Source organism: Acinetobacter sp. MF4640 (assembly GCF_002018895.1).
GTDB lineage: Bacteria > Pseudomonadota > Gammaproteobacteria > Pseudomonadales > Moraxellaceae > Acinetobacter > Acinetobacter johnsonii.
This window is the reverse complement of sequence record NZ_MVOM01000021.1, coordinates 1-57,671: the sequence shown is the minus strand read 5'-3', so window position 1 is coordinate 57,671 and position 57,671 is coordinate 1. Positions and strand designations below refer to the sequence as shown.

At 41.2% G+C, this 57,671-nt stretch carries 51 protein-coding genes and 1 pseudogene (1 of these 52 running past the window's edge); 28 read left to right on the top strand and 24 right to left on the bottom strand.

What is annotated here, in order from left to right; translation table 11 throughout:
- From MF4640_RS08960 to MF4640_RS08930, 7 genes are all read right to left on the bottom strand, one after another.
- Window positions 1–1,675 carry the 5' portion of a bifunctional aconitate hydratase 2/2-methylisocitrate dehydratase gene (locus MF4640_RS08960; RefSeq protein WP_078389343.1) on the bottom strand. 965 nt of this gene lie to the left of the window's left edge, so 1,675 of the gene's 2,640 nt are visible here — the first part of the coding sequence; its start codon is at window positions 1,673–1,675; the stop codon falls past the left edge of the window.
- A gap of 294 nt (window positions 1,676–1,969) precedes the next feature.
- Entirely contained in the window at window positions 1,970–2,239 is a 270-nt protein-coding gene (locus MF4640_RS08955) for a hypothetical protein (RefSeq protein ID WP_004696516.1), read from the bottom strand.
- 121 nt (window positions 2,240–2,360) lie between these two features.
- Entirely contained in the window at window positions 2,361–2,720 is a 360-nt protein-coding gene (locus MF4640_RS08950; RefSeq protein WP_078389342.1) for a hypothetical protein, read from the bottom strand.
- Between the two features lie 108 nt (window positions 2,721–2,828).
- The gene (locus MF4640_RS08945) at window positions 2,829–3,263 is read right to left on the bottom strand and encodes an I78 family peptidase inhibitor (protein ID WP_078389341.1); all 435 of its coding nucleotides are present in this window, start codon (window positions 3,261–3,263) and stop codon (window positions 2,829–2,831) included.
- Window positions 3,264–3,408: 145 nt separating this feature from the next.
- Window positions 3,409–3,612, bottom strand: a complete 204-nt coding sequence (locus tag MF4640_RS08940; RefSeq protein WP_004696512.1) for a hypothetical protein — start codon at window positions 3,610–3,612, stop codon at window positions 3,409–3,411.
- A 207-nt stretch (window positions 3,613–3,819) separates the two neighbouring features.
- Window positions 3,820–8,337, bottom strand: coding sequence for a translocation/assembly module TamB domain-containing protein (locus MF4640_RS08935; RefSeq protein WP_078389340.1), 4,518 nt, complete (start codon window positions 8,335–8,337; stop codon window positions 3,820–3,822).
- Between the two features lie 25 nt (window positions 8,338–8,362).
- On the bottom strand, window positions 8,363–11,116 hold the full coding sequence (locus tag MF4640_RS08930; RefSeq protein WP_078389339.1) for an autotransporter assembly complex protein TamA: 2,754 nt from the start codon (window positions 11,114–11,116) through the stop codon (window positions 8,363–8,365).
- A gap of 176 nt (window positions 11,117–11,292) precedes the next feature.
- Here MF4640_RS08930 and MF4640_RS08925 point away from each other — a divergent pair, with 176 nt between their 5' ends.
- Window positions 11,293–12,612 carry an MFS transporter gene (locus MF4640_RS08925; protein WP_078389338.1) on the top strand — a complete coding sequence of 440 codons (1,320 nt, stop codon included), beginning with the start codon at window positions 11,293–11,295 and terminating at the stop codon, window positions 12,610–12,612.
- 4 nt (window positions 12,613–12,616) lie between these two features.
- The gene (coq7, locus tag MF4640_RS08920) at window positions 12,617–13,252 is read left to right on the top strand and encodes a 2-polyprenyl-3-methyl-6-methoxy-1,4-benzoquinone monooxygenase (protein WP_004696505.1); all 636 of its coding nucleotides are present in this window, start codon (window positions 12,617–12,619) and stop codon (window positions 13,250–13,252) included.
- Window positions 13,253–13,320: 68 nt separating this feature from the next.
- Here coq7 and MF4640_RS08915 read toward each other — a convergent pair whose 3' ends face one another.
- From MF4640_RS08915 to MF4640_RS08880, 8 genes are all read right to left on the bottom strand, one after another.
- Complete coding sequence (locus MF4640_RS08915) at window positions 13,321–13,758, bottom strand: hypothetical protein (RefSeq protein WP_078389337.1); 438 nt, start codon at window positions 13,756–13,758, stop codon at window positions 13,321–13,323.
- A gap of 163 nt (window positions 13,759–13,921) precedes the next feature.
- On the bottom strand, window positions 13,922–14,365 hold the full coding sequence (locus MF4640_RS08910; protein ID WP_078389336.1) for a 2-amino-4-hydroxy-6-hydroxymethyldihydropteridine diphosphokinase: 444 nt from the start codon (window positions 14,363–14,365) through the stop codon (window positions 13,922–13,924).
- Window positions 14,322–14,702, bottom strand: a complete 381-nt coding sequence (gene folB / locus MF4640_RS08905; protein ID WP_010327015.1) for a dihydroneopterin aldolase — start codon at window positions 14,700–14,702, stop codon at window positions 14,322–14,324. Before folB ends, MF4640_RS08910 begins: the two co-directional genes overlap by 44 nt.
- Window positions 14,703–14,847: 145 nt before the next feature.
- The gene (locus MF4640_RS08900) at window positions 14,848–16,146 is read right to left on the bottom strand and encodes an ABC1 kinase family protein (protein WP_078389335.1); all 1,299 of its coding nucleotides are present in this window, start codon (window positions 16,144–16,146) and stop codon (window positions 14,848–14,850) included.
- Window positions 16,147–16,203: 57 nt separating this feature from the next.
- Entirely contained in the window at window positions 16,204–16,974 is a 771-nt protein-coding gene (locus MF4640_RS08895) for a HesA/MoeB/ThiF family protein (protein WP_078389334.1), read from the bottom strand.
- Between the two features lie 566 nt (window positions 16,975–17,540).
- A complete protein-coding gene (locus MF4640_RS08890; protein WP_078389333.1) occupies window positions 17,541–19,187 on the bottom strand; it encodes an AMP-binding protein in 1,647 nt (548 codons plus the stop codon).
- Window positions 19,188–19,447: 260 nt separating this feature from the next.
- Window positions 19,448–20,584: an acyl-CoA dehydrogenase family protein gene (locus tag MF4640_RS08885; RefSeq protein WP_078389332.1), complete on the bottom strand. Its 1,137-nt coding sequence runs from the start codon at window positions 20,582–20,584 to the stop codon at window positions 19,448–19,450.
- A 247-nt stretch (window positions 20,585–20,831) separates the two neighbouring features.
- On the bottom strand, window positions 20,832–21,602 hold the full coding sequence (locus MF4640_RS08880; protein WP_078389331.1) for a 3-hydroxyacyl-CoA dehydrogenase: 771 nt from the start codon (window positions 21,600–21,602) through the stop codon (window positions 20,832–20,834).
- Between the two features lie 143 nt (window positions 21,603–21,745).
- Between MF4640_RS08880 and MF4640_RS08875 the strand changes: the two are divergent.
- The 6 genes and pseudogenes from MF4640_RS08875 to MF4640_RS08850 all read left to right on the top strand — a co-directional run bounded on the left by MF4640_RS08875 (window position 21,746) and on the right by MF4640_RS08850 (window position 28,294).
- A pseudogene (locus MF4640_RS08875) lies at window positions 21,746–22,770 on the top strand (AraC family transcriptional regulator ligand-binding domain-containing protein).
- Between the two features lie 328 nt (window positions 22,771–23,098).
- On the top strand, window positions 23,099–24,421 hold the full coding sequence (locus MF4640_RS08870; RefSeq protein WP_227518634.1) for a sphingomyelin phosphodiesterase: 1,323 nt from the start codon (window positions 23,099–23,101) through the stop codon (window positions 24,419–24,421).
- Between the two features lie 9 nt (window positions 24,422–24,430).
- Complete coding sequence (locus tag MF4640_RS08865) at window positions 24,431–25,390, top strand: hypothetical protein (RefSeq protein WP_078389329.1); 960 nt, start codon at window positions 24,431–24,433, stop codon at window positions 25,388–25,390.
- 479 nt (window positions 25,391–25,869) lie between these two features.
- Window positions 25,870–26,223: a hypothetical protein gene (locus MF4640_RS08860; protein WP_026056476.1), complete on the top strand. Its 354-nt coding sequence runs from the start codon at window positions 25,870–25,872 to the stop codon at window positions 26,221–26,223.
- Window positions 26,224–26,513: 290 nt separating this feature from the next.
- Window positions 26,514–27,473: an aliphatic sulfonate ABC transporter substrate-binding protein gene (locus MF4640_RS08855; protein ID WP_004696475.1), complete on the top strand. Its 960-nt coding sequence runs from the start codon at window positions 26,514–26,516 to the stop codon at window positions 27,471–27,473.
- Window positions 27,473–28,294, top strand: a complete 822-nt coding sequence (locus MF4640_RS08850) for an ABC transporter permease (RefSeq protein ID WP_078389328.1) — start codon at window positions 27,473–27,475, stop codon at window positions 28,292–28,294. Before MF4640_RS08855 ends, MF4640_RS08850 begins: the two co-directional genes overlap by 1 nt.
- 56 nt (window positions 28,295–28,350) lie before the next feature.
- Here MF4640_RS08850 and prmC read toward each other — a convergent pair whose 3' ends face one another.
- Window positions 28,351–29,169 carry a peptide chain release factor N(5)-glutamine methyltransferase gene (gene prmC, locus MF4640_RS08845; protein ID WP_078389327.1) on the bottom strand — a complete coding sequence of 273 codons (819 nt, stop codon included), beginning with the start codon at window positions 29,167–29,169 and terminating at the stop codon, window positions 28,351–28,353.
- Window positions 29,169–30,257 carry a peptide chain release factor 1 gene (gene prfA / locus MF4640_RS08840; RefSeq protein ID WP_004982013.1) on the bottom strand — a complete coding sequence of 363 codons (1,089 nt, stop codon included), beginning with the start codon at window positions 30,255–30,257 and terminating at the stop codon, window positions 29,169–29,171. Before prfA ends, prmC begins: the two co-directional genes overlap by 1 nt.
- Before the next feature lie 461 nt (window positions 30,258–30,718).
- On the opposite strand from prfA, the gene MF4640_RS08835 reads away from it, so the two are divergent.
- The 4 genes from MF4640_RS08835 (at window position 30,719) to MF4640_RS08820 (ending at window position 33,849) form a co-directional block, all read left to right on the top strand.
- Window positions 30,719–31,000 carry a glycine zipper domain-containing protein gene (locus tag MF4640_RS08835; RefSeq protein ID WP_078389326.1) on the top strand — a complete coding sequence of 94 codons (282 nt, stop codon included), beginning with the start codon at window positions 30,719–30,721 and terminating at the stop codon, window positions 30,998–31,000.
- A 224-nt stretch (window positions 31,001–31,224) separates the two neighbouring features.
- Window positions 31,225–31,752, top strand: coding sequence for a hypothetical protein (locus MF4640_RS08830; protein ID WP_078389325.1), 528 nt, complete (start codon window positions 31,225–31,227; stop codon window positions 31,750–31,752).
- Between the two features lie 290 nt (window positions 31,753–32,042).
- Window positions 32,043–33,044 carry an LLM class flavin-dependent oxidoreductase gene (locus MF4640_RS08825; protein WP_078389324.1) on the top strand — a complete coding sequence of 334 codons (1,002 nt, stop codon included), beginning with the start codon at window positions 32,043–32,045 and terminating at the stop codon, window positions 33,042–33,044.
- Between the two features lie 241 nt (window positions 33,045–33,285).
- Complete coding sequence (locus tag MF4640_RS08820) at window positions 33,286–33,849, top strand: flavoprotein (protein ID WP_078389323.1); 564 nt, start codon at window positions 33,286–33,288, stop codon at window positions 33,847–33,849.
- A gap of 35 nt (window positions 33,850–33,884) precedes the next feature.
- On the opposite strand, the gene MF4640_RS08815 is transcribed toward MF4640_RS08820, so the two are convergent.
- Window positions 33,885–34,559: a hypothetical protein gene (locus tag MF4640_RS08815; RefSeq protein ID WP_171263873.1), complete on the bottom strand. Its 675-nt coding sequence runs from the start codon at window positions 34,557–34,559 to the stop codon at window positions 33,885–33,887.
- 132 nt (window positions 34,560–34,691) lie between these two features.
- Window positions 34,692–35,528, bottom strand: a complete 837-nt coding sequence (locus MF4640_RS08810; protein WP_005400687.1) for a pyruvate, water dikinase regulatory protein — start codon at window positions 35,526–35,528, stop codon at window positions 34,692–34,694.
- Window positions 35,529–35,684: 156 nt separating this feature from the next.
- Here MF4640_RS08810 and ppsA point away from each other — a divergent pair, with 156 nt between their 5' ends.
- From ppsA to alr, 14 genes are all read left to right on the top strand, one after another.
- Window positions 35,685–38,063: a phosphoenolpyruvate synthase gene (gene ppsA / locus MF4640_RS08805; protein WP_004982030.1), complete on the top strand. Its 2,379-nt coding sequence runs from the start codon at window positions 35,685–35,687 to the stop codon at window positions 38,061–38,063.
- Window positions 38,064–38,406: 343 nt separating this feature from the next.
- Window positions 38,407–39,174, top strand: a complete 768-nt coding sequence (locus tag MF4640_RS08800) for an RDD family protein (protein ID WP_078389321.1) — start codon at window positions 38,407–38,409, stop codon at window positions 39,172–39,174.
- Between the two features lie 301 nt (window positions 39,175–39,475).
- Entirely contained in the window at window positions 39,476–40,549 is a 1,074-nt protein-coding gene (cyoA, locus tag MF4640_RS08795; RefSeq protein ID WP_004696450.1) for a ubiquinol oxidase subunit II, read from the top strand.
- A gap of 3 nt (window positions 40,550–40,552) precedes the next feature.
- Window positions 40,553–42,541, top strand: a complete 1,989-nt coding sequence (gene cyoB, locus MF4640_RS08790; protein WP_078389320.1) for a cytochrome o ubiquinol oxidase subunit I — start codon at window positions 40,553–40,555, stop codon at window positions 42,539–42,541.
- A 4-nt stretch (window positions 42,542–42,545) separates the two neighbouring features.
- Window positions 42,546–43,166 (top strand): cytochrome o ubiquinol oxidase subunit III, encoded by a 621-nt coding sequence (gene cyoC, locus MF4640_RS08785; protein ID WP_004696446.1) that lies wholly within the window; start codon window positions 42,546–42,548, stop codon window positions 43,164–43,166.
- Window positions 43,163–43,492 carry a cytochrome o ubiquinol oxidase subunit IV gene (locus tag MF4640_RS08780; protein WP_026056475.1) on the top strand — a complete coding sequence of 110 codons (330 nt, stop codon included), beginning with the start codon at window positions 43,163–43,165 and terminating at the stop codon, window positions 43,490–43,492. The genes cyoC and MF4640_RS08780 overlap by 4 nt, the downstream gene beginning before the upstream one ends.
- A 10-nt stretch (window positions 43,493–43,502) precedes the next feature.
- A complete protein-coding gene (cyoE, locus tag MF4640_RS08775) occupies window positions 43,503–44,381 on the top strand; it encodes a heme o synthase (protein WP_004982036.1) in 879 nt (292 codons plus the stop codon).
- 105 nt (window positions 44,382–44,486) lie between these two features.
- Window positions 44,487–46,601: a hypothetical protein gene (locus tag MF4640_RS08770; RefSeq protein ID WP_078389319.1), complete on the top strand. Its 2,115-nt coding sequence runs from the start codon at window positions 44,487–44,489 to the stop codon at window positions 46,599–46,601.
- 7 nt (window positions 46,602–46,608) lie between these two features.
- The gene (locus tag MF4640_RS08765) at window positions 46,609–47,364 is read left to right on the top strand and encodes a DUF3142 domain-containing protein (protein WP_078389318.1); all 756 of its coding nucleotides are present in this window, start codon (window positions 46,609–46,611) and stop codon (window positions 47,362–47,364) included.
- Window positions 47,365–47,507: 143 nt separating this feature from the next.
- On the top strand, window positions 47,508–47,894 hold the full coding sequence (rpsF, locus tag MF4640_RS08760; protein WP_004696436.1) for a 30S ribosomal protein S6: 387 nt from the start codon (window positions 47,508–47,510) through the stop codon (window positions 47,892–47,894).
- Window positions 47,895–47,905: 11 nt separating this feature from the next.
- The gene (rpsR, locus tag MF4640_RS08755) at window positions 47,906–48,133 is read left to right on the top strand and encodes a 30S ribosomal protein S18 (RefSeq protein ID WP_004278792.1); all 228 of its coding nucleotides are present in this window, start codon (window positions 47,906–47,908) and stop codon (window positions 48,131–48,133) included.
- Between the two features lie 9 nt (window positions 48,134–48,142).
- Window positions 48,143–48,589, top strand: coding sequence for a 50S ribosomal protein L9 (gene rplI, locus MF4640_RS08750; RefSeq protein WP_004696433.1), 447 nt, complete (start codon window positions 48,143–48,145; stop codon window positions 48,587–48,589).
- Between the two features lie 272 nt (window positions 48,590–48,861).
- Entirely contained in the window at window positions 48,862–50,307 is a 1,446-nt protein-coding gene (gene dnaB, locus MF4640_RS08745) for a replicative DNA helicase (RefSeq protein WP_004696432.1), read from the top strand.
- Between the two features lie 47 nt (window positions 50,308–50,354).
- Complete coding sequence (alr, locus tag MF4640_RS08740; protein ID WP_078389317.1) at window positions 50,355–51,425, top strand: alanine racemase; 1,071 nt, start codon at window positions 50,355–50,357, stop codon at window positions 51,423–51,425.
- A gap of 30 nt (window positions 51,426–51,455) precedes the next feature.
- On the opposite strand, the gene MF4640_RS08735 is transcribed toward alr, so the two are convergent.
- The 5 genes from MF4640_RS08735 to MF4640_RS08715 are packed head-to-tail and all read right to left on the bottom strand — an operon-like array spanning window position 51,456 to window position 55,642.
- The gene (locus MF4640_RS08735; protein ID WP_078389345.1) at window positions 51,456–51,881 is read right to left on the bottom strand and encodes a BLUF domain-containing protein; all 426 of its coding nucleotides are present in this window, start codon (window positions 51,879–51,881) and stop codon (window positions 51,456–51,458) included.
- Window positions 51,882–51,928: 47 nt separating this feature from the next.
- Entirely contained in the window at window positions 51,929–52,663 is a 735-nt protein-coding gene (locus tag MF4640_RS08730) for a proteasome-type protease (RefSeq protein WP_004696423.1), read from the bottom strand.
- A gap of 24 nt (window positions 52,664–52,687) precedes the next feature.
- Window positions 52,688–53,467 (bottom strand): transglutaminase family protein, encoded by a 780-nt coding sequence (locus MF4640_RS08725; RefSeq protein WP_078389316.1) that lies wholly within the window; start codon window positions 53,465–53,467, stop codon window positions 52,688–52,690.
- Window positions 53,464–54,066, bottom strand: a complete 603-nt coding sequence (locus MF4640_RS08720) for an alpha-E domain-containing protein (protein ID WP_004982053.1) — start codon at window positions 54,064–54,066, stop codon at window positions 53,464–53,466. The genes MF4640_RS08725 and MF4640_RS08720 overlap by 4 nt, the downstream gene beginning before the upstream one ends.
- Before the next feature lie 25 nt (window positions 54,067–54,091).
- Window positions 54,092–55,642 carry a circularly permuted type 2 ATP-grasp protein gene (locus MF4640_RS08715; protein ID WP_078389315.1) on the bottom strand — a complete coding sequence of 517 codons (1,551 nt, stop codon included), beginning with the start codon at window positions 55,640–55,642 and terminating at the stop codon, window positions 54,092–54,094.
- 239 nt (window positions 55,643–55,881) lie between these two features.
- On the opposite strand from MF4640_RS08715, the gene MF4640_RS08710 reads away from it, so the two are divergent.
- Both MF4640_RS08710 and MF4640_RS08705 read left to right on the top strand, forming a co-directional pair.
- On the top strand, window positions 55,882–56,883 hold the full coding sequence (locus MF4640_RS08710) for a helix-turn-helix transcriptional regulator (protein WP_078389314.1): 1,002 nt from the start codon (window positions 55,882–55,884) through the stop codon (window positions 56,881–56,883).
- A gap of 447 nt (window positions 56,884–57,330) precedes the next feature.
- A complete protein-coding gene (locus tag MF4640_RS08705; RefSeq protein ID WP_153042472.1) occupies window positions 57,331–57,561 on the top strand; it encodes a hypothetical protein in 231 nt (76 codons plus the stop codon).
- The last annotated feature ends 110 nt before the right edge of the window (window positions 57,562–57,671 follow it).

Genomic DNA, 57,671 nt, shown 5'->3' with positions numbered 1-57,671 from the left:
GAATTGCATGTACAAGGTCACGTAGCGTGATACCAGGCTGCATTTTACCCTTGAACTTCACAAGTACAGATTCAGGCATGTCAAGTGGCATAACACCAGTTGCTGCAGCGAACGCTACAAGACCAGAACCCGCCGGGAATGAAATACCGATTGGGAAACGAGTATGCGAGTCACCACCAGTACCAACAGTATCCGGAAGAAGCATACGGTTTAACCAAGAGTGAATAATACCGTCACCTGGGCGTAAAGACACACCACCACGGTTCATGATGAAATCAGGAAGCGAGTGTTGCATTTGAACGTCAACTGGTTTTGGATACGCAGCTGTATGACAGAAAGATTGCATAACAAGGTCAGCAGAGAAGCCTAGGCAAGCCAAGTCTTTCAATTCGTCACGAGTCATTGGACCAGTTGTATCTTGCGAACCCACAGTAGTCATCTTAGGTTCACAGTAAGTACCTGGAAGTACACCTTGACCTTCAGGAAGACCACAAGCGCGACCAACCATCTTCTGAGCTTGAGTGAAACCTTTACCAGTTGCAGCAGGCTGAACCGGAGTACGGAACATTGTAGATACTGGAAGACCTAAAGCTTCACGCGCTTTAGTCGTCAAACCACGACCTACGATCAGGTTAATACGACCACCAGCACGAACTTCGTCTAGAAGTACTGGAGTTTTAAGTTCAGCTTCAGCGATTTGTGCGCCGTCTTTGAACGCAGTTACTTTAGCAGCAGCGTGATCGATCTTAAGAACGATTTCGTCGCCCATGTTCATGTTGGCAACATCGATCTCGATCGGTAATGCACCCGCATCTTCCATGGTGTTGAAGAAAATCGGAGCGATTTTAGAACCTAGGCAGTAACCACCGTCTTTTTTGTTCGGGATGTGCGGGATGTCGTCACCGAAGAACCAAAGTACAGAGTTAGTTGCAGATTTACGAGATGAACCTGTACCAACAACGTCACCCACGTAAGCAACCTGGTTGCCTTTCGCGATCAGTTCTTTAATCTGGTTAAGTGGACCCACTTCACCAGGAACTTCTGGATTGATTCCGTCACGTACGTTTTTCAACATTGCATTTGCGTGCAATGGAATGTCTGGACGGCTCCAAGCATCTTGTGCAGGTGACAAGTCGTCAGTGTTGGTTTCGCCAGTTACTTTGAAAACAGTCAGTTTGATTTCTTCAGGAACGTCTTTACGGCTAGTGAACCATTCAGCGTCAGCCCAAGACTGCATAACTGCTTGAGCATTTGCGTTACCAGCTTTTGCTTTATCAGCAACGTCATGGAACGCATCAAATACTAGAAGTGTTTTCTTAAGCGCTTCAGCCGCTAATTCAGCAAGTGCAGCATCGTCAAGAAGAGCAACTAAAGGAGCAACGTTATAACCACCAAGCATAGTACCTAGTAAGTAAACCGCACGTTCTTTAGAAACTAATGGAGAGGTCGCCTCGCCTTTAGCCAAAGCAGCTAAGAATGCAGCTTTAACATATGCAGCTTGGTCAACACCCGCTGGAACACGGTTTTCTAGTAAATCAACTAAAAATGCTTCTTCGCCAGCTGGTGGGTTTTTTAATAATTCAACTAATGCAGCTGTTTGAGCATCATCAAGTGGCTTCGGTGGGACTCCGAGTGCGGCACGTTCTGCAACGTGTTGGCGGTAAGCTTCTAGCACGGTGTTATTCCTCTTTTTTAAAAAATTATTTACGTATTCCTGCTTTAAATAAAGCTACGTAAATAATATGGACTGCTTAATTTTACTAAAATTCCAGTTAAAAGTTAATGCGCTACAAGTGTTTCTTCGTGATGCCCATTATTTTCTAACTAAATGATGCTCATATCGATTGAACATAAAAACAGCAATATAGTCAGATCGTTTGGAATTGTTTCACATTAACTTTGAACTGCCATTTAAAAATAAAAAAGGCAACCTATGTTGCCTCTTTTTACGCAATATAAATATTCAACCTTAGTGTACCGTTGTCGCTTGAATATATTGTTTGAAACTTTCACGACAGCCTTCAAATTTCATCTGAATTTCGTCCTCATGTAAATTTTGATGTGCAGAGCTTGCAAAAGAAATTTGTACTGAAATTCGTGTAGGTTCATGGTCAAGTGCGTGTTTGAAGTATACATGGTCACCCAAGCTAAGGACATAATGACCACCGCCAATTACGGCCACACCATTTTCATCTTCCAAGAGTAAATCTGCGTGATTTAAATAGCCAACAACTTCCATTTTCTGCTCCTCTCATTTTTTTATTCTAGGTTCATTATTCTTTATTTTTATATGCTTTGCTATATATATGATTTAGAGTTTTGTCACAAAAAGTTCCATGCAAAAAATAAAAAACCGTTCCTTAGAACGGTTTGTAATCTGGCATTTCAGTATGCGGTGTTGCAATACATTTTTCAGTATATTTCACACGAATTTTTTCACGTGCACCTTCAATATCGGACTTAATTTCAGCCTCATGTAAAGCATAAACATCTTCAATAATTTCTAACGCAAATGCCTTAGTCATTTCGTCTTCAACTTTATTGGCATGCTCAATCGCTTTATCTTTTTCAATGGCATTTTGACGGTCTAACATAATTGAACGTGCTGCATTACCAATACTTTTACAATAGCCATGCCATTGCTCTTCTGGTGTTAACGGTTTTTTTTCAACACAACCCACCAGTGCAATCACAGCAGCCAAAGCGAATAACTTTTTCATTACAACTCTCCTATTCGCCCTATCATAATCAAACTTTTTCAAATGAAGAACCATTACCCACTTTAAATAGTATAAAAGCCCAAATTTGGGCTTTTATACTTAGAAAAATTAACCGCAGCTTGCTTGAACTACTTTATTGGTTTTCGGATCGACTGTTACTGTCACACGGTCTTCGCGATAATCCATAGTCACAGGCTGCCCTGATTGTACTAAGCGTACCATCTTCGCACTGGTTTTTTGCTTAATCTGTGCTTCAGTTAAATTTGACTGACCAATCAAAGCTGTCGCTTGCTCAGCAACACATTTGCTTTGACTAGCACGGAAAAGTGCCCATTCTTTAATGACCTGACCATTCGGCAAATGGCAATAGCCTACTTCACCATTGGCCTCTTTTCGAATCTCTACTTTACCACCCTGTTCAACACAGTACGTACTGGCAGGATTAGCCATACCTAAAGTTGGCTTTTCAGTTTCATTCTTTTGCGCAGTACTACAACCCGAAATAGCAGCAACCATTAATCCAAGCATTACGATTTTTTTCATAAAAAATATTTCTTTAAATAAAAGATCAACATAGCAAATATGTTTAAAAAAAAACTGTGCGAGTTTTGCAACATTTAAGATTGCATAAAAAAGCCCATCACTTGACGGACTTTTTATTTTGAAAAGCTAGATTTTCAGGTCAATTTTAATTGACTGAGTGAATATCAAGCTCTTCATTTTTTGCTAAAACTACAGATGCTAGAATTGGAGTACCTAAAATGAACGGCATAGCAAAGATCCAAAAGACCACGGTATAGTGCGGATCAAAGAAAAACTGGATAGCAAGCGCCACTAAAATTAAAACTGAAAATAAAATCACTGCAAAGCGTATTACAAAATTGATCGGCATAGGGATCATCACTCTAAATTTAGCAAGTCCATTTACTATACACCTACTTTCATTATGGTTTAATTGATTTTAAGTATCTAGTGTCTGTTATTCATAGGTTTTCTTCATCTATCAAATAAAGAATTTTATCAAATGACGAATTAAGCTTTTTTAACACCTAAAAATAAAGCCTACATGATGTAGGCTTTATTTGGCAGAAGAGCAGCTTTAGAACTTCCAGTTATAGAAGACGTCGATGGCACGCTCTAATGACTGACTCGCCTCTAAGTACATACGTTTGTTCATTTGATAACGCAGAGTCAGTTTATTAACTGGTGTAAAGACACCCACGCCATAACGGATATATAAGTCAGGTGTAATATAACCCGTCAGGCTGACTTGTGTGTCATCCCCTGTGCCTTGCGCATCCAGCGCTAAACCGCTTAAACCAAAAGTACGTCCAATTTGGTTAGTAAAGGCGCGTGTCCCGCCTAAACCTAAACTAATCCCTGCGGCAGCAATGGTGTTATTGACATCTGACTTAAAGCCTTCCGTTTGACTTAAACCAGTTGTACCTTCATTAATGCGGCCTGTAATTAATGCATTCAAAGCTTCTTGCTCGGAAAGCCCTGCATCGTTATAGACTTGAATATTGGGTGATGTTGCCGTACCCGTCACACGGAAACCCACCGTGCTGCCTTGTACATTTTTATTTGCATCGACATCCAGTGTTGGATTGCTCAACACACCGTTAAAACGCGCAATGGCACGGTTTAAGTCCAAACTCTGCCCATAGGCTTCAATTTTAACTTTCTGACTTACCCCAATTGCACCATTGGCACGCATTGCGGTTTCAGCACCGCGCTGCGATAGATATAAACGACCTAACAATGGAATACGACTATTAAACCCTTGGAAGACAACTTGATTACCTAGTCCAACCATCAGATCAGCACGAATGTCCCAAGGTTTTGCGCTATTTAAAATCGCCAATTGGTTTTGACCTTCTCTGACCACGCGTACATCAGACGATACGTTCACCACAGGTACAGATGCTTCAGGCATCGAAATAAGCGCACGAGGAACTTGAATTTCACCGTTTAAGGTTAATTTCTTACTCAACGGTAAAACATCCAGTGTGATTTTCGGCGTCACTAGCGCGGTAATTAATGGCGCTTGGCGAATCAGTAGATTTTCTCCATTCAACTGAAGCTGAATACGTGGATCATTTTTCCAATCTACCGTCCCTGTAAGTGTACCCACACCACGACCACTGTTAAAAGCACTATTGATGGTGGCTTGGTCTTGGCGTATAGCGGAATACAGCTGAATATTGGTCAAATTGACTGGAAGTGAGATCATACTAATTGAACCATCTTTCAGACGGACATCGCCTGTAAGTAGTGGTGCTTTTAGCGTTCCATTAATTTTACCTGCATACGAAATTGTTCCGCCCATCGAACGTACATCAGCAATGAAAGGTTTAAAGACTTTGAGTTGTAGCTGATCAAATGCAATTTCACCGCGCATAGGCATATTGTCCCGATACGGATCAATAACCACATTGGCATAGCCCACACCAATTTCAGGTGTTTTGACATCCAAACGGATTTGTAAACCTTCCGCGATGCTTTTGGCAACCAAAGCCACTTGTTCATATTTTAAGGTTGAACCCATATCTTGTGGGTCATCCGCCGCCAAGCCAATCACACCATCACGGGTGACTAAGCGCGCATCAATTTTTGGTTTAGATCCTTGTGCCCAAACCGCTTTAGCATGTCCATTTAACTTACCTGTAATCGCTAATCCTTCAGGCATAAAGGCAGCAAAGTCGTTTAGGTCGAGGTTTTGAGTCACGAATGAAATATTGCCACGTGTTTTACTGACACGAATCGGCTGGTCAAAACACAACTGACTTTGTTGACTCATCCAACAATGCGCACCAATCAACAAATCTGCTTTGGCACTGTTATAGACCACGGCTGCACTTTGGCGCTGTACCAAACGTGCACGCAAAGAGTCAAAATCACCTTTTTGGATTTGGCCTAACCAATCATTTTGCGCATTAAAACCACCTGCCAATTGCACATAAAATTTCGACTTTTCGTTTTGCGCAGAAACTTTTAATAAATGGGCTTTACGAATACCTGCCAGTGAAATTTCACCTTGTTGAATTTCACGATTACCACTTCTTAAGCTTTCCATTTTTGCAGTTAATAATGACGGTGTTGTTTCCGATGTCGGCAATTGCCCGACAATGCGTAATTTACGCATATCAATCAGATCTTTAAAGCCAAAATTATCCACTGCTAAGTTTGCCGTAGCTCTTAAACGTGGTTGAGATTGGATATTTAAATAGCCGTAGGCACGGCCACGTAAGCCCGCATAAATTTCATACAGAGTAGGTGCATTAATATTCAGTCTTAGATTTTGTGCATTACCCGTCGCTTGTACTTGGTTTTTGGCATACGCCAACAGTAGGTTATTCGCTTCAAACTGTTGCGGTAAAAAGCCCTTTTCGCTGGAGTTGAGCACCAAAGCTAAATTACCTGTGCCACGGACTGGCTTATTGTTCAGCGTACCTGCGAGGTTTAAGCTTTCAATGTTAATGCGTTTTAAAGCATCCGACCATGTACCTTTGGTTTTCACTACACCAGACAATTCGCCTTTAACACTAGACGCAAAATATTGAGGTTTAAAACGAATGAATGCTGCATTCACATCCCAAGTGATGCCGTGAATAAAATGCACCAAACCGCTGGCATTAATTTGGCCTGCCACACCATTATGTTTCAGCTCAGTCACTTTAATAAATTCAGGCGTTCCTGAAAGTTTTAGGTTCAACGTACCTTGACTGGCTTCAAACTGGCTGGCTTTTAAAGCGCCATCGTAGTTCACTGCATAGCCTTTGAAAGCACCACCAGCTTTTTCATCATTAAACAGGAGTGCTGCGGTTGACTGACCAGTTAAGTGAACCGTTTCATTATTACCCACCAATTTTCCAGTCAGATCAATCCCCTGTAGCTGAATGATCTGCTGATTCGGTTTGGCATAGCCATTTGCTTGTAGCTTTCCATTCAATAAATTAACCGGTGAAGCCTCTGCCACCATTTGTGGGTTAAAATCTTTCGCGTTTAAAGTGGCTTTCCACTTCAGTTGACGTTTCTCATCTGGTAGCTCAACCACCGCATTACCACTTAAGCTTCCCTTACCTGCCACATAACTAAAACTCGGCACATTTAAATTATTATTTTTAAAATTTAACTGTGCAAGGTAATTACCTGCAGGTAACGTCGCTTTTTCGTGTTTACTCACAACAGTTGCAACATGAATATCTTGCTGACCTTCAACCAACGCCAGTTTTACATCCCCTGAAGCACTACTTAACCAGCCGATATAAGGCACGGCACGATCAATATTTTTCCAAGAGACATCCATCAACATTGGCTGGACTTTGTTATTTTTCTCTGGGTTTTGGTCTAGTGCGAGATGCCATGCTTCATAACGATCAAAGTCTAGATCTGCAGTTAAGTGTAAACCCTTTTCAAGCGTACCTTTGGATGCAATTTTTGCATCCAAACTTGGTGGTAGAAAGTCAGAAACTACTTGTGGCAGTACATCATCTTTAGGATTGATTTTATCTAAACGACCTTGTATGTCCCAAGTGACATGATCCTTCCAACTTACCACACCACCCAGATTGACCGAACCTTTCATCAACTGAGCATTTAAGTTATCAATGTCAAGTTGATGAACCAAATCGGTATGCATCAAAGCAGTATATTGACCTTTTGGAATATCTTTACCACTCAGATCTGTATTTAAGTCAATATTTAAACGTTCGATATCACCTGAAAATTTAGCAATGCCTTTTTCAGCATAGAGTTTGTAATCGGTCAGGAGTGGTAAGTTGTAATGATTAAATTTAAGCTGACCTTGCATCGGTACATGCTTACGTACAGGGTGCAAAATAGCCCAACCCGTCAACAGGTCAGGTGTCCGCGTTGCAAAACCCGCTTGAATAGTATCCAATGTCCCTGTTGCGTGTACAGCAATATCATGCACATTTAAACTATCACGCAGTGACGGTAGGTTGGCAATAGCACTCGCCTCAAGTGGATATTTCCCTGAGAATTTCATTTTCCCAGTTGCATTACGAACTGCTAAATAGCCCATGTCCATGCGAGAGTCTTCAAACTCAAGTTCCGTCCCCGACCAGAGGGCATTATTTAAATGCACATCATAAAAATCTACTTGGGCATCGGATGCAGTCCGGATATTTAAATGATCAATATCTGCTGTATCTAAACGTAAAACAAAGGGTAATTTAATTTCGCTGAACTTAAAGGGTTCATCACTCGGTTCACCTTTAGTAATGATGCGCAAATTGCGTACATCAGCTTCACGTAGATGAATCTCCTTATCTAAGATGGCACGCCAACCCAAAATCACGTCAGCACGGTCAATTTTGACATCGACAGGCTTTAAGGTAACCACCACATTTTTAAGGATAATACCTTTCCACAAGTTACCGCCTTCATACTCATATTGGATAATCTGCTGACGTTGTAAAACTTGGTCGAGTAAAAACTTACTGCCTTTGTCGGTAGAAAACATGACTGCAAGCGATATCACCAACAAAATGAGCGTCAACAACAGTGTCAAAATGACACTTCTAAAAATACGTCGCTGTTTGATAAGCGGCGCAGGTGGTGTTGGTTCTTGCTGCTGTTCTACTTCAGCCATAGTCTTCCCAAAAAAGTGTTAAATATTATAATAATGAGCCAATAAAGAAATGCACACGTATCGGATGACTATCATCAGAAATACCTGAAGCTACATCGATCCGGATCGGTCCTATCGGTGATGCCCAGCGCACACCAAGACCGACACTGTATTCGGTGTCATTGCTAAAATCTGTATCATAAGCATTACCAAAGTCGCTGAATACTGCCGCACGCCAGCCTTCTTTAAATTGGTAATTGTATTCCATGGAGCCGACAGCTAAGGCTTGACCACCCACTTTAAAACCATCGACCACAGGTGACAAACTCTTGTAGTCAAAACCACGAATGCCTTGGTCTCCACCCGTGAAATAACGTAAGTTATAAGGGACTTTATTAAAGTCTGAGGTAAAGATATAACCGAGATCACCACGCCCAACAAACTGGTGATTATCATTTTCACCCAATGAATAGATAAAACGCCAACCCGCATTTACGATGGCCATATCTGCATCTGAAAGCAAGCTTTCGCTTCCCAGTTCAATTTTATAAGTTTGTTTAATTCCCTTACTTGGGTTTACACGTTTATCGCTATCGATTCTAGAAATTTCATAACCCAATAAAAGCGACTCTTGCTCAGGATCATTATTTGCAATAAATGCATCAGGCAAATCATCTACTTTCGCTGAACCCTTTTGCGTCAATCGATCTAAACGGTAACGTACACCATAAGTATGTTGCCAATTTCCCATAGGGTTTTTAATAACACGGTCAGCCCCAGCAACAGCAGACTCAGTGAGTAAGTTTACGCCTTGTCCGATGTCATCTCGTTCTTCACGCTCATAACCACCCACGAGACTGATATAATCATTTAGTGGATGCTTATATGGGATATTATAGCGACCATCAATAGCCTGTCGAATTTCTGAAAGTTCTAAGTTGGCATCAAAAGAGTGTCCACGCTGGTTCACAATCGCACGGCGATACTGTGTACGTAAGCGTGCACCTGAGTCACTACCGTAACCTGCACCGACTTCTACACTATTTAACTGGTCTGCATTTAAAGTAACTTTAACAGGAATTACTTTTGTTTCCCGAGCTTCAAGTTTTAAACGCTCTTCTTCACTCTGTTTGGTTTCTTGTGCGGTGCGAAGCGCTGCTTGTGCTTTATTCTGCTCAGGATCATTAACACCTGCGAACTGTGCTTCACTCACCACAGACTGCGTCACTTCACGATTCGAAGCGACTTCCTGTTTCTCTTGAACCAGAACATCCTGACGAGAAAGTTGTTGTTCATCGACCAACTGCTGTAAATCAGGCGGTAACTCACGGATTCCTTCAACCGGATCAGGTCGAACAGCATCTACCAAACTGTAGTTGAAGTAACGTGAGTTGGTCAAATTATTAGCCAAACCATTAACACGCCAAAAGGTATAGTCCGCGCCAGGCTCCCAAGTCACTAAACTTTGTAAAACATCTAAATCAATAGGCAGTGGTTTGCTTGGATCACTCATCACAAACTCAACACCGCCGAGTTTATAACGTTGACCTGTTTCATAACGTAAGTTAATGTCTGCCGTATTTTGCGGCTGCTCAACTTTCACATCATGTAAACGCCAGTAACTATCAAAGAAACCGTTATTGCTGGCCGCTTCATTAATTCGTGCTTTGGTCGACTCGTATAAGCCGTGGTGCAATACATCACCGACGTCTTGCTCTGGTAAGACTTTAATCACTTGGAACTGCGGTAAGTACTGACCTGCACCACTAAACTCGATGTTTTGTTCTTCAATCCGCACAGGGGTATTCGGTACCACCTGAATGCGCACACGGTTACTGCTGGTTTTTTCAAACTTAAACTCAGCATTATAAAAACCGACAGCTTGTGCGGCTTGGTTTGAAAGTGAACGCAACTGTGGCAGTGCAGAAGGAAAGTCTTCAAAAGACTCTTCGGTAAAGCTAGAAACTTTGCCTTTAATATTTTCTTTTAAATTAACCAAAGCGGCCTGATATGCTTTATTGGATATTTCACCTTCATATTTCGCATTGATGATTTCGACATCCGCACTGATCCTCGGAACTTTTGCAGTATCCAGTTCTCTTGGTGGTCGAATTTTATAAAGCATGCGCTTAAAGAAATTAGGTTCTTTGGCAATTTGCTCTTCAGCACTCATGCCAAAATCTAAAGTATTGCCTTCCGTGTTGGCTTCTACTGAAATTTTACTGTCTGCTTGAATGCTTTGCATCAGTTGATCAACATTGACCGGAGCTTGATTAATTTCCGCCATTTCCTGCTGAGTTGCATCACTCACCACCAACTCTGTCGTTTGACCACTTCGGTAAGCTTGGGCTTCTGCTTTCGCTTGCTCAGCCACCTGATAAATATCATTGGCCATGCCTTGATCAACTTGTACAGTTGGCAAATCTTCAAGATCATCAAACTTAATCGGTGCAAATTCAGGTAAATTTTTTAAAGCTGTCTGTTGCTGTTGCAACATTTGCATACTGTCTGGAACCGTGGGCCGAATTACAGCATTTTCAACTTTTTTTAATTTGTCCGCGCTACCCATACCTTGACGAATCGCTTCTTTTTTAATGTCTTCAGTGAATTGTGTAGAATTTTGTGGCTCGACTTGTACGTTACTTGGTTCAATCACAACGGGGGTTTCAGCCAAAGCCGCTTGTGACAAAAGCGTTAAAAAGATACTCAGACACAAATATTTATTGTTATGATGCCACGGTATGAAAGAATTCATACTCAATGAAAGAGTCGACTTTTTAAATTGTGTTTTGGCAAGCATAGAAAACTCTAAATTTATTTAATCGTTATGGATTTGCTCTAATGAATTGTCACAAAAGAACTGAAATCTATTGATTATTTTACCCAATTTCAGGTTTTAAATATCTTACATGATTTTATTGGACGTTTGAGCAATTAGTCACATTTCTTAATAAAACTTAATGCAGTGCAAAAAGCATGAAAAACAATGAACATCTATTAAGTACCCGTCGTTTTCTTCCCATGTTTATTACCCAATTTTTTGGTGCTTTAAACGACAATGTCTATAAACAAGCTTTGCTTTTAGTCATTACTTATGGATGGATTAATCAACAAGCTACAGATGTCAGTACCTTAAATAATTTGGCCGCGCTGTTATTTATTTTGCCTTACTTCATTTTTTCTGCAACCGCAGGACAAATTGCCGATAAGTTTGAGCGCTCACAACTCATTCGTGGCATCAAAGTTCTAGAAATTGTGATTATGCTCATCGGTTCCGCGGGTTTCTTATTGGGCAATTTATGGCTACTGCTCTTGGCTCTATTTATGATGGGCACACATTCCACCTTCTTTGGCCCCATTAAATACGCCATTTTACCTGAGATTCTAAAACCGAATGAACTCATGTCAGGCAATGCGCTATTTCAGTCGGGCACCTCCATTGCTATTTTAATCGGGATGATTTTGGGTGGCGCAGTTATTTCGGTTTCTCAAGGCAATCTTATTTGGATCAGCCTGACTGTCGTCATCATTGCTGTTTTGGGTTATCTATCCAGTCGATTTATCTTAAAACAACAAGTCAGCTCACCCGAGTTAAAAATTGATTGGAATTTCTTTAGAACCAGTTTTCAAACACTCAAATATGCCAAAAGCCTCCCCCTCATCTTTATGATTTTACTGGGGAATTCGTGGTATTGGTTTTACGGCGCAACCTATCTCACCCAAATTCCACAGTTGACTCAACAAAACCTACATGCATCAGAAAATGTCGTCAGTCTTTTACTCACGTTCTTTTCTGTCGGGATTGGAGTCGGCTCACTGCTGTGTCGTAGAATTGGTGGCTCTGAAGTGAATATTAAAATGGTGCCAATCGGTGCAATTGGGCTCACTCTATTTGCCTTTTACTTAGCTTTGAGTCTGGCTTTTGTACCTGAGCGTACAGGCGCAATGATGAATGTTGCAGATATGTTTAACCACGGTGCAATTTACTACCATGTCATGCTTGCGGTGACCTTGCTCGGCATCAGTGGCGGTTTTTATATTGTGCCGCTATACGCCATGATGCAAGCCTATTCACCGCGTTCACACCGTGCACGCGTTGTTGCCGCAAACAACATATTAAATGCGGTGTTTATGGTGTCTTCTGCTATATTTTCGATTATCATTTTAAGTGTTTTGAAGATTGATATTAAAATACTTTTCAGCATTACTGCTGTATTAAGTGCGGGCTTTACGCTGTGGTTGTTATATCGACTCAAACCCATGCTAAAAACTGTACAACCTGAGTTAGAGGACTAAAGTTATGCGTCATTACACTGGCATCGATAAATTTATCAATTCTTTTGATCAAGCCCTGCGTAGCTTAGTTCCAGGCACAACGTCTGCTCAACGTGAAAACCCAGGCAAGGCGGTCGAAACTCAACTCGCAGTGAGTGAAGCGCGTCATGTTGCAGGTTTAATGCGGGTCAACCATAGTGGTGAAGTCTGTGCGCAAGCGCTTTATCATGGGCAAGCATTAACCGCAAAATTGCCAAATGTACGCCGCGAAATGGAACAAGCCGCGATTGAAGAACAAGACCATCTTGCATGGTGTGAAGATCGCTTAAAAGAGCTAGACAGCCATACCAGTCTGCTTAATCCAATTTGGTACGGTTTATCCTTTGGTATGGGTGCAATCGCAGGCATTGCAGGTGATAAATATAGCTTAGGTTTTGTTGCAGAAACTGAACGCCAAGTGAGCCTGCACTTACAGCATCACATCAGCCAACTCCCTGCTCAAGATGACCGTTCTCGTAATATCCTTGTGCAAATGAATGAAGATGAATTGCATCACCGTGATACAGCCCTGAATGCTGGCGGTGTCGATTTACCGATTCCTGTCAAAATTACCATGACGGCTATTTCAAAACTCATGACCAAGACCAGTTATTTTATTTAAGCAAATATGCCTTACTCTTATAACAAAGCAGTGGTTATGCCACTGCTTTGTTATTGACTCTAATTTGCTTATTCCGCTGATATCGGCAGTAATAAAGTATTACCTACTTGCTTTAAATTCGCCGTATATTTTGACGCCAGTGATGGGTTGGATGGATAGCTTTTCCCATTGTACTTCAGTATGACCTGTCCTAAACCTCGGGTATAAACCGACAAATCACGCCAACCTTGGGTTTGGGTACTTAAGGCATAAATCGGTGTAGATGAAACAGTCATTTTGCTATGCGGTTGGAAACTCCCATCTGCAAGACCTTTAAAGACCAGCAACGTACAGCCACCTGAACCACACCACTCCATCCCACTTAATAGCACCACGGCATCATCGATACCGTCTTGGTTTAAATCATATAGGCGAGTTTGATAATCCGATTGATCTTGGGTATAGGCCTGTACAGCTAGTTTTAGCCCTTGTTTTTCAGTCGTTTGAGATACACTCGTTATATCCATAGCAGGTGTCGCTGTCATTTTGGATGGAGTTGAATGACAACCCGATAGAAACACTGCTAAAGAAAGAGCACTCAAAATTTGTATTTTCATGAAAATAGCTCGCTGCGAATTATATTTTATAAGCATGTTAAGCCAGTTCAACTGCCAATCACACTTCGATATGTTATTTGGCTTCCAAGCAGCTCACCGTTGGAAATACATGCGCTTGATGTTGAAATGCATTATCCTTCCACACATCGAACATTGGAATTTTAACATCTAGAGCCAAAGGCAATTTTTTGGGATTGAACTGCATATGTTCTAAGTTTTCACCCCATGCAATCAAATCGACATCCAGTGAAATCTGATGTGATGGACGGACACGCCCAGATGCTGCTTCCATATTTTTCAGCAATACCGAAATATCGCCAACAGACAAAGATGATTTAAGCAAACACGCTGCATTCCAATAATCTGCCCCAACCCCATCACGGCATGGAATTAAATAAATATTCGAAAATTGCAGTTGCCCAATTTTAGCAAGTTGCTCAGAGGCATATAAAAAATGTTGCTTGGGATTATTATTACTCGCCAGAGCTAGGGCGAAAATCGTTTCGGTGGCGTTCAAGACGAATTCCTACAGAATTTGCTTGCGCGATAATGGCAGGCTTACGGATGGTAATATTAATCGATTCAATCGCATGAAAGGTAGAAAAAAGTGCGTTGATGACCAATTTTGCCGCATGTTCAATTAGCTCAGGCTTAGCATCTTGAATGACCTTTGCTGCAATTTCACAAATTTCAGCATAATTTAAAGTATGGTCTAAGTCATCTGAGTTTGAAGCTTGTTCCAAATCTGTTTGAATAATCATATCCAACATTAAAGGCTGAATAATCTGACGTTCCCAGTTAAAGCAGCCAACCACTGTTTCAACCTTTAAGCCTTCAATGATAATTGCGTCCACATTATTACCTTTAACAGATTTTGACATTTTAATCCCTGTCTTAGGAAACTATGTTTTTCATCCCCTAAACAGGAAAGCATTTTTCAGTCCCTCTTTTAAAAGAGGGACTGAAAGGGATTTTTGGGTGAGTGTGCTTCAAAAGAACTTAGTTTTTTAACAACACATTTGGATCCATAGTTTGCACCATTTGCAAACGCTGGTCAGCATAGATGTCGGTATACGGTGCAAGGATGCGCATGAAACGATCGAAATACAGCATCTGTTTAAATAACAATGCAAAATCACGCGGGAAGCGAATACCGTGACGCTCGCCCACTGCGACCATATCCATCATGATGTCATTCAAATCTGCTGGGTTTGAACTCAGCAATTCTTGCGGATCTGCCAATAACACACCACTAAATAAACGCTCAAGATCGGCAGCCAAAACTTGTGTATCAATCTGTACCGCGGTCATGCCCATTTTCAGCATGTTTTCCGCCATGAGTACATAATCCGTTTTTTGTAAGGCGTCCATAAAGGCGATACAAGCTGTCCACACTTCAGGTTTCAACTGCCCCACAATGCCGAAATCAATAAAACCCACACGACCATCATCAAGCAACATTAGGTTTCCAGCATGTAAGTCAGCATGGAAGCTATTACACATCATCAAACTACCAAACCATGTATTCATGGCGGTAATCAGGACTTGGGATGGATCTTTACAGCGCTGTTTCACCACATTGAAATCGGTTAATGGCACACCGTAAAGACGCTGCATGGTGAGTACACGGCGAGTCGAATATTGGTGATAGACCTTAGGTGCCATCGCCTTATGGTTTTGCGTGATATTGAGATAGTTCACAAAGTCATCCAGATTACTGGCTTCTTCAATAAAATCGACTTCACGAACCATGCGGGTTTTAATTTCTTCCACAATGTCTGCAAGAGATGCAAATTTGACTTTAGGCACTGCTTTTTCTAAAACCTTGGTAGCCCAGTGCAGAACATTTAAGTCGGTATAGAGAATTGTTTCTACACCTGGCTTTTGTACTTTAATCACCACATCTTCGCCCGTCACCAGCTTTGCGGCATGGACTTGGGCAATAGATGCTGAAGCTAACGGTGTTTCATCAATCGATGCAAAAATCTCAGACAGGTTTCGCCCTGCAAACTCAGACGCCAAAACCCCTTGTACATAACTAAACGGTAAAGATGGAGTTTGGTCTAAACAGCCTTGAAACTCTTCAACATATTCACGTGGAAAAAGTGAAGGTGTACTCGCAATAAACTGACCCAACTTGATATAGGTTGAGCCCAGAGACTCAAAGGTTTCACGCATCAATTTGGCATTACTTGGTTTTTCAGTTGCGTACTTAATACCCGCACGTGCTGCAATGACTGCTGTTTCCCCAACACGGGCAACAGAACGCAGTCCATCTAAAAAGATATTGTTCTTCATAATATCGGTCAAAAATAAATTGTATTGAGTGTATCAAAGAATGAAAAAATTGCAGGCTTATCTTGCCTGACAAACTGGACAATCTGTATCTTTTTCGAAAGCAAGCAAACGTTGTTTCATACTTAAACCGTCCCAAAGCAACAAGCGTTGTTTGAGTGCGGTCACATTTAAACCCAAGTATAAAAGTGCATGATGCGCTTGAAGACTAGCAATCACGTTTGGCGTGGTAGCTAAAACGCCCGAATCTGCACAGCGCAGACTTTCATTCGCATGTTCTTCTTTCGGGAACAGACATTCATAGCAAGCGGACTCTCCTTCCACCATAAACAACTGCCCTTGAAAGCCAATGGCCGATGCACTGATGAGTGGAACATTGGCCGCTTTACACTGCTGATTGACCAAATACCGTGTCGTAAAATTATCACAACCATCAAGGACTAAGTCTTGACCTGCAATTAAACGAGCTGCATTGGCTGTATCAAGTTTTACAGCATACGCATGAACTTGGATGTAGGGATTGATCTGCTTTAAACGCTGGGCCAAAACCTCTGCTTTATAAAAACCGACATTGTTTTCTACATAGGCAATCTGTCTTTGAAGATTGCTTACTTCGATGGTATCAGCATCAATCAGGGTGATTTGCCCTACGCCAGCACGTGCCAGTAACTCCGCTGTCATACAACCAATACCACCACAGCCTACGATAAGTACATTGGCCAACTTTAATTTTTCTTGTGCCTCTATATCCCATCCGTCCAATAAAATTTGGCGGCTATAGAGATGTATTTCAGCATCACTGAGTTCTAGACTTTCATCTAACTCGTCCATGATTCAGCCTTTCGCTAAAGAAAATGTTGATGGTGAATTATAACCATGAAACCAAAGTTAGCTATGCACAAATTCAATAAATGCTATGAGCTTTAGATGGCTCAACTTTTTTCATTTTTAAGTAATGGAGATTGAATCATACTAGTTGCCTAGTTAAATTTTCTTAGGCTATTTATACATCTAACTATATTTCTAGCGGTGTTCCACAAGTTACATCCCGCTATAAATGGTTAAAAGAAAAAGCCAGCCTATTTAGAACTGACTGGCTTTAATTCTAATTAGAGTTCAACAAAAAATATGATACGCGAAAATGTCATCTGCAACCTGCATGGTCTAAGCAAGATAATGTTTCTTCGATATCTTTTAATAAATCCAAGAAAAGAACAGGTTTTGCAGGTGACAATGGTTTTGCCTACTTTTGCCGAAACAAAAGTAGGGCGAGCCGCAGGCTAATGACGAAATTGGATGAAAATTCGATAAAACTCCGCCAAGATAATTTTTTTCAATCGGTTAGATCAACAATTACTGCGAATTCGACTTACCACTAAGACCCTTTTATTTTTAAATTAAATTGCAGCTTGTAAAGTTTGCATCTTTGCCACTTCTTGCTGTTTCAGCAAATTACGTTGAATTTTGCCACTCGATGTTTTCGGTAAGCTTTCAACAAACTCTATTTCTTTCGGATAAGCATGTTTAGATAAACGTGAGCGTACATAGGCTTGGAGTTTGCTATCCAACTCTTTTGATGCTTGGTACTGTGGCTTTAGCACCACAAAAGCTTTCACCACTTCAGTGCGCTCTGGATCAGGCTTACCAATCACAGCTGATTCGAGTACTTCAGCACACTCAAGCAAAGTACTTTCGACATCAAAAGGTCCAACACGATAGCCTGACGTTGTAATGACATCGTCAGCACGCCCAACAAAGTCAATACCGCCAATTTCATTGAGCTTGACCGTATCACCTGTTAAATAATACTGTCCCACAAAGGATTTACGATTATTGCCACCATAGCCTTTAAACCATGTCAGTGGTGACTGGCTAAAGTCTATAGCTAGCGTTCCAATTTCACCGCACTTCACTTCTTGGTGGTTCGCATCAAGTACAGCAAAGCGGTGTCCGGGGTTAGCAAAGCCTGCCGACCCGACTTTTTTCTCATGCTCCAGTGCATGATGGTTGGCAATCACCATGCCCAACTCAGTTTGTCCATATTGGTCATAAATGTTGACATTCAGATCATTATTAAACCAATGAATCACTTCTGGGGTTAAAGGCTCACCTGCACTACTGACGGCGCGTAAATGGGTCTTAATGGAAGGATCAAACTTTTCTTTAAAACCAAAGAACATCCGAAAAGCTGTAGGCGAACCCGTTAAGTTACTGACGCGATACTTTTTAATGACTTCAACCGCATGATCGACGCTAAATGCACGCTCATCCATAATGATGCTATGCCCCAAGCTGAGCGGGCCTGTGATTCCGTAGTACAACCCATAAGCCCAGCCCGGATCGGCTAAATTCCAAAATGAATCGTCTTCTCTTAAATCGACTGCATGTTGCATATAACCCTTAAACGCCAAAACAGCTTTTAAAGGGACAGGCACTGATTTCGCCAAACCTGTGGTGCCTGAGGTAAACATCATCAGAAAATCATCATCAAAGCTACGCAAAACAGCTTCACACTGATCGGACTGTTGTTTGACCTCTTGCCAAAAATCAGCTTCATTACTAGTTAAGTTTGTTCCCGCATTTACTGTAAGGATATGTTTGACTTCAACGTGATTTAATTTTGGACGTTGCTCTGCATTGATCACAATCAACTTGGTGTTCGCAGTTAAAACTCGATGTTCAATCGCCTTCGACTCAAAAGCAGTAAACAAAGGCTGATAAATCGCACCGATCCGCCATGTTGCTAAAATCGTAATCAGCAGTTCAGGCGTACGCGGTAACAGCCCTGCGATACAGTCCCCCACTTGAATCCCGATCTTTTTAAAATAATTTGCCAACTGTGCTGAGGCAACATCGAGCTGTTCAAAACTCCATTGCTCTGACTCACCATTTTTTCCTTCCCAGATGAGTGCTGTTTTTTGTAACCCGACATAACGCTGACAGCACTCAATATAGGCATTTATTGCATTGGGTTGGCCGACCAATTGTTCCTGAATCAGTTGCTCATAGTTAAATTCTTGGTGGGCTTGTTCTAATGTCTTCATCACGACAACCTCGTATTATCCATTTTTTTAAGGCCAAATCCACTTTGGCCGTCCATGTTCTTTATCGTTTTAAGCGTTGAACTGACCTCATTGTCAGTTCTATATTATTTGAAAACCTAGAGCAGCTCAGCTGCTCTATTTAATGACTGTACTTAACCGCTGTACCTAGATAACCATGTTTTAAATGCACCTACAATTTCCAAATCCCTCAATGAAAGTGCAGGCTTTGAACATCGACCAAGGTCTAAAACTGAGTCGACTTAAACCTTGGTGACTTCACGTGCAATGACAAGACGCTGGATATCAGATGCCCCTTCATAAATCTGGCTCACACGGACGTCCCTATAAATTCGTTCAACAGGAAAATCTGAAACATAGCCATAGCCACCATAAATTTGAATAGCATCAGAACAAACACGCTCTGCCATGGTTGAGGCAAACAGTTTGGCCATAGAGGCTTCTTTTAAACATGGCAATCCTGCATCCTTCAAAGCGGCTGCATGGAAAATTAACTGACGTGCCGCTTCAATTTGCGTCGCCATATCGGCTAAACGAAAAGCAACTGCCTGATGTTGTACAATTTCAACACCAAAGGCTTTACGGTCATTGGCATATTCAACCGCAGCATCTAAAGCGGCACGAGCCATACCCACTGATTGGGCTGCAATACCGATACGTCCCGACTCCAAATTTGAAAGCGCAATTTTATAGCCTTCGCCTTCAGCACCTAGCAAATGATCTGCCGGAATGCGGCAGTTCTCCAAAACAATGGTTGCCGTATCCGAACAGTGCTGCCCCATCTTTTCTTCTATACGAGAGACAATATAGCCTTCGGTATCGGTTGGGACTAAAAAGCAAGAAATACCTTTCTTCCCCGCAGCTTTGTCTGTGACTGCAAAAACCAAAGCGACTTGTGCATGCTTTCCTGTGGTAATAAATTGTTTGGTTCCATTCAGCACCCACTCATCGCCCTCACGAACAGCTTTACACTCCAACGCACCTGCATCTGATCCTGCTTGTGGTTCAGTGAGACAAAAGCACCCCAACCACTCACCTGTGGCAAGCTTGCTTAAATATTTCTGCTTTTGCGCATCAGTTCCATAACGCTGGGTAATGCCACACGGCAGTGAGTTTTGCACACTGACAATGGTCGAAATCGCACCGTCACCTGCTGCAATCTCCTCAAGTGCCACCACCAGTGAAATATAATCTAAGCCTGCACCACCCCACTCAGGTGAAACAGTCATACCCAAAGCACCTAACTCACCCAGCTCTTTAAGTTCTTGCGCAGGAAACTGTGCGGTTTTGTCACGTTCAGCTGCAGTTGGCTTCAGTTTTTCCTGCGAATAACTACGCAGCATATCCTGAACCATTTTTTGTTCTTCATTTAAAAGCATTAGATATCCTTTTCTATATCAATTATATTCAGTTCAAAATTTCTACTATTTACAGCATTTGGATAGATGTGACGGCGACATGGATGTCGCCTCCGAAACTGAGATACAAGGATGTATCTTCAGTTTCGAAAAGGATTTTTGTTTCTTTTGATCCTTCAAAAGAAAATGAATACGGACACAACGCTATTTTAATTCGATTAGAAATTTGTAGCTCTGTACAGATCATCATTTTCTATAAAAATCTAACTTATTTAGGCTGCATACGAATCGCGCCATCTAAACGAATCACTTCACCATTCAAATAACTATTTTCAAAAATATGCCCCACAAGCTGAGCAAACTCTTGAGGTTTTGCCAACCGCTTCGGAAATGGCACCATTTCACCCAACGCATCTTGTACATTTTGCGGCATCGCCTTCAACATTGGCGTTTCCATAATGCCTGGAGCAATGGTCATCACTCGAATTTTTTCACGTGCTAGCTCGCGTGCCAGCGGCAAAGTCATTGAGACAACCGCGCCTTTCGATGCTGCATAAGCGGTCTGGCCAATTTGTCCGTCATAGGCTGCAACCGAAGCTGTATTCACAATCACACCGCGTTCTTCTTCACCGGCTTGAGGTTCATATTTCGCGATTAACTGCGCCGCAAAACGCAGCATATTAAAAGTACCTGAAACATTGATGTTTAATACTTTTTGGAATAATGCCAGCTCATGAATACCGTCACGACCCAACACTTTGGCTGAAGGCGCAACACCCGCACAGTTCACCAAACCATTCAATTGCCCATATTCCGCCTCGACTTCTTGGAAGAAACTTTGCACAGCGTGTTCATCAGTAACATCGAGTCTTTTAAACTGAGCATTTTCACCCAACTCACGCTGTAGCTCTGCACCTAAAGCTCGGTTCATATCCACCAAAATGACTTTCGCACCTTGCTCAATCAAATGACGTGCAGTCGCTGCGCCTAAACCCGATGCACCACCTGTAACGACAAAAACCTTCCCTTGAATCTTCATTTATTTTTCCTTGTATGATTGAATGCTACGACTTAAGAAGAAATGTAAACATAGAAGCACTTGAGTACAATTTCCAAATATTGCATCTTCCATGATGGTTTTGGACAATGCTCAAAATGCACAATAAAAATATGGAAGCCACTATGACTGCATTGGAACATGCAAACGCCCAGAAAGATTCCATTTCAATTGCTTTGGTACACGAAGCATTGTTTGAAGCTGAAAAGCAGGGATATGCAGTTGCTGATATTTTAAAAAATGCAGGCATCAATAGCCAATTGTTAAGTGCGACAAAAGCACGGGTCTCAGTCAATCAATATGCACAGCTCTGGACTGAACTGGCCAATGTGATGAATGATGAGTTTTTTGGAATGGATCGCCATGCTATGCGCCGTGGCAGTTTTCAGTTTTTATCTAAATCACTATTACACACCATCCAGTTGGACCAAGCCATTCAGCATATTTTGCAGTTTATGACTTTGGTGTTAGACGACTTTAGTAGCCAACTCATGGTGCAAGAACATTATGCGTATATTGTGATTTATGAACGACAACAGCCCAAGCGTATGTTTAGTTACGCAACTTACATCATGCTGATTCATGCCCTAATGTGTTGGCTAGTGGGTCAACGGGTGATTTTGAATCAAATTCAACTCAAATGTGATGCACCTACAGATGACATCGACTACAAAGTTCGTTTTTGTGAAAATATCCAGTATCAAATGGCTGAAAACTATATTCAGTTCGATGCCAATTATTTAAAAATGCCATAAAACAGGACAGTAAATCGTGGTATCAATTTATTCAGCAAACCCCACATATTTTACTGACTCGTTATAAAAACCCACATTCAACCAGTGCCCAAATTCGTCGCTATTTAATGCAAGAACCCCCGATCCAGTGGCTTGAACTGTCTGAAATTGCCCATCATTTCAATATGTCTGAGGCAACAATTCAGCGTCGACTGAAAAGTGAAGGTTTCAGTTATCAACAGCTCAAAAATGATATACGCCGTGATATGGCGATTGAGCTGCTCAGTAACAGCCAAGTATCATTACAAGACATTAGTACTGAACTCAATTTTCATGATCCGAGTGCTTTCCATCGAGCTTTTAAAAAGTGGACAGGCGTCAGTCCTGGCGCCTATCGTCAAAATAAGGACGCTTAACTTAGACCGATTGATATAGGTGGCAATGAGACGCTCATGCTCTTTCCACATAATAAATAACCAACCCATAAAATTTTCTCGTTCAAGTTAAACCTTATCATCCAACTGTTCAGGCTTGGGTTTTGATTTGCAAAATGAAATGTCAACAGAGCTTATAAATTAAATTGAATTTTTGATGCTCATTCATCGGAAAATCAGGGTGCTGTCGCACTTTGTCACTGACTTAAAAAAATTACCTGCCATAGTGATCTCGTCATATTGTTTTACACAATATTGAATAAAAACATCATGGAGGGAACACATGAGCACCCAATTAAATAAAAACTTAATGAAAAATATCGGATGGTTATCATTATTGCTGTGCAGTCAGCAAGTGATAGCAGACTCATACATTTATGTGACCAATACCACCCCAGAAACGGTATCCGTCAATATTAATCATCATGGTACACGCACCTTAACTCAGGGGAGTCAATGGGCTCAAGAAGCCACCCAAATTGCACCTTATGAAACCAAACGTGTACTGCGTTTTAACCGTTATACTGGGGTAAAGTCAGGTCAAACTTATAATTTTGATACCGTGATTACAGGCGGTGGTTCCAGTGTCACCCTGAAGCAATCTATGACTGGCACTTGGTCTGGCAGTGATATTAAACACTCTGCATCTGGCAGTGATTTCTCTGCACCATGGTTTAACGATCGTAACATTCAGCGCTTCAACACCAATTATGCAGGAAAAGCAGCGCAGACTGCTTTTAAAGCTGAATACACTGGTGGTTATGACGACTTCCACTACACTATCCATCAAAATACCGTGCCAGAACCCGTTGTCAGCAGTGCCGATGAGTTTAAAGTTTTAACCTACAATATTTATGCTCTTCCTTTAGTGGCAAGTAAAATTGATTCGCGTTTAGAACAACTGCCGCAAAACCTAAAAGGCTACGACGCGATCTTATTCCAAGAAACCTTTGCTTCTGGTCGTACCGCCATGTTGGCCAAATTAGCGCAGGAATATCCGTACCAAACTTATATTCCAATCGGTTCAGGTTTCAATATCTATGACAGCGGCATATTGGTTGCAAGTCGCCATCCAATTGTAAAAACGGATCATTTTATTTACCCGAGCTGTACGGGGATTGACTGTTTTGCCGATAAAGGCGTGATTTATGCTGAAATTCTCAAGAATGGCAAAGCCTATCATGTAACCTCCACGCATACCGCATCGTTTGATACCGACGCGGCACGTGATATGCGCCAGCAACAATTTAAGCAAATCCGCGCTTTGGTCGATAAGCAAAATATCCCGTCATTTGATGCAGTGCTCATGGGCGGTGACTTTAATGTCAACAAACTCCTGTGGCCACAAGATTATGCTCAAATGCAAATTAACTTGAATGGTACAGTACCAGTCAGCACAGGATATACCGCATCGAACTTCGATCCACGAGTGAATAAACTCGCAGGTGCAGGACTTACGGGTGGCTCTACCGTAGAGTATTTAGACTACGTGGTGTCATCCAATAACCACCGTCAGCCTATGCAAGCACGTAATGATGTCCGCATTCTTCGCTCGGCTGCCGACCCCGTATTTATGACTTGGGACTTATCTGACCACTTCCCAGTAATGGGTCAATTCCAATACAACCCATAAGGAAGAACAATGAAGCGCTTTGGGGTTAACGCTTTGGTGCTGAGTATATTGGTGATCGGTGTGGTGATATGGTTGGGCCTTGGCTCATCATATGCCACATCAGGTCAAACTCAGGCATCTTCACCGTCCCTTACAGAGACTGCTCAACCCAGCAGTTTGCAAGAGAAGCTTGCCGCTGCAAACAATGACGAGTCAAAAATGCAGCAACAACAGCAACAAGAATCCATCCAACAAATGATTCAACACTTTCAAAAAAATCCAGGCAATATCACACAATTATTAAACCCGTTACAACAAAACTGCCCCGATACTAACTGTCAGGCTTTATTAAAACAGGTTTTGGCCGAATGTCCAGATCAGCAGTTTGCCCAGACTTTAAAACAATTGATAGAACGTCTACCACTGTATGAAAAAGAAATGCAGGCTAAAACCATGTCCACACAAATGACACCGCAACAGCGTTATCAGGAAATTTGGAACTTACGTGAACAGACTTTAGGTAAGCAAGAAACACAACTCGGCTTTGCTGAAGAAAAAGAATTTGCCAGCTATCAGTTTGCTTATGGTGAACTCTTGGGCCGAGCACCGCAGATGACGCTACAACAACGTCTGAATGAACTTGCGCAATTACAGCAACAATACAAAAACCCGAGCAAAAATATTGATGGTCAAAGTGGTAGTTACGATAAAGCCCTTAAATTGGCGTTAATTGGCGTCACCGACCCAATACAACAGCAAGAAATTACCCAACAAATTCGTAACAGCTACTTTTCAGGCAAAGAAGCGGCGCAGTTGGCTGAACGCGAACAACAAGTCGCTCGACAACAACAACAGATCGCCAGTTATCAATCTGAACTTGCTGCTCTCAACCAAGAAATGAACCAACAAAAACAAAACTTAGCTGAAAGTGCATGGCAACAGCAATATCAACTCCGTCTAGAACAACTGAGGCAAAAGCACTTTAACTAGTGGCTTAAACGTTCATCATTCTCCACATCAAACAAAGACAGCTAAAACAAGGTGATATACCTCATGTTGCTTTAGCATGTCCTTATAAATTGCAATTCCACAATGTTTTGAGTTCACATCAGTGATGCGTAAAATAAAGAGCACTGCAATGATAATTTAAATAAAGTTATTATAATTCAATAAATTAGGTAAAAATAAAAGAACTTTTTGATTAAAACTCCACAATATTTTACATTGAATACTTCTGTTTGATCGATCCGAGTCCATTAGAACAATAGTGTAAAATTTAAACAGGCACTCTATTCAATAAATTTAGGCTTTTCATTCACTTAACAAATCCATCTTTCATTTATCGGAATCTATTTGCAAAAAGTTCCAAAATGGATTATTTTTCAACCAATTTTAAAGCATTCTTTAATGCTTATTTTCCGGCTGTACTCCCCCTGTTTAATCACCTTATTTCTTTTAAAGGTTATGACATGCTTAAAATGATTGATGTTCTCGATCAACGTCTGGTGCAAAACTTTACTCAAGCTTTGCAGTCTCCTACCCCACAATTTGAAGAGCAACTGGGTCAAGGTATTCTCAATGCATCAGACCTTGAATTAAATCATGCTGTTACTGCATTTTTTAATGAAGTTAATGCGATTGAAGCTGCTCAAGCGTTGGATATTAGCGCTGACCGTATTCAAGCCCTTCAGTTAGGTGCATCGTTTAAAGATGAACAATATTTAGCTGATCTAAAGAAAATTGTGACACTTTGTCTTGCACTTGAAACTGATGCTTTAGAGCAAGTTGAAGTGTTTGACAGCTTACAAGACTATCCTATGTAAGCTTGCAGCCCCCTTAAAAAAAGCGACTATTACAGTCGCTTTTTTACATTCAAAATGAATGATTTAGTTATGCAATCTTCATATAAGAAGAAATTATTCTATGCTTTTTTAAAGTTATTCTATACTTAAAAAACCGCAAAAAGCTCAATCAAGTTATTAAAATTCAGATACTTAAATTAAGATTATCTGCTTATTTCAATTTAATATTTTATTATCCATTTTTCTTTTTTTATTTTTCGCATACATCAGGTTAAAAGAACCCACAAATGAACTTATTTAAATGATGCAACATGAAAAACTTTAAACTACTGAGCACTTCACTGATTTTAGGTTTGATCGGCTCGTATGCCCATGCCGCTATTCCAGACACGCTCAAACTCGATTATGCCTACTACGCACCAACCAGCCTCGTAGTGAAAGAACAAAAGCTGTTAGAAAAAGCCTTACCTAAAACTGAAATTAAATGGGTGTTTAGCCAAGGCAGTAACCGTTCACTGGAATATTTAAATAGTGGCAGTGTAGATTTTGCTTCAACCGCAGGGCTTGCAGCCGTACTCAGTCGTGCCAACGGCAGTCCAATCAATACCGTTTATATCCAAAGCCAACCTGAATGGACCGCTTTGGTGGTTGCTAAGAACTCCCAAATTAAAAGCCTAAAAGACTTAAAAGGAAAAAAAATTGCCGCAACCAAAGGCACAGATCCATTTCTGTTTACCTTACAAGCGCTGGATACAGTGGGTCTAAATAAACGTGATGTACAACTGGTTCACTTACAACATCCGGATGGCAAAACAGCTTTAGAACGTGGTCAAGTCGATGCTTGGGCAGGCTTAGATCCATTGATGGCATCGGCACAAGTGCAATCTGGCGCAAAACTGCTGTATCGAAATATTGGGTTTAACAGTTATAGCGTACTCAGTGTCAAAGAGTCTTTTACTCAGCAAAGTCCCGAAGCCATTGAAGCAGTGATTAAAGCCTATGAGCAAGCACGTAAATGGGCCAAAGCTAACCCAGAGAAACTGACGGAGTTATTGGCACGAGAGTCCAAACTTCCGTTGAATGTCGCAAAATTACAATTAAGCCGTACCAACTTTGATCAAAATATTCCGTCTGCCAAACAGATTGCCGCATTACAAAAGTCTGGCAGTATTTTGAATGAAGAAGACTTAGTTCGTAAAGGCACCAATGTTAATCAAGTGGTGACTCAGTTGTTTAAACCACAATATGCACAAAAGGTTGTAAGCAAATAATGACCAAGTCAGTCGCGAGTTCTTTTAGCCATATTGAAGTGAAAAAGAGTTCTTCATTTCAGTTGAAATTGAAGAGTATTCTCAAAGCGATCACCCTTCCAGTGCTATTACTGATTGCTTGTGAATATCTGGTCCGTGCAGGTTTTATTGAACCTTATTTATTGCCTGCTCCCAGTAGTCTATGGCAAACCTTTCTAGATTTATGGCAGGCAGATTTATGGATGCATGTGTGGACCAGTACATGGCGAGTGTTTTTAGGCTTTTTTATTGGGAGTGCCCTGGCTTTAATATTTGCGATTTTGGTGGGACTCAATAAACAGGTTGAAGCGTTTTTAGAACCCAGTTTTTCAGCGATTAAATCCATCCCGAGTTTAGCTTGGATTCCGCTACTTTTACTGTGGTTGGGAATTGATGAAGCATCGAAGATTACCTTGATTGCGATTGGCGCATTTTTTCCGACCTATACCAACACGGTCGCAGCCATTAAAGGCGTTGACCGAAAACTCATCGAAGTCGCACAAGTCTATCGACTGAAGTACTGGCAGAAAGTGCAACAGATTATTTTGCCTGCAGCATCTCCGGGAATTTTAACGGGACTGCGCAACAGTTTAAGTTTGGCATGGATGTTTATGATTGCAGCAGAGCTCATTGCAGCAACACAAGGCATTGGCTACTTACTGAGTGATGGCCGAGAAACTTCACGTCCTGATATTGTGATCTTAGCGATTATTCTTTTAGCCGTGCTCGGAAAACTCAGTGATAGCATCATGAAAGCCCTCGAGACTTGGCTACTGCGTTGGCGTGACGTATTTGGAACATAAGGTAGAAAAAATAAAAGCGCATCGAATGCGCTTTTATTTTGAAGGGAACAATGAAATTATTGTGTCCACTGCCCTAAAGTGACGCGATCATTCCCACCATAATCTTTCACCGTACGGACTTGTTTATAGCCCGCTTCTTTAAATATTTTCTGTACAGCGTCAGCTTGATCATAACCATGCTCAAGCACCACCCAACCATCAAGGGTTAAGTGCTTTTTGCCTTGCTGGATAATGACTTTCAAATCAGCCAAACCATGATCTGCCGCAATTAGAGCACGTTCAGGCTCAGTTGCTAAGTCTTGCATGTGAGCATCATCGGCATCGATGTACGGTGGATTCGATACAATCACATCAAAAAACTTTCGATTTAGCGGTGCAAACCAACTGCCACACACAAAAGTCACATCATTTAAGTCATGCTTTTCTGCATTTTGCTGCGCAACGGCTAAAGTTGGCTCATAAATATCGGTCGCCGTGATGTCCCATGTGTCCCGTTCACTGGCCAATGAAAGCGCAACCGCACCCGTCCCCGTACCTAAATCGACAATGCGGGCATCTTCAGGTAAGTCTAATCGTAATACAGTTTCTACCAGTACCTCGGTATCTGGACGTGGCACTAAAGTGTCAGGAGTGACAATCAAATCTAGCGTCCAAAACGGCTGTGAACCTGTCACATAGGCCAAAGGTTCACCTGCTTCGATTCGTGCCAAGGCAGCAACATAGGCCTGCTCTTGTTCATTGGTCAGCACTTGATCTTTTTTCATAACCAAATCGAAAGAATCAATTTTGGTGATGTGTTCCAGCAACCATGCGTTCTCTTGACGTTCGTAACTCTCAGCTTCACCACGTAAAGCCAAAGCTTGGGCAATATTCATTATCCACCATTCTGCTGTGCAAGCATCGCAAGCTGATCTGCTTGATATTCACGATGTAAGCTATCTAATAGTTCAGTTAAATCGCCTTCCATAACCGCGTCTAACTTGTATAAAGTTAAGTTAATACGGTGATCGGTCATACGACCTTGCGGGTAGTTATAGGTACGGATACGTTCTGAACGATCACCCGAGCCGACCAAGTCACGACGCATTTCAGAAGTTGCTGCATCAGCTGCCGCACGTTTTGCATTTTCCAAGCGTGAAGCAAGTAAAGCCATCGCTTTGGCTTTGTTTTTATGTTGTGAACGTTCTTCCTGACATTCCACCACGGTTCCTGTTGGAATATGAGTAATACGCACAGCCGAATCGGTTTTGTTGATGTGCTGACCACCCGCACCTGAGGCGCGGTAGGTATCAATACGTAAGTCTGATGCATTAATCTCAACCGTTGTATCAACATCAATTTCAGGCAAAATCGCAACGGTACACGCCGAAGTATGTACACGACCTTGAGACTCCGTTGCAGGCACACGTTGTACACGGTGCGCGCCACTTTCAAACTTCAAACGGCCGTAAACACCCTCACCATTCACCAAACAAATAATTTCTTTATAACCACCGTGTTCGCCTTCATTTTCAGACAACACTTCAATACGCCAGCCTTGTGATTCAGCGTACTTGGTGTACATGCGGTATAAGTCACCCGAGAAAATAGCGGCTTCATCACCGCCTGTTCCCGCTCGAATTTCCAAATATGCAGAGTTCGCATCATTTGGATCTTTCGGAATCATTAAAATATTTAAATCAGCTTCTAAAGACGCAATAATGGCTTTATTTTCTTTAATTTCTTCAACAGCCATTTCCTTAAAATCAGGATCTGACAGCATCGCTTCAGCCGTTTCAATATCAGCTTCAGCTTGTTTGTACTTGGTCCAAACTTCTGTGATTTCGCTTAAATCACTATGTTCACGTGACAACTGACGAAAGCGTTTGTTATCCGAAATGACTTCTACATCTGCAAGTAATGCTGTTAATTCTTCGTGACGGTCAGAAAGTTGATCTAATCGTAAACGTAACGATTCTTTCATTAGGAAAATATCTCAATATAAAGGCTGCAATACAGTTTCACAGCACCAAAAAATTTGCGCTTAGTTTAACGGCTCTATCACGCAAAGAACATCTTTATTCAATCCTGAGCGACGTTTACTTTATACGCCTCAGTAGATTGATACACTTTTAAAGCATGTTTATGACCTTACTAACGCTTAAAAAATGCAAAACAGCTTATTTCATATACACCTTTTTAATAGGCCATTTCAGCTCAAAATTCAGAGTGTGAACTGCATCACTCCTAGGTTTATCCACATTTGCATGATTTTGGATAAATTTCATTCTGCTTATTCACATTTGTAATAAAACTGATACAAACAAGAAACCAACGGGTTTCAATTTAGTTTTAACTCTCCACAATTAACTGGAATCTTTTTGTTACATTAGCCACATCGAAAAAAGTAAGACAGTTCAACCAATGTTGGACATGGAGAAACACATGAAACTTAATACACTCTTAATGTCAGCAACATTAGCAACGGCATCTATGTTTACTGCAACTGCGTATGCAGACAGCACAACTCGCGTTGCAGCAGCCAGTGCTTTAGGTAGTGTTGCAGGGACAGCAATTGGTAAAAACATGGGCGGCACCAATGGTGGCTATGTGGGTTCTGCATTAGGTGCAGCGGGCGGTGCAGCACTCGGCAACAAAATCTCAAAAGATAAACAGTATGACTCTTACCATGGTAAAAAATGGAAGAAAAAACATAAACACCATTAATTAGCTGCATCGTAAAGATGTCATTGAAAGCACCTTCGGGTGCTTTTTTATGGCACAGATTTAGACGCAATAGTACTCTAGCCAAACTGGTAGAAAATACGAAGAGTCGTTACACAGCACTTACCAAAGCAACGGTTTCGATAAAATTTCTCTTCATTATTCTTCCCACTTGTTTCGCTAAAGTGAAATCAAGACAAAATAGACATGCTCTTAGGAGTTTAAAAATGAAAATTAAATCAATTTTAATGAGTACCGTAATTGCAGCTTCAGCATTAACGATGACCACAACATATGCAGGTAATACAACCAATACTGCACTAACATCTGCATTAGGTGGTGTTGTCGGTGCCGCGATTGGTAACCAAATGGGTGGACAAACAGGCGCGATGATTGGTTCTGCCATTGGTGGTGGTGCAGGTGCAGCCGCTTCAGCCAACAAACGTGACCGTAATGGTGCAATCATTGGTGGAGCACTCGGTGGTGCTGGTGGTTATACCGTAGGTAAAAACATGGGCGGTACCAATGGTGGGTATATTGGTGCAGGTCTCGGTTCAGCGGGTGGTGCAGTTCTAGGTAAAAAAGTCTCTGAAGACCGTCGTTATGATGACGAATATGACCGCCGTTACGACGACCGTTATGATCGTCGTTATGACAGCCGTGGCTACCGTAATAGCAATTATAAATATAATGGTCACAACTACCGTGGTGACAATGGCCGTCACTTAGGCTGGTACAAAAACGGTAAACGCTAAGTACCGCATAAAACATTTTCAAATAAAAGAGCACCTTCGGGTGCTTTTTTATTTATCTGACAACTACACTCAAAAAAGACACTGCATCGTTTCTACTGAATGCAGCAGCTTACCACTTTGGTTTTAAACGCATGTGTGGCTGGTGCTGTTCAACGATGTTGAATATAAATTTTGTTTCATTTTTAAATCAATACCTTATATAAAACAATCAGAACATCGAATAAAATCGATATACAAGATAGCACTTATATCGTATTATTTCGATATATAAAACAAAACTGAGAAATAGAATGCGCACGTTGTCCGAGACTCAATTTTCTATTTTAGAATTAGCTCCTGTCCGCGAAGATCAAACTGTACAACTCACCCTACAGCATAGCTTAAAGTTGGCCCAACAAGCTGAGCGTTTAGGCTATAGTCGACTTTGGCTTGCAGAACATCATAATATGGATGGTATTGCCAGCTCTGCAACTGCGGTGCTACTCGGCTATTTACTCGCAAATACCTCAACCTTAAAGGTAGGTTCAGGTGGTATCATGCTCCCGAACCATGCCCCACTGATCGTAGCGGAGCAATTCGGTACGCTTGCGACACTCTATCCAAACCGGATTGAATTAGGTTTAGGTCGAGCACCAGGTACAGACCAAGTGACCATGCGCGCACTTCGCCGTGGCCGTCAAGAAACTGAAGATCAGTTCCCACAAGATGTCTTAGAAATTCTGCATTACTTTAAAGACGCTGAACCAAATCAGCGCATCATTGCAACTCCGGGGCAAGGGACACATGTGCCTGTATGGCTACTCGGTTCAAGTTTATTTAGTGCACAACTGGCTGCAAAACTAGGTCTTCCCTACTCTTTTGCATCACACTTTGCACCGCGTATGCTGAAACAAGCGATTCAGCTCTATCGTGAAAACTTTGAACCCTCTGAGTACTTATCCAAACCTTATGTATCTATGGGTGTCCCGACGGTCGTTGCTGAAACCGATGCTGAAGCTGAATATCTAGCAACCAGTGCCTACCAACGAGTTTTAGGTCTCATGCGCGGTCAAAGTTTAAAGTTAAAAGCACCAATTGCCAGTATGGACGGTCTATGGTCACCTTCGGAAAAAATGTCAGTAGACAGTTTTTATGCCATGGCGCAAATCGGCTCCAATGGCACGGTGAAAGAAGGCTTGAAACAGCTTCTTTTGGAATATGATGTTGATGAGTTTATTTTCACCTGTGACATCTATGACACGGACAAACGTTTAGAAAACTTTGAACGTCTCATGCAGATCAAAAACAGTTAAGTACAAATGAAGTGAATCGCCTTATGCGTATTAATGCATACCCATAAGGCGACGTGCATAAATGAATAACCAAAATCTTAGCCGATACTTAAAAAATCCTTAAAGCCCTGCAAAACTGCTGCTATGTCTAGACTAAAGTTAGCGTGACTGCTCAGACAATTTATCACTTTGCTTTTTTAGAGCAAAAGCACTAAAAATAATAAATTAAGGAAAGACGATAAAAAACAATTAAGGATCAAGCATGGTCAATTTGTATTCAACAGACAACGTATCTGGTTTATTTCAAAACCATCCCGAATATTTTCAGCATTTTAAAGGGCAATTGATTACCGCATCAGAAATTAAACAACATGCTTTTACTGAACAACGTGTCGCAATTATTGGTACCAACCAGCATACAGTAACTGCCCTTGAGTCGGTTTGTCAGGTCGCTCAATCGGTCTATGTTTTTCAAAATGCGCCACAATTTATCTTGCCAAAAACAGAGCGTGGAATTCAGCGCTTAATTCAACATCCACTGGTTATTAAGAACCGACGCCTATTTAACACACGTATCAAATGCCTACTGGCTTTACGCTTCTTAGAAACCCAAGTTCAAGACCCATGGCTTAGACACCAGCTCAAACCTAACTCCGCTGCCGATAAACTTAAATTTTTTAAGTCCGATCATTATTATCATGCCTTACAGCGCGACAACTGTAAGCTAATCACTTGGCCGATCGTCAAAATTCGAGAACATGATATTCAAAGTTTAGATGGCGCTGAATATCCCGTCGATGTGATCATTACCACCTATAGCCATTAACCATATAGGGTAAGTTTTAGCCACTTACCCGTTGTTTATTTCGTCACACCTGTATATTGATAGCCTGTATTTGAACGTTGATAACGTAAGTACTTTCCAGTCGGGCGGCTGTTTTGATCTAATAAAGTGATATCAATCTTGTTTAAGTCTTTTGAAACACGAATATATGAACCGCGCCGCTCTTCGTCATAGTGACAGTCATAATCTACTTCAATCGAACTTAGTTGCTTGTTCTTGGTCTGAAAAACTGGTGTTGCTGTCAAAGCTTGGGCGTGCATTTTAAAGGCTTGAATTTGATAAAGACCGTGACAACTATCGCCTTTGTAATAACTTTGAATCAGATAAATCGGTTGTGCACCCCATTTCACTTGGTCAATCTTTAAAATATAGCCAGCTTCTAAAGGCTGAAGTTTAGTGGAATTGCTCGATTTCATCTGCACATAGGATGAAAATTCACCCATGGTACCGCCACCACCTACATCAAAGGTATAGAATTTAAGCAGTTGGTCCGGTGAGGCATTAATCTTTAGTCTAAGATTTTCAGTCAATTTGGGGAAAGAATAAGCATAACTTTCTGCATTTTCACGGATTAAATCAACCACATCATTTTCGATCTGTTGATTCACTGCATAAAAATCTAGCGCTGCATATTTTTGATCAATCGCCTGCTCAGCCTGCTGAATTGATATATTTTGCGCATATACAGCCATATTAAAATGAGCAAAACAAAATACACCTAATAGGCATTTTGATATTATTTTCATTTGATCTAATCTGTATTTTTATATTGATCAACATTATAAAGCATCATCAATATGACGCTTTATAATGTAATGACAATATCAACCAATGCGACGTTTTAAACCCGTCATTTGGAGTACACGAGTTGAAATTTCTTCAATCGACATTTCCGAGACATTTAAGTATTTAATCCCTTCAGAGATATAAATCCCTTCAATTGCGCGAAGCTCCATTTGACACTGGCTGAAGCTTGCATAACGGCTATTGGCTTTACGTTCAGAGCGAATAGCGACAAGGCGTTCAGCATCAATCATCAAACCAAAAAGCTTCTGCTTATGTGCGCGAAGTACCGCTGGTAAACGGTTGTCATCCAAGTCTTCTTCGGTCAATGGATAGTTTGCTACACGAATCCCAAACTGTAATGACAAATAAATTGAAGTCGGTGTTTTACCCGAACGTGATACCCCAATCAGAATCAGATCGGCCTTGTCATAGTGGCGTGTACGTGCACCGTCATCGTTATCCAAAGCAAAATGCACCGCATCAATACGTGCTTTATAAGACTCCGAATCGGTCACTGCATGGGTCTGTCCGACTAAAGTTGTAGGCGGTGTTCCCAACTCTTCAGATAATTTACTAATAAGCCCTTCAAATACATCAAGATTTATAGCATTTGCAGTATTAATAATGTCACGCACGTACGGGTCGACTAAAGTGTCAAAAACCAGTGGCTTTTGTCCGTCTTGTTGCGCCCTTAAATTGATCTCAGCAACCACATTTGTAGCAGCTTCTTCAGAGCTAATATAAGGAATAATATGAATGTCAAAGTCAACATTTGGAAACTGCGCCAATAGCGAGTGCCCAAGGGTTTCAGCGGTAATTGCAGTACCATCTGATACAAAAAAAACACTCCGCTTAAATTGTTTACTTCCTGACATTAAAATTCTCCTCAAAAATTTGTCTTAGTGCTATATAATCTTTATAGTAAACCGATCTTACATGACTGTCGCTTAGTAAAATCAAAAAGCTAAGTAGATTTGTTATAATCTGATGCCAAGATAGTGATTAAATACTGCAAAAGTGGAGTAACAACTTTGGAAGCGCGCGTAATTGGTCTAGAAAAATTAGGGAAACACGACGTTGAACTTGTAGGTGGGAAAAACTCATCTTTAGGTGAAATGATCAGCCACCTATCAAATGCAGGTGTATCTGTACCAGGTGGCTTTGCTACTACAGCTCAAGCATATCGTGAATTTCTCGAGCAAAGTGGCCTAAACGCTAAAATCAATGCAGAGTTAAAAGTCCTCAATGTTGATGATGTAAATGCTCTTGCTGAAACAGGCGCGAAAATTCGCCAATGGATTGTAGATACTCCACTGACGGCAGAACTCGAACAAGAAGTTCGTAAAGCATTTGCAGAGCTTTCAAACGGCAACCCAGACATCGCGGTTGCCGTTCGTTCTTCTGCGACAGCAGAAGATTTACCAGATGCATCTTTTGCAGGCCAACAAGAAACCTTCTTAAACATTCGCGGTATCGACAACGTATTGATCGCGATCAAAGAAGTATTTGCATCACTGTATAACGACCGTGCAATTTCTTACCGCGTACACCAAAACTTTGCGCATGATGTTGTGGCTTTATCTGCTGGTATTCAGCGTATGGTCCGCTCTGAAACTGGTGCAGCGGGTGTAATGTTTACACTCGACACTGAATCAGGTTTCCGTGACGTAGTGTTCATCACTGCATCTTACGGTTTGGGTGAAATGGTTGTTCAAGGTGCAGTGAACCCTGACGAATTCTACCTTTCTAAACCACTTTTAAATGCAGGCAAGCATGCTGTACTCCGTCGTAATCTAGGTTCTAAACACCAAAAAATGATTTATGGCGAAGAAGCTTCTGCGGGTAAATCAGTTGTTGTGGTTGATGTTGAAAAACAAGAGCGTCAACAATTCGCATTAAACGACCACGAACTACAAGAACTTGCAAAACAAGCGCTGATCATTGAAAACCATTATGGTTCTCCAATGGATATCGAGTGGGCAAAAGATGGCGATGACGGTCAAATTTATATCGTTCAAGCGCGCCCTGAAACAGTGAAGAGCCGTGAAAACGTCGGTACCATGGAACGCTACCTTTTGAAGCAAAAAGGCACAGTGATTTGTGAAGGCCGTTCAATCGGTCAACGTATCGGTTCTGGTAAAGTACGCATTGTTACGTCTATTAAAGAAATGGACAAAGTACAAGACGGTGATGTACTGGTTTCTGACATGACTGACCCAGACTGGGAACCAGTGATGAAACGTGCCGCTGCAATTGTCACTAACCGTGGTGGTCGTACTTGTCACGCAGCGATTATTGCACGTGAACTGGGTGTTCCAGCAATTGTCGGCTGTGGTAATGCAACTGAAGTTCTAGTAGACGGCCAAGAAGTAACTGTTTCATGTGCAGAAGGTGATACAGGTTTCATCTACGAAGGTTCTTTAGATTTCGAGATTCAAACCAATTCAATCGAATCTATGCCAGAGCTTCCGTTCAAAGTGATGATGAACGTCGGCAACCCTGACCGCGCATTTGACTTTGCACAAATTCCAAATGAAGGGATTGGCCTTGCACGTCTTGAGTTCATCATTAACCGTATGATCGGTGTTCACCCTAAAGCATTGTTGAACATTGACAGCTTGCCACGTGAAACACGTGCTGCGGTGATGGCGCGTACAGCGGGTTATGCATCGCCAATCGAATTCTATGTTGAAAAACTGGTTGAAGGTATTTCTACCCTTGCTGCAGCATTTGCAGACAAACCTGTCATCGTTCGTATGTCTGACTTTAAGTCAAATGAATACGCAAACTTGATCGGTGGTAAGTTATACGAGCCTGAAGAAGAAAACCCAATGTTGGGCTTCCGTGGTGCAAGCCGTTATGTGTCTGACAACTTCCGTGACTGCTTCGAATTAGAATGCCGCGCGTTGAAAAAAGCACGTGACGAAATGGGCTTAACCAATATTCAAATCATGATTCCTTTCGTACGTACTGTACATGAAGCGAAACGTGTAATTGAATTATTGGCGTTAAATGGTTTGAAACGTGGTGAAAATGGTCTGAAAGTGATCATGATGTGTGAGTTACCAACAAACGCATTATTAGCTGAACAGTTCCTTGAACACTTCGATGGCTTCTCTATCGGTTCAAACGACTTAACCCAGTTAACGCTTGGTCTAGACCGTGACTCCGGAATTGTTTCTCACTTATTTGATGAACGTGATCCAGCCGTAAAAGCACTTCTTTCTATGGCAATTCATGCATGCCGTAAAGCAGGCAAATACGTCGGTATCTGTGGTCAAGGCCCATCAGATCACCCAGATCTTGCGCAATGGCTTATGGAACAAGGTATCGAATCTGTATCACTTAACCCTGACTCAGTATTAGACACTTGGTTCTTCCTTGCTGAAGAAAAAGTTCAAAAAGCTTAACTTTTTGATCCGATAAAAAAGACCCTTTCAAGGGTCTTTTTTTATATCTACTCTTTTAACGTATCCGTAATAAAACAAGCATATTGATGCAAAAATTTAGACTAAGTTTGATACTCATGCATCAACATCTTGATTGAGAAAAGATTGCATTGCGATAAAGCTAGAAGAAGCAGCATAATCCTTGTTACACTGTCCTGCATTTTGTGTAGTTTTGGTTAATTTTAGCTTGAAATTCTCTAGACTATCCGCATGTTTTACCATAGATTTTTTATTTGTTTTTAATCTGAAAACAAATACATTTATTATTTGAATATCCCAACTTATATTTTGAGATTAAGTTTATATGCAGATTTACTTGGCACGAAATAATCAACAAGCCGGTCCATATACCTTAGAGCAGTTGAATCAGATGCTCGCAAGCCAACAAGTTTTATTGACGGATTTAGTTTGGCATCAGGGTATGCCCGAATGGAAAGCTTTAGGTGAACTCACCCAAGGAAAACTGGCGTATGAACCTGTAGGGTATCAGCCTCAGCCCCCTATTCCTGAGCCAATGCATACGCCAAATCAATTTTCACAGCCAAACCGCAAAGTGGCGAAAGTTGCTCAACCTGAACTGGCATCAATAGGCACACGCGTCTTAGCCAAAGTCATTGATTTACTTCTTTGGCTCCCTGCCGCTGCGATTCCCTCGTTCTTTTTACAAGCAGATAAATTTGGTGAACTCACTGAAATTCAGCAAAAAATGCAAGCGGCTACTACAGCAACACAGGCCAGTGAACTGCAAGCACAACTGTTCAGTTTGATTCCAACTGAAGCATGGACCACCATGGGCATTTACCTGCTGATTATGCTCGGTATCCAGGCTTTTTTCTTAGCAAAAAATGGTCAAAGTATTGGCAAAAAAATCACCAAAATTAAAATTGTAGACGTTGAAACCAACGAAAAAGTCAGCCTTTTGCGTGTATTCACATTGCGCAGTGTTGTCTTTATTGTGCTCAATATGCTGTTCATGCCGTTTATTACCATCATCGATCACGTCTTTGGTTTAACTGCAAAGCGTCAAACTTTGCACGATAAGCTGGCAAAAACCAAGGTCATTAAGCAGTAATTTACCCATATTTAAGCTGAGGTTTGGCGCACCTCAGTTTTCTGCAGTTTATTGATATTCAAAATAAATCCATAAATAAATTATAAAATTCCGAGTGAAAAAATCGGTTTTTATAACAATCATTTAAAGCATCTTTACGTATAGCTTAGTTTGTCGATATGAGGCATAATGCCCTACAACGTAGCGGTGTCTTATGATTGAGAAGTGTTTTTAGACTTAAAAAGAAACTTTTCAATCATGCGACACTTTAATCGCTATCCCAATTTTATTAGGGAATGGGACTCTTCACCGAGGTTGTAAAATGAGACAAACGATTTTAGCTGTATTGTCTTTATCTGCGATCGCCGCGCTCTTAACTGGGTGTGGTGGTGATATGGTACTTCTAAACTCAAAAGGTCCAGTTGCACAAGGTCAATCTGACTTAATGATGACTGCGATCTATTTAATGCTATTGGTGGTTATTCCATCAGTCGTAATGGCATTATGGTTTGGTTGGAAATATCGCGCGTCGAATAAAGATGCAGACTATAAACCTACATGGGCACACTCTACTGCAATTGAAATTGTAGTTTGGGGTATTCCTGTCATTATTATTGGTATTCTGGCTTGGTTAACTTGGTGGGGTTCACACAAGTATGACCCTTACCGCCCGCTCGAATCTGATAAAGCACCTGTAAATATTCAAGTCATTGCAGAACAGTTTAAATGGATCTTCATTTACCCTGATCTTAACATTGCGACGGTTAACGAAATTCGTTTCCCTGAAAAAACTCCAGTTGCACTTAAAATTACCTCTAACTTCACGATGAACTCTTTCTTCATCCCTGCGTTAGGTGGTCAAATTTATGCAATGGCAGGCATGCAAACGCACTTGAATTTGTTAGCAGATGGAACTAGCCCAGCTGAAGGCTACCGCGGTTTCTCTTCAAACTATTCAGGCTACGGCTTCTCGCAAATGCGCTTCCGTGCTCACTCTGTAACTGACGCTCAATTCGCTGAATGGGTTGCTGCAGTTAAAGCAGGTAACGGTACAAGCATTAATCCTAAAGCTGTACAAAAAACAATTTTAGATCAAGCTGAATTTGAGTCTTTACGTGACGGTAACCGTGGTAAACACCAAATTGAAGTTTTGATTTCAAAAGCAAAAACTCCTGAAGAGAAGGCTGCTGCTGAGGCAATGAAGCCTTATCCAACTAAGCCACACCCTGTGACTTACTACTCTTCTGTAGAGGAAGGCTTGTTTAAGTCAGTCATCAGCAAATATATGAGCAACTATCACGGTGCTGATCACTCAGCGACTGCGGGTGCTCACGGGGCTGCTTCATCTGAAGCACATGCCGCTGTTGAACCTGCTTCATCAGTTGTAGGGGAATAAGACATGAGCTTCTTAGGTAAGTTAGGTCCGGACGTTATTCCGCACGATCCAATTGTACTGGTCACAGTTGCAATGATGATCTTAGGTGGTATCGCAGTTGTTGCTGGTATTACCTACTTTAAAAAATGGGGCTACTTGTGGAACGAATGGTTCACATCAGTCGACCATAAAAAAATTGGTATCATGTATCTTTTCGTATCGATCATCATGCTTTTGCGTGGTTTCGCCGATGCGATTATGATGCGTCTTCAACTGTTCCTTGCAAAAGGTGGCGGTGAAGGTTATTTACACCCAGAACACTACGATCAGATCTTCACCGCACACGGTGTAATCATGATCTTCTTCGTAGCAATGGGTCTAGTTGTTGGCTTAATGAATATCTCTGTACCACTTCAAATTGGTGCACGTGACGTTGCCTTCCCATTATTAAACTCTCTAAGCTTCTGGCTATTTGCTGGTGCTGCAGGCTTAATGATGGCATCTCTTGCAATTGGTGAATTCGCTGCAACAGGTTGGATGGCTTATCCTCCTCTTTCAGGTATCGAATACTCTCCAGGCGTGGGTGTGGACTACTATATCTGGGCACTTCAGATTTCAGGTTTAGGTACGCTATTAACGGGTGTTAACTTCTTCGTTACCATCATTAAAATGCGCGCGCCTGGTATGTCACTTATGGACATGCCGATCTTTACTTGGACATCTTTGTGTACAGCTGTATTGATCATTGCGTCATTCCCAGTGTTAACAGCAACAATTGCGATGTTAACGCTTGACCGTTACTTCGGTTTCCACTTCTTTACAAATGACATGGGTGGTAGCCCAATGTTGTATGTAAACTTGATTTGGACATGGGGTCACCCAGAAGTTTACATCTTAGTATTACCAGCATTTGGTATTTACTCTGAAGTTGTATCAACGTTCTCTCGTAAAACGTTGTTCGGTTACAAATCAATGGTGTATGCAACAATTGCGATCACAGTACTTGCGTTCGTAGTATGGCTTCACCACTTCTTCACCATGGGTGCTGGTGCGAACGTGAATGCGTTCTTCGGTATCATGACCATGATTATTGCGATTCCTACAGGTGTGAAAATCTTCTCTTGGTTATTCACGATGTATAAGGGTCGTATCACCTTCACTACTCCTATGTTATGGACGCTTGGCTTCCTTGTAACATTCGGTATTGGCGGTTTAACTGGTGTATTAATGGCGGTTCCACCTGCGGACTTCCTTGTACACAACTCATTGTTCTTGATTGCTCACTTCCATAACGTAATTATCGGTGGTGTGGTGTTTGGTATGTTTGCCGGCATCATCTTCTACTGGCCGAAAATGTTTGGTTGGAAGCTCAATGAAGCATGGGGTAAAGCTGCGTTCTGGTTCTGGTTCTTCGGTTTCTACTTTGCATTCATGCCACTTTATATCCTTGGTTTCATGGGTATGACTCGTCGTTTGAATACATATGACAACCCTGAATGGGATCCGTACATTGCTATTGCATTCTTCGGTTCTGTGTTAGTCGCGATTGGTATTGCATGTTTCGTTATGCAGATTGTTGTTGGTTACTTACAACGCAACGACAACCTCGACCTTACAGGCGATCCATGGGATGGTCGTACACTTGAATGGGCGACTTCGTCTCCTGCTCCGTTCTACAACTTTGCTCATCTTCCAACAATCAATGGTATTGATACGTTCTGGAATGACAAAGAGAATGGCGTAGCGTATGCGAAACCTACTTCATACGAAGACATTCATATGCCAACGAATCGTGCTGCTGGTGTTGTGATTGCCATGTTCATTACTGTTATGGGCTTTGGTTTAATCTGGCATATCTGGTGGTTAGTTGTTGTAATGTTCATCGCTGCTATTATCAGCTTCATCGCGTCTTCGTTTACGAAGAAAGTGGACTACTATGTTCCTGCTGCTGAAGTTGAGCGTATTGAAAATGAACGTTACGCGATTCTTGAAAAACATTTGAAGAAGGACTAAGACAATGGCTGACGTACTTCATCACGAAAACCACGGACACGATGAGCATCATCACCACGATGATACTGACATCACCGTCTTTGGTTTTTGGACTTATTTGATGAGTGACTTGATTCTATTCGGTACACTCTTCATTGCATTCGCTGTTTTAAGTAGCCATGTGCCTATGGGTACACCAAGTGCAAAAGAATTATTCGGTGAGTCTTTAGGTTTCGTTTTAACTGAAACTTTCGCTCTCTTGATCTCTTCTGTAACTTTTGGTTTTGCGGTTCTTGCTGCATACAAAAAGAACGTCAACCAAGTTTTAACTTGGTTAGCGATCACTTGGTTATTCGGTGCTTCATTCATCGGCATGGAACTATATGAGTTTAATCACTTAGTTCATGCTGGCCACGGTCCAAGCGTAAGTGCGTTTTTATCGTCGTTCTTTACTTTAGTAGGTACGCACGGTATTCACGTAACTTCAGGTTTGGTATGGATGATCATTTTGATGATTCAGATCAAGAAAAATGGTTTGACTCTTCCAAACACTCGTCGTCTTGCTTGCCTAAGCTTGTTCTGGCACTTCCTTGACATCGTTTGGATCTGTGTATTCAGCGTAGTTTACTTGATGGGAGTTCTATAATGAGTCACGATCATAACTCAGCTGGTGCTTCACACGGTAACACCAAGCAATACACGATCGGCTTTATCCTTTCAGTTATCCTGACCGTAATTCCATTCGGTATGGTAATGGCTGGTGGTTTTGGTCGCGGTATTGTTATGGCGGTTATCGCAATTACAGCAGTTGCTCAGGTTCTAGTTCAATTAGTTTACTTCTTGCACATGAACTCATCTTCAGAGCAACGTTGGAACGTGATTGCATTTATCTATACAGTACTTTGTATTGCTGTACTTCTAGTCGGCTCTGTATGGATTATGAACTACTTACACTACAACATGATGATCTAAACTGATCGTCATGTTGAAAAAGTATTTATTCCTGACTAAACCAGGAATTCTCTTTGGTAACTTCGTTACCACTCTGGGCGGCTTCTTTTTAGCCGCTCAGGGGTCTGTAGATTTCCTCCTTCTTCTCATCACCCTACTCGGTACAACACTGGTTGTTGCTTCTGGCTGTGTCGTCAATAACGTCATTGATCAAGATATTGATCAAAAGATGGAACGGACGATGAACCGTGCATTAGTTAAAAAAACCATCAGTCCTTCCGTTGCTTTGGCATTTTCTGCTGCGCTTGGAATATTAGGTTTCGCCCTACTCTGGTTCTTTGTTAATGCTTATGCCTTTGGCTTTGCTGTACTTGGTTTTGTGGTTTATGTGATTTTTTATAGTCTATGGAGCAAACGCACATCCATTCACCAAACCGTGATTGGAAGTATTTCTGGTGCTAGTCCACCAGTGATCGGCTATACAGCTGTGACCAATGAATTTGATGTTGCCGCATTGTTGCTTTTCTTAGCATATGCACTTTGGCAAATGCCTCATTCATGGGGAATTGCGGTATACCGCTTTGACGACTATAAAAATGCAGGCATTCCAATTTTACCTGTAGCACGTTCAATTTTCCGCACGAAAGTTGAAAGCTTGATTTATGTCTTGCTGTTTGCTGCGGTGTTAAATGGTTTGTATTGTTTTGGCTATACCAATATGTTTTTTCTTATCACCTTTAACGCACTCTGTGCTTATTGGGTATATTTATCAATCATTGGTTTTAAAGCTGAAAATGATCAGGTTTGGGCAAAACGCTATTTCTTATATTCAGTGATTTTAATTACTGCATTAAGTTTTAGTTTTAGTTTTAGCTACGTCTCACCTGCGCCACATTTGCCGCTGTTTTAAAAAAGATAGAGTTCTCTCTATCTTTTTTATTTCAACTTATTCAATATTTAAGTCTAGTCTTTAAATTGTTACCATAGCAGACACAACAATAACTCATGCTCTGCAATGAAAATGCCATCACAATTTTTTAAAAAATCTATTTTTATTAGTCTGTTCCCTATTAGCCTTGTTTATAGCACGCACAGTTTTTCTGGTTTTGATGTTTCTTGCTATCCATCGACCAACATTCAAACCAATGCCTATACAGCTTGTGACAATTTGCCTGCACTCACACCCGCCAATGACAATCAAACCAATATGCTCTTACTTCTGAGCGACATGGGTTTGGCCAAATTGAATTTCAATCAGCCAAATAATCCGCTTTGGGAAACTGAATATAGCAACGTACCATTTGCGGCTAAAACATTGTTTGAAAGCGTAACCAATAAACGACCGAATGCCCGATTAAAACCAAACAATGAAAAGACGCCTTACCAAGAACATTGTAGTAGCCTAGACAATGGTGCGGATCAATTTACCCAGCAGGTGAAAGCCGACAAAAATCTCAACAAAGCAGAAAAAGATTTACTAATTCAAGAAAGACAAAATATCTCGGCCTGTGACCGTGATCTTACCCTCATCCAAGTCAATCCGAACTGGTCTATACAAGCACGTCAGTATGCGTCTTATTTAAATGCAACCATTGCCTTTTATAATAGTAACTTTTCCATAGCTACTAAAATTTACTCAGTATTAACTACGGTTGATCAGCCTTGGATCAAAGAAACATCGCAATATATGTTGATTCGTAGCAGCCTCAATGAAAGCTATCAGTCGGGTGTCGGTAAATATGGCGACTTAAAAATCGATAAAGTAGATCAGACTTTACTCAAAAACACCTATGAGCATATCACTACCTACTTCAAACGCTTTCCTGAGGGAAAATATGCCGCAAGTGCACGCGGCTTACTACGTCGTTGTTATTGGCTGAGTGGAAATACCGAACTCCTGACCAACGAACTCGCATGGCAAATCAATCACCCTGATTCCAAATACTATAATCTAGAGCTCGATAATCTAGTCTTTGAAATGGATCGCCATGTATTTCAAAGCCGCTCATTCAATGCAAAAAATCTAAAAGATCCCTTCTTTCTGACCATTTCAGATTTAATGCAAATGCGTCAGGCAACATCGGCAGAAGATAAAGTCTTAAGCTGGTCTGAACTCAACAACCAAAAAACACTATTTAAGAGTCAGCCAGAACTGTTCCAATACCTACAAGCCAATCACTTATTCTTTGTGCAGAACAAACCAGCCGAAGCTTTAAAATATTTGCCAGAACATTCCTCTAATTCAATTAATAGTTACCTTCAACTCAGTCAAATCTTGTTAAAAGGTCGTATTCTAGAGAAACTCGGACAAACTCAAAATGCACAGCAGTATTGGGAAGGTTGGCTGAGTCAATCAAAACCCATTGAACAGCGTGGCTTATTTGAGCTGATGTTATATCCACATTATACCCAACAGCAAAATGCCAGCGCCTTTATCGGTTCAGATGCTAAAATCAAACAAGCTTCATTGCAAAAAAGCTTTATTGAAAATGAAGCCAATGAAAAAAGCTTAATGCAAATTGTCCAGAGCAAAGCATCAAGTACAGATCAAAAAAATTTAGCTTTATATAAAACTTTGCAAAAATCATTGGTACACCAAAACTTTAAGCTGTTTAATCAAGCCTTTGTACTGCTACCACAAGATGCCGCGAAGTATAAATATGACTCAGAAACATATACAAACTATAAAAATCAACCGCCCCTTAGTGATTTCATTTGGGCAGGAACAAAAATCACGCCACAAATGCAATGCCCTGATTTATTCAGCCTGACTCAAAAACTTGAAAATTCACCTCAAGATTTAAAGCTCCGACTTTGTTTGGGCGAATATGCACGCTCGACTCAAGGCTACAACATAAGCTATGTCACCGCTTTAGAAAAAGAAACTTCCAGCTTCCAAGGTGCAATTTTTGCCCGTGGCCAAGTGTATAAAGACATCACCAAATCCAGTTCTGTACCCGATTTAAAAGCTTATGCTCTTTATCGCTCAATCATGTGTTATTCACCAAGCGGGATGAATGACTGTCAGGATGCAGAAGTTGAAAAATCCACTCGTAAACAATGGTTTGACCACATTAAACGCGACTATCCAAGTACCTCTTGGGCACAATCCTTAAAGTATTACTGGTAAGACATATATGTTGAAGCAGATTTTTTCCGTTGTTATGACGCTGATCTGTATGCTGAGCATCATGGCTTGTCAGCCGAGTCAGTTAGCTTCAACATCTGGTCCGGTAAATGCCGAAGACTATGATGCATTTTGGATTTGGGGCAATATTTCATCAGCCCCTTACCTAAATACGGCTAAAGAAATTTATATTTTACAAGGTGAAATCCGTTTAGACTCCCAAACACGTCACTCTAAGCTCATACCGCAAGGCGTAAGCGTTTTAACGATTCCTCAGCAAAAGGTGTGGCTGGTTTTTCGTAATTATCATTTAGCCTGGCAAGGCCAAGAGCTTACACAAATTTTAAAACGCGTTCAGCAATGGGAAAATGCAGGGAATCATATTCAAGGCATACAAATTGATTTCGATGCCAAAACCAAACACATTCAACAATACGCCTTATTTTTAAGTCGATTAAGAAAACAATTGCCGCAGCACTATCAACTCAGTATCACGGGTTTAATGGACTGGACCAATGTGACAAACCAAGAGACTTTAAACCTCCTGAATAACACCATCGATGAGTTGGTCATTCAAACCTATCAAGGTTCAACCACCATACCCAACTATGCAGCTTATCTAAAAAAAGTTTCAGCACTAAAACTGCCTTATAAAATTGGCATTGTTCAACACGGTCAGTGGCATAGACCTCCAAAGCTTGAAAATGATACAAACTTTAAAGGCTATGTCGTCTTCCTTTTGCACTCAAAACCTCAAAATAATTAGGGCTTTTTAAGAGAAGTTCTTGAATTTGGCGAGCAAAGTCTCTAAAATTCCCCCTTCGCATCTAATGCGACACAACCTAGGTTGTGACTCCTTGCTTCTAACAACTTTTTGTTAGGGGCTGTTTAAACCGTAAGGAGCTGACAATGCGTCATTACGAAATCGTACTTTTAGTACACCCTGATCAAAGCGATCAAGTCGTTGGTATGGTAGAACGCTACCTAACTCACATCAAAGAAGCTGAAGGTCAAATTCACCGTCTTGAAGACTGGGGCCGTCGCCAATTGGCTTACCCAATCAACAAGATCCACAAAGCTCACTACATTCTTATGAATGTTGAGTGTGGTCAAACTACTCTTGATGAGTTAGAAGAATTGTTCCGTTACAACGATGCAATTATTCGTAGCCTTATCATCCGTCGTGAGAACGCTATCACTGAAGAGTCACTATTGGCTAAGAGTGCTGAAGAAAAACGTGCGCGTAAAGCTCAACGTGAAGAAGCACAACAAGCTCAAGACTCTGCTGAAGCATAAGGAGAACATCAATGGCACGTTTTTACCGTCGTCGCAAGTTCTGCCGCTTTACAGCTGAGAACGTTACGTACATCGACTACAAAGATATCGACACTTTAAAACAGTACATCACTGAAAACGGCAAGATTGTTCCTAGCCGTATTACAGGTACTAAAGCTCGTTACCAACGTCAATTAGCGCTTGCTATTAAACAAGCTCGCTACTTGTCTTTGATCCCTTACACTGACAATCATAAGTGAGGTTGAGCTGTGGATATTATCTTATTACAACGCATTAAAAACCTTGGTAAATTAGGCGATAAAGTTTCAGTTAAAGCTGGTTACGGCCGCAACTACCTTATCCCTCAAGGTCAAGCAGTAGCTGCTACTGAAGCTAACACTGCTGCTTTTGAAGCTCGTCGCGCTGAACTTGAGAAAGCTGAAGCTGATGTTTTAGCTGCTGCTCAAGCACGTGCTAGCCAATTAGACGAAGTTAACATCGTAATCACTGCGAAAGCTGGTGATGAAGGTAAACTATTCGGTTCTATCGGTACTCGTGATATCGCTGACGCGTTAACAAATGCTGGTCTTGAAGTTGACCGTGCAGAAGTTCGTTTACCGAACGGTGCACTTCGTCACACTGGCGAATTCAACATCGCAATCCAATTGCACCATGATGTTGTTGCTGAAGTTCTCGTTACTATCGTATCTGAGTAATTTCTTGCAAAAAAAAGAGCATGCTTTTGCATGCTCTTTTTTTTATCTCTATGAAAAAGTAGTTTCATTGCTCAGCTTAAAACTTCATCGTCTGCCCCACAAAATGCCAAATTTGAATATTATGGGTTTTATCCATAAGCCTTGAATTCAGCACACAGCAGCTGCATTTTTTGATAAAGTGCATACAGTTAAATGACTGTATTTTTTCCCAAATTTACAGTGAAATTTATCTTAAGTTATCCCTCTTACTGTATTAAAAATCAGGGCGTTATATGTCACAGGCGAATGCCACTGCTCAAAAGAGCTCATCGAAACAAGACAATAAACCGAATGAGTCAGGGCAACTGAAAGAATTCCGTACACCTCCGCATAACTTAGCATTGGAACAAGCCGTACTTGCCGCTTTAATGACGGTTGCTGAATCCTTTGAACAAGTTGGCGATGTACTCACTGAAAATGACTTTTATGCGACGCGCCATAAATATATTTTTCGCGCGATTGCACAACTCTCCAAAGACAGCTCACCCTATGATGCGGTTTTAGTGCATGACTGGCTCACTACACAAAACCTACTCGATGCGGTTGGTGGTGAAGAGTACCTGATGCAATTGATGGCAGACTCCCCGTCTAGTTTCTATAACATGGAAACTTATGCCACCAAGATCAAAGAATTTTCGACTTTGCGCAGCATGATCAAGGTTAGTTCTGAAATTTTACAAAATGCCTATGACACCAAAGGTCGTAACGTCAGTGAAATTTTAGATTTGGCCGAAACTAATATTTTCTCTTTGGCTGAACAACACAATAACAATGCCAAAGCTCAAGGGCCTAAAGCCATCAATACAGTTGTAGCTGATGTATTTGATAAGCTGAATGAGCTGTCGCAAATGGAAGGCAGCATTACAGGCTTAACTACAGGCTTTCTTGAACTCGACAATAAAACCTCGGGCATGCAAGCAGGTGATTTGATTATTGTTGCAGCGCGTCCATCGATGGGTAAAACCACTTTTGCCATGAATTTAGTGGAAAGCGTGCTGTTTAATAATGACTTACCTGCCTTGGTTTACTCCATGGAGATGCCAGCCGACTCCATCGCCATGCGTTTAATTTCATCTTACGGGAAAGTCCATCAGGGACATTTACGTTCAGGTAAACTCGATGGTGATGAATGGTCAAAAGTTACCGGCACCATTTTGCAACTGCAAGAGAAAAAGCTCTATATCGACGACTCCTCTGCTCTTCCACCTACAGAAGTTCGTGCTCGCGCACGTCGTATTGCCAAACAGCACGATGGTAAACTCGGCTGCATCATGGTCGATTACTTACAGCTGATGAAAGTACCAGGTATGGGTGATAACCGTGTCGGTGAGATTTCAGAAATTTCACGAAGCTTAAAAGCTCTTGCCAAAGAAATGATGTGCCCTGTAATTGCACTATCGCAGCTTAACCGTTCCCTCGAGAATCGTCCCAACAAACGTCCCGTGATGTCAGACTTACGTGAATCCGGTGCGATCGAGCAGGACGCCGACTTGATCATGTTTATTTACCGTGATGAAGTCTATAACAAAGAATCCAAAGAAGCGGGCACTGCCGAAATTATTATTGGTAAACAACGTAACGGCCCTATTGGTACCGTTCGACTTGCTTTTGAAGGCCAATATACCCGCTTTAGTAACTTATCCCCTGAGTTTTATGCTCAGTACGATGATGAGGAATAATTAAAGCCTCATCGTCGCCTTTCCATGACCCTGTAGGAGTAATTAGGGTGCGTCAAGCAACAGTTTATATTGATAGCCAAGCGCTGCAATATAATTTAAACCGTGTCAAACAACTTGCCCCAAACGCGAAAATCGTCAGCATGGTCAAAGCCAATGCTTATGGACACGGAGTCAAAGACTGTTTAGCAGCCTTAAGTGAAACCGATGCCTTTGGCGTCGCCTGTTTAGAAGAAGCATTAGAGATTCGTGAACTCGGCTTTACACAACCGATTACCCTGATTGAAGGTGTTTTCTCAGCAGATGAAATGCAAACCGTCATTGAGCAAAATATCGAGTGTGTGGTTCATCAGCAACAACAAGTCGATTGGTTAATCTCACATAAAACCGCGTATATCGCACAAAAGCTTAAAGTATGGGTAAAACTCAATAGCGGTATGAACCGTTTAGGCTTTAAAGTTGCCGAAATCATTGATGTCATCAACACTTTAAAAGCAGAAGGCTTTACATGTGTCCTAGCAATGCACTTTGCCAACGCCGATGCTGACCACCCACTCAATGAACAGCAACGTGCGCAATTTCTACACATCAAAGAAGCCTGTTCACCCATCCTAGCCTCATGTTGTAACTCAGCTGCTATATTTAAATGGCCAGAACTTAATTTTGATTTTGTTCGTCCCGGCATCATGCTTTACGGTGCATCACCTTTTGCCGATAAAAATGCACACGACTTGGACTTAAAGCCCGTTATGAGCTTCACGGCGGAAATTATTGCATTAAATACCATTCAAGCAGGTGAAGGTGTCGGCTATGGTTCGCATTTTGTCGCAAACCAAGAAACTGAACTGGCCATTGTTTCGATTGGTTATGGTGATGGCTATCCACGTGCATTTCCAAAGCAAAACTATGTTGCTATAAATGGTCAAGCAGTAGCTATTGTGGGCCGAGTTGCGATGGATATGATTGCGATCGATGTGACGGGTTTAAACGCCAAACTCGGTACAAAGGTTGAGCTCTGGGGTGAAAACCGCTTAGTTGACGATGTTGCGGAAGCCAATGGAACTATTGGTTATGAGCTACTTTGTCGGTTAAGCAATCGCCCTACACGTAAGCAAATCTAACAAAAAGCCCAAGTTCTACTTGGGCTTTTTTCAACACAAACTCTCATCGGGCTGGGCATCATAAAGGTCTTGCAATAGCTGATCAATTTGTTGTTGACTCATACTCTGCGGTTCAAATGTTGCAAAACCCATCTCACGCATTTTGGTATGTACACTACTCATACGTTGCACATACTTCATGCCCCAGGCTCTAAAATGTGCTACGTGAATGGTTTTCGCCTCAAAGACTTTAATATCTTTATGTCTAGGGTCTTTCAATAATTTCAACATTAATAATTCTAAAGCAGCTTCATCCCCTTCTAAACACTGGAAATAATGCTGATCAGCATAATAAAGAACGCCTGAAATATTATGTACTGCATTAAAATCACGCGCTTCGCTTAAAATGTCTCGAACATCTTGAAGAAGCTGTACGTGATCCGAAGTTGAAGTGCTTGCATAGCAAATTTGCTGCATAGACTTCCCCAATTTATTGATTTCATTATTTTTAGCATCTAACACGTTTATACTAAATAGTCATCCGTCGGCTTTGCCAATTCTTGTAATCCTTTTCTTAAGGTATCTGACCATTGCTTACTGATGCTTGAAAAATATGGATCTTCTTCATCAATCCGCTTACCCACTGGAATATGCAAACTATCTCTTGTATACACCAAAGCATCTAAGGGCAAACCTACAGAAACATTGGAACGCAAGGTTGAATCAAAAGAAATCAAACTACACTTCACCGCTTCGTCTAAGGGCATGTCATACCGTAATGCACGATCTAGAATCGGCTTGCCATATTTACTTTCACCAATTTGAAAATACGGCGTATCTTTGGTCGCACAAATAAAATTCCCCTGCGGATAAATATTATAAAGTTGCATTTCTGCCCCTTTAATTTGCCCACCGACCAATAAGCTGCAGTAGTAATTACTTTGTTCTTGCGTGTCTGGTGCCATATCCGCCAAGACTTTTTTCAAAGTATGCCCGACCAACTCAGCCGCTTCGAACATGGTATTGACACTATATAAATTCGGTTCTTGGCTTAACTCCAGATGATTTTTTAAATGCCCAATCACCGCTTGGGTCGTTGCTAAGTTTCCTGAGGTTTGAATCGCAATAAAACGTTCACCCTCCACACCAAAGGTATACAGTTTCCTAAACACGGATATATGGTCTACACCTGCATTCGTACGCGTATCACTTATAAAAACCAAACCATCTTGAAGACGAAGTGCACAACAATAGGTCATAGAACATCCTTTTTCAGCTAAACCTTAACAACTTAAAACTTGTACCATGGAATGCATCGATTCCACTCCACCTTTTTCACGTACGCCACGAACGGGAGCCACATCCCAATAATCGCGCCCAATAGCTACATAGATATGTGACTGTGGTTTGAACAATTGATTACTGGTATCAAAACAATACCATGCATCATCAATATACACCTCGGCCCACGCGTGACTGGCGAGGTGTGAAGTTTCAGGCACATGCAAATACCCCGATACATAACGTACCGGTAAGCCCAGATGCTTGCACATAGCAATAAAAACATGACTATGATCCTGACATACACCTTGTTGCCCATTGAATGCATCAATTGCCGAAGTTAACACCGAAGTTTTGGCAGGTACATAAGGAATATGCACTAAAACTGCTTCTGACAGTTTCATCAAATTTTCCCGATTCAACTCAGGCACATACTGATGTGCAAATGCCTTCATTTCAGCATTGCACTGGGTATTGAGCGTCGGCTGTAAAAATAAATTGGGATTCAGTCGATCTTGGATGCCATGTTCTGCCAAGCTATTAATTTCAACAATGCCCTGCGCCATTATGGTCAGCTGTTGATAGGCTTCACGTTGCGAACTGGTAATCCAAATATTTTGGAAGGCATCCCGTTTTTCTTCACGCTCTCCTGGCACACTCACATGCCAATGACATACCTTTTGGTGTGAATTATTCGTAGGTGTCATTTTGATATATTGAATGCTCTTCAGCGCCAATTCACTATATTGATAATGCGTTTGGTGATTGATCATAAGTTTCATACATCAACCTCAAACAATTGTTGAATATAATCACTAAAATGATAAAAATTCATCGCATCAGGTTGTGATTTGAGCTCTAGCCAAGCCTGTGCCAAATTTAGCCAGCCCATTTCTTTTAACAACATGACGATGTTTTCTATTTCAACTAAAGTATTTTGTGCATCTTGTTTCAGGCGAATTTGACGGTCGAGCTGCTCAATCATTTGCCCTAAACTAAAGAATAAAAAGACATCACTGGCTTCAGACTCAAGTACATCCTGACACTCTCCAACCACATCACAAATATAGGCGGTGTTTTCAGTGGCATTTTTGATAAATTGATTCAGTTCCGCATATGCCTTTGCAGATAAAATCCCGCGCAAGTCTTGTACATTACTCTTAGCGCTTTGAAATTGCTGATTAAATGAAGCAGGATTGTTTGGGTTTAAAATCAGCTCATTCAGTGAGCACGCATCAAAAGCAGGCAAACAAAATGCATGCGCATAATCCATTGCAGGCTGGTCTTGGGTAAAAGGAAACTGAGCACACAAATATTGAGTACGTGTTAAATAACGCCCTAACCAAAAAATATTTTCAGCATTGGTGCTTAATAAAATCATAGTTCTACCCTCATATTTGTTTATTTTATGAATGTAAGTTTTCCACGACCCAAGTGTCTTTAATTCCTCCTCCTTGGGATGAGTTGACCACCAACGAACCTTCTTTCATCGCAACACGTGTTAAACCGCCAGGGACAATTTCGGTACGATACGGTGAACTGAGCACAAACGGTCTAAGGTCAATATGACGCTCAGAAACACCCGATTCAGTCATGGTTGGACTGACTGAAAGCTCTAAAGTGGGCTGGGCAATATATAAATGCGGCGTCGCGATGAGCTTATCTCTAAATTGCTCAATTTGACTTTTACAGGCTTGCGGTCCAATCAGCATACCATACCCACCCGAACCTTGCGCCTCTTTGACCACTAACTGCTCAAGGTTCTCGAGTACATAAGCCAAATCTTGCTTGTTACGGCATTGATATGTCGGAACATTTTTTAAGATAGGTTTTTCACCTAAATAAAACTGAATCATTTTATCGACATAAGGATAAATCGATTTATCATCCGCAACCCCTGTGCCTGGTGCATTCGCAATAACCACGTTATGACTCAAATAAGCGGACATCAACCCTGCGACACCTAAAGTGCTATTCGGCATAAAGCACAGCGGATCAAGATAAGCATCATCCAAACGGCGGTAAATCACATCTATTCGTTGACGGCCACGAATGGTTTTGACATAGACTTTATCATGCTCTACAAACAAATCACGCGATGTCACCAAAGGCACATCCATTTCACGGGCTAAAAAAGCATGTTCATAATAGGCACTATTATAACGTCCCGGTGTCAACACCACGATGAAAGGCTGATCGACATAAGCATTTTCAGCCAAGATTTCTTTTAGTAATTGTGGGTATTGTTCTATGCCTAAAATATGGTTCTTCTGCATCAAATCAGGCATAAGTTTTTCACTAATCTTACGACTTTCAAGCATATAAGACACGCCCGACGGCGTTCTTAAATTATCTTCGAGCACATAAAACTCACCCTGCCCATCACGGATAATATCAATTCCACTAATTTGGCTATAAATCTGACCTTTTAAACGGTGCTCATACATATGCGGTTGATAAGCTTCATGCGTCAACACTTGCAGTTCTGGAATAATTTTCGCTTTGAGAATGTCTTGTTGATGGTAAATATCATGTAAAAATAGATTTAAAGCCCGCACACGTTGTGCAGAGCCAAGGGAGATTTTATTCCATTGTTGTTTAGCGATCACACGTGGAATTAAATCATAAGGAATGGTGCGCTCAATGCCCTCAGATTCACCATATACAGTAAACGTAATACCTTCATATAAAAAATGCTGTTTGGCAATTTGGTTCAGTTCTTCGAGTTCTTCTACACTATGCTGTGACAACCAGTGCTCAATACGCGCACAAGCCTCACCAGACATCGCTTGGTCATCTGTCATTTCATTAAAGAAATTCGAGGTCATTTGATGAAACAATCCAACAGACTGGCTCGATAGACGATCATGAGAGTGAATCGGATTTAATACAGGAGAGTTAAGCTTATATCCGTCCAACATCGTATTTACATTTGTATCTTTATCTTCTTTAAACATACAAACCTCTCAATTGTTATCGATATGTAACCCATACGTAGCAATATCTATGCCATGGATTTCTAAAGATGCTTTGTTTATTAATCGATAAAAAACGCATTGCTTCAATTCTATTTCGCATTAAGTTGTGTCAAAAAATATAACTGAAAAATTTCAAGCAAAGCTTGCTTAAACGAATGAGTTTTCTTATTGTGTTCACATTCAAGTAAGTAATTTCGACTCCTATATTTTATTAAACTATGTCTATACAAGAAAAAGAAACGTCCAATAGTCTCTATCGCCAATGGCAAATTTTGTCTCGCCTTTCCACTGGAAAATGGATGGGCACTCGAGAGCTGCAAGAGATTTTACAACGTGAAGGTATCGACATTACTTTGCGAACTATTCAACGTGATTTAAATCAAATCTCTCAACGCTTCCCGATTGAAAACAATGGGGCTGTGCCTCAAGGTTGGCGTTGGCGTTCTGATGCTCCGATTCAAAGCTTACCGCACATGACCAGCTCTCAAGCGGTGACATTTATGATGGTTGAAGAACACCTTAAACATCTTCTTCCTCCAAGCTTAATTGAAGAAATGAATCCATGGTTTGACTTAGCACGTCGTAGCCTCTCTACCCAAAACAATGTGCGCCAATGGATTAACCGCGTACGTATTGTTCCTGCGACACAACCGCTGATTCCTCCGATTGTGGAGAAAACAGCGCAGCAAGCCATCTATGAAGGGCTGCTCCAAGACAAACAACTGGAATGCGTTTATCAAGGCTTAAACCAAGCGGTTGAAGCAAAAACCTATACGCTCAATCCACTCGCACTGGTTCAAAAAGGTGCAATTATTTATCTGATTTGTACCCGCCACGACAAAACTGATATTCAAACCTTTGCACTGCACCGTTTCAAATCAGCGACAGTTTTAAACACTCGTGCCTTACACCCAGTCAATTTTGATATCGATGAATATATCGAATCGGGCGCATTAGGTTTCCGTGTAGACTTTTCAAAACCTACAGAAACCGTTGCACTTACCCTAACTATGACTGAAATAGATGCGCTGTATTTGGAAGAAACCAAACTCAGTACCAATCAGGTTTTAGAACCGCTTGGAAATGGGCAAATCTTGGTTCATGCTACCGTACCTTTTACCAATCAACTGGTGTGGTGGTTACGTAGTTTTGGGCATAAAATTAGTCACATTGAACCTAAAGAGGTTCGTGATGCAGTTAATCAGACCATAACCGACTAAAATAAAAAAAGCCCCAAGTATTAGGGGCTTTACAGTCTTTTTGGTATTAGATATTTGAATTGCTTGGGTTTGTCGTTTTCATTGCTCATCTTGGTTTAATGCCTCCCCTAAACCAAGATAAGTGCGCTGTTTTTGGTGATTGATACAAACTAGCATTGGCATGCAAGCTCTCCACTGTTAAAACGGATCGATTTCATTGTCATGGTGTTGACCTCATGTTAAGAACGTAAAATCAATTTAAAATACAGTGGGGCTTTTGTGAAATAACATGATTGGCTATTTTTATCTGTTTTTATCTTAAACAACTCTTTTGCTTTGTATATCTGCCAAAACAAAAAGCAGACCTCTTAAAGAAGACTCCAATCTGATAACTTGAATCAAATATCTCACCTTTTTGAAATTTATCGTATAATAAAATTAATCATCAATTTTAATAACTTAAACAACATGAGTTTTAACGTACAAGAAGTTGCACAGCTTTTAAAACAAGCCAAAGAAAATAAAAAGCCTTACGTATTCTTTACAGGTGCTGGTTGCTCAGTGAAAGCAGATGTCCCTTCAGCAACTGGTCTAATTCAAGAGATATGTGAAAAATTTCCAATCCAAGTTAAAAATCTCGACCCTGAAAAAGACAAATACAATTACGGCAAGTATATGTCTGGGCAGAGTAAAACTTGAAGTGCGACATAAACCACCTAATTAATTTAAAGGGTTTATGGAGTATATAAAATTGTCATACCATCATCTTAACTTTGAAGATCGTACTGCATTAATGCTTGAGTCAAGAA

Bases quoted from the DNA above. Each gene is read 5' to 3' on its own strand.
- MF4640_RS08955 (WP_004696516.1), bottom strand. From the start codon at position 2,239: ATGGAAGTTGTTGGCTATTTAAATCACGCAGATTTACTCTTGGAAGAT.
- MF4640_RS08950 (WP_078389342.1), bottom strand. From the start codon at position 2,720: ATGAAAAAGTTATTCGCTTTGGCTGCTGTGATTGCACTGGTGGGTTGT.
- MF4640_RS08945 (WP_078389341.1), bottom strand. From the start codon at position 3,263: ATGAAAAAAATCGTAATGCTTGGATTAATGGTTGCTGCTATTTCGGGT.
- MF4640_RS08940 (WP_004696512.1), bottom strand. From the start codon at position 3,612: ATGCCGATCAATTTTGTAATACGCTTTGCAGTGATTTTATTTTCAGTT.
- MF4640_RS08935 (WP_078389340.1), bottom strand. From the start codon at position 8,337: ATGGCTGAAGTAGAACAGCAGCAAGAACCAACACCACCTGCGCCGCTT.
- MF4640_RS08930 (WP_078389339.1), bottom strand. From the start codon at position 11,116: ATGCTTGCCAAAACACAATTTAAAAAGTCGACTCTTTCATTGAGTATG.
- MF4640_RS08925 (WP_078389338.1), top strand. From the start codon at position 11,293: ATGAAAAACAATGAACATCTATTAAGTACCCGTCGTTTTCTTCCCATG.
- coq7 (WP_004696505.1), top strand. From the start codon at position 12,617: ATGCGTCATTACACTGGCATCGATAAATTTATCAATTCTTTTGATCAA.
- MF4640_RS08915 (WP_078389337.1), bottom strand. From the start codon at position 13,758: ATGGATATAACGAGTGTATCTCAAACGACTGAAAAACAAGGGCTAAAA.
- MF4640_RS08900 (WP_078389335.1), bottom strand. From the start codon at position 16,146: ATGAAGAACAATATCTTTTTAGATGGACTGCGTTCTGTTGCCCGTGTT.
- MF4640_RS08895 (WP_078389334.1), bottom strand. From the start codon at position 16,974: ATGGACGAGTTAGATGAAAGTCTAGAACTCAGTGATGCTGAAATACAT.
- MF4640_RS08890 (WP_078389333.1), bottom strand. From the start codon at position 19,187: ATGAAGACATTAGAACAAGCCCACCAAGAATTTAACTATGAGCAACTG.
- MF4640_RS08885 (WP_078389332.1), bottom strand. From the start codon at position 20,584: ATGCTTTTAAATGAAGAACAAAAAATGGTTCAGGATATGCTGCGTAGT.
- MF4640_RS08880 (WP_078389331.1), bottom strand. From the start codon at position 21,602: ATGAAGATTCAAGGGAAGGTTTTTGTCGTTACAGGTGGTGCATCGGGT.
- MF4640_RS08870 (WP_227518634.1), top strand. From the start codon at position 23,099: ATGAAAAATATCGGATGGTTATCATTATTGCTGTGCAGTCAGCAAGTG.
- MF4640_RS08865 (WP_078389329.1), top strand. From the start codon at position 24,431: ATGAAGCGCTTTGGGGTTAACGCTTTGGTGCTGAGTATATTGGTGATC.
- MF4640_RS08860 (WP_026056476.1), top strand. From the start codon at position 25,870: ATGCTTAAAATGATTGATGTTCTCGATCAACGTCTGGTGCAAAACTTT.
- MF4640_RS08855 (WP_004696475.1), top strand. From the start codon at position 26,514: ATGAAAAACTTTAAACTACTGAGCACTTCACTGATTTTAGGTTTGATC.
- MF4640_RS08850 (WP_078389328.1), top strand. From the start codon at position 27,473: ATGACCAAGTCAGTCGCGAGTTCTTTTAGCCATATTGAAGTGAAAAAG.
- prmC (WP_078389327.1), bottom strand. From the start codon at position 29,169: ATGAATATTGCCCAAGCTTTGGCTTTACGTGGTGAAGCTGAGAGTTAC.
- prfA (WP_004982013.1), bottom strand. From the start codon at position 30,257: ATGAAAGAATCGTTACGTTTACGATTAGATCAACTTTCTGACCGTCAC.
- MF4640_RS08835 (WP_078389326.1), top strand. From the start codon at position 30,719: ATGAAACTTAATACACTCTTAATGTCAGCAACATTAGCAACGGCATCT.
- MF4640_RS08830 (WP_078389325.1), top strand. From the start codon at position 31,225: ATGAAAATTAAATCAATTTTAATGAGTACCGTAATTGCAGCTTCAGCA.
- MF4640_RS08825 (WP_078389324.1), top strand. From the start codon at position 32,043: ATGCGCACGTTGTCCGAGACTCAATTTTCTATTTTAGAATTAGCTCCT.
- MF4640_RS08820 (WP_078389323.1), top strand. From the start codon at position 33,286: ATGGTCAATTTGTATTCAACAGACAACGTATCTGGTTTATTTCAAAAC.
- MF4640_RS08815 (WP_171263873.1), bottom strand. From the start codon at position 34,559: ATGGCTGTATATGCGCAAAATATATCAATTCAGCAGGCTGAGCAGGCG.
- MF4640_RS08810 (WP_005400687.1), bottom strand. From the start codon at position 35,528: ATGTCAGGAAGTAAACAATTTAAGCGGAGTGTTTTTTTTGTATCAGAT.
- MF4640_RS08800 (WP_078389321.1), top strand. From the start codon at position 38,407: ATGCAGATTTACTTGGCACGAAATAATCAACAAGCCGGTCCATATACC.
- cyoA (WP_004696450.1), top strand. From the start codon at position 39,476: ATGAGACAAACGATTTTAGCTGTATTGTCTTTATCTGCGATCGCCGCG.
- cyoB (WP_078389320.1), top strand. From the start codon at position 40,553: ATGAGCTTCTTAGGTAAGTTAGGTCCGGACGTTATTCCGCACGATCCA.
- cyoC (WP_004696446.1), top strand. From the start codon at position 42,546: ATGGCTGACGTACTTCATCACGAAAACCACGGACACGATGAGCATCAT.
- cyoE (WP_004982036.1), top strand. From the start codon at position 43,503: ATGTTGAAAAAGTATTTATTCCTGACTAAACCAGGAATTCTCTTTGGT.
- MF4640_RS08770 (WP_078389319.1), top strand. From the start codon at position 44,487: ATGAAAATGCCATCACAATTTTTTAAAAAATCTATTTTTATTAGTCTG.
- MF4640_RS08765 (WP_078389318.1), top strand. From the start codon at position 46,609: ATGTTGAAGCAGATTTTTTCCGTTGTTATGACGCTGATCTGTATGCTG.
- rpsF (WP_004696436.1), top strand. From the start codon at position 47,508: ATGCGTCATTACGAAATCGTACTTTTAGTACACCCTGATCAAAGCGAT.
- rpsR (WP_004278792.1), top strand. From the start codon at position 47,906: ATGGCACGTTTTTACCGTCGTCGCAAGTTCTGCCGCTTTACAGCTGAG.
- dnaB (WP_004696432.1), top strand. From the start codon at position 48,862: ATGTCACAGGCGAATGCCACTGCTCAAAAGAGCTCATCGAAACAAGAC.
- MF4640_RS08735 (WP_078389345.1), bottom strand. From the start codon at position 51,881: ATGCAGCAAATTTGCTATGCAAGCACTTCAACTTCGGATCACGTACAG.
- MF4640_RS08730 (WP_004696423.1), bottom strand. From the start codon at position 52,663: ATGACCTATTGTTGTGCACTTCGTCTTCAAGATGGTTTGGTTTTTATA.
- MF4640_RS08725 (WP_078389316.1), bottom strand. From the start codon at position 53,467: ATGAAACTTATGATCAATCACCAAACGCATTATCAATATAGTGAATTG.
- MF4640_RS08720 (WP_004982053.1), bottom strand. From the start codon at position 54,066: ATGATTTTATTAAGCACCAATGCTGAAAATATTTTTTGGTTAGGGCGT.
- MF4640_RS08715 (WP_078389315.1), bottom strand. From the start codon at position 55,642: ATGTTTAAAGAAGATAAAGATACAAATGTAAATACGATGTTGGACGGA.
- MF4640_RS08710 (WP_078389314.1), top strand. From the start codon at position 55,882: ATGTCTATACAAGAAAAAGAAACGTCCAATAGTCTCTATCGCCAATGG.
- MF4640_RS08705 (WP_153042472.1), top strand. From the start codon at position 57,331: ATGAGTTTTAACGTACAAGAAGTTGCACAGCTTTTAAAACAAGCCAAA.